56 protein-coding genes, 1 tRNA gene and 3 pseudogenes (2 of these 60 only partly in view) are annotated in these 55,602 nt (G+C 71.6%); 24 read left to right on the top strand and 36 right to left on the bottom strand.

The features are described from left to right. From ACFZBD_RS16380 to ACFZBD_RS16290, 19 genes are all read right to left on the bottom strand, one after another. Positions 1-307, bottom strand: the 5' portion of a protein-coding gene (locus ACFZBD_RS16380; RefSeq protein WP_391140171.1) for a cytochrome P450. Its footprint begins 881 nt before the window's first position; only the first 307 of its 1,188 coding nucleotides appear in the window; its start codon is at positions 305-307; the stop codon falls past the left edge of the window. Positions 308-339: 32 nt separating this feature from the next. Further along, complete coding sequence (locus tag ACFZBD_RS16375) at positions 340-999, bottom strand: response regulator (RefSeq protein ID WP_391140170.1); 660 nt, start codon at positions 997-999, stop codon at positions 340-342. After that, a complete protein-coding gene (locus tag ACFZBD_RS16370; protein ID WP_391140169.1) occupies positions 996-2,342 on the bottom strand; it encodes a histidine kinase in 1,347 nt (448 codons plus the stop codon). The genes ACFZBD_RS16375 and ACFZBD_RS16370 overlap by 4 nt, the downstream gene beginning before the upstream one ends. Before the next feature lie 110 nt (positions 2,343-2,452). Then, the gene (locus ACFZBD_RS16365; protein ID WP_391140168.1) at positions 2,453-3,388 is read right to left on the bottom strand and encodes an NAD(P)H-binding protein; all 936 of its coding nucleotides are present in this window, start codon (positions 3,386-3,388) and stop codon (positions 2,453-2,455) included. 63 nt (positions 3,389-3,451) lie between these two features. Continuing rightward, complete coding sequence (locus ACFZBD_RS16360) at positions 3,452-4,321, bottom strand: alpha/beta fold hydrolase (protein WP_391140167.1); 870 nt, start codon at positions 4,319-4,321, stop codon at positions 3,452-3,454. Between the two features lie 103 nt (positions 4,322-4,424). Continuing rightward, positions 4,425-5,684 (bottom strand): kynureninase, encoded by a 1,260-nt coding sequence (gene kynU / locus ACFZBD_RS16355; protein WP_391140166.1) that lies wholly within the window; start codon positions 5,682-5,684, stop codon positions 4,425-4,427. Then, positions 5,677-6,525 carry a tryptophan 2,3-dioxygenase family protein gene (locus ACFZBD_RS16350; protein WP_391140165.1) on the bottom strand — a complete coding sequence of 283 codons (849 nt, stop codon included), beginning with the start codon at positions 6,523-6,525 and terminating at the stop codon, positions 5,677-5,679. Before ACFZBD_RS16350 ends, kynU begins: the two co-directional genes overlap by 8 nt. A 109-nt stretch (positions 6,526-6,634) precedes the next feature. Beyond that, positions 6,635-7,531, bottom strand: a complete 897-nt coding sequence (locus ACFZBD_RS16345) for a DUF3152 domain-containing protein (protein ID WP_391140164.1) — start codon at positions 7,529-7,531, stop codon at positions 6,635-6,637. 325 nt (positions 7,532-7,856) lie between these two features. Then, on the bottom strand, positions 7,857-8,270 hold the full coding sequence (locus ACFZBD_RS16340) for a DUF3151 family protein (RefSeq protein WP_391140163.1): 414 nt from the start codon (positions 8,268-8,270) through the stop codon (positions 7,857-7,859). A 14-nt stretch (positions 8,271-8,284) separates the two neighbouring features. Continuing rightward, positions 8,285-9,763, bottom strand: a complete 1,479-nt coding sequence (locus ACFZBD_RS16335; RefSeq protein WP_391140162.1) for a DHA2 family efflux MFS transporter permease subunit — start codon at positions 9,761-9,763, stop codon at positions 8,285-8,287. A 93-nt stretch (positions 9,764-9,856) separates the two neighbouring features. After that, positions 9,857-11,830 carry a YncE family protein gene (locus tag ACFZBD_RS16330; RefSeq protein WP_391140161.1) on the bottom strand — a complete coding sequence of 658 codons (1,974 nt, stop codon included), beginning with the start codon at positions 11,828-11,830 and terminating at the stop codon, positions 9,857-9,859. 164 nt (positions 11,831-11,994) lie between these two features. Further along, positions 11,995-13,155, bottom strand: a complete 1,161-nt coding sequence (locus tag ACFZBD_RS16325) for an aminotransferase class I/II-fold pyridoxal phosphate-dependent enzyme (protein WP_391140461.1) — start codon at positions 13,153-13,155, stop codon at positions 11,995-11,997. A gap of 107 nt (positions 13,156-13,262) precedes the next feature. After that, positions 13,263-14,285, bottom strand: coding sequence for a class II fructose-bisphosphate aldolase (fbaA, locus tag ACFZBD_RS16320; protein ID WP_391140160.1), 1,023 nt, complete (start codon positions 14,283-14,285; stop codon positions 13,263-13,265). A 211-nt stretch (positions 14,286-14,496) separates the two neighbouring features. Continuing rightward, positions 14,497-15,036 carry an orotate phosphoribosyltransferase gene (pyrE, locus tag ACFZBD_RS16315; protein ID WP_391140159.1) on the bottom strand — a complete coding sequence of 180 codons (540 nt, stop codon included), beginning with the start codon at positions 15,034-15,036 and terminating at the stop codon, positions 14,497-14,499. A gap of 44 nt (positions 15,037-15,080) precedes the next feature. Beyond that, complete coding sequence (locus ACFZBD_RS16310; RefSeq protein WP_391140158.1) at positions 15,081-15,872, bottom strand: aldose 1-epimerase; 792 nt, start codon at positions 15,870-15,872, stop codon at positions 15,081-15,083. 21 nt (positions 15,873-15,893) lie between these two features. Next, positions 15,894-16,793, bottom strand: coding sequence for an SRPBCC family protein (locus ACFZBD_RS16305; RefSeq protein ID WP_391140157.1), 900 nt, complete (start codon positions 16,791-16,793; stop codon positions 15,894-15,896). Positions 16,794-16,922: 129 nt separating this feature from the next. After that, a complete protein-coding gene (locus tag ACFZBD_RS16300; protein WP_391140156.1) occupies positions 16,923-18,572 on the bottom strand; it encodes a polyamine aminopropyltransferase in 1,650 nt (549 codons plus the stop codon). A 75-nt stretch (positions 18,573-18,647) separates the two neighbouring features. Then, positions 18,648-19,166, bottom strand: coding sequence for a DUF2617 family protein (locus ACFZBD_RS16295; RefSeq protein ID WP_391140155.1), 519 nt, complete (start codon positions 19,164-19,166; stop codon positions 18,648-18,650). Between the two features lie 307 nt (positions 19,167-19,473). Then, complete coding sequence (locus ACFZBD_RS16290) at positions 19,474-19,668, bottom strand: hypothetical protein (protein WP_391140154.1); 195 nt, start codon at positions 19,666-19,668, stop codon at positions 19,474-19,476. 94 nt (positions 19,669-19,762) lie between these two features. Here ACFZBD_RS16290 and ACFZBD_RS16285 point away from each other — a divergent pair, with 94 nt between their 5' ends. Then, positions 19,763-20,944 carry a pyridoxal phosphate-dependent aminotransferase gene (locus ACFZBD_RS16285; RefSeq protein WP_391140153.1) on the top strand — a complete coding sequence of 394 codons (1,182 nt, stop codon included), beginning with the start codon at positions 19,763-19,765 and terminating at the stop codon, positions 20,942-20,944. Between the two features lie 76 nt (positions 20,945-21,020). On the opposite strand, the gene ACFZBD_RS16280 is transcribed toward ACFZBD_RS16285, so the two are convergent. Next, complete coding sequence (locus ACFZBD_RS16280) at positions 21,021-21,371, bottom strand: hypothetical protein (protein WP_391140152.1); 351 nt, start codon at positions 21,369-21,371, stop codon at positions 21,021-21,023. Beyond that, positions 21,368-21,853, bottom strand: coding sequence for a prevent-host-death family protein (locus tag ACFZBD_RS16275; RefSeq protein WP_391140151.1), 486 nt, complete (start codon positions 21,851-21,853; stop codon positions 21,368-21,370). Before ACFZBD_RS16275 ends, ACFZBD_RS16280 begins: the two co-directional genes overlap by 4 nt. A 254-nt stretch (positions 21,854-22,107) precedes the next feature. Between ACFZBD_RS16275 and ACFZBD_RS16270 the strand changes: the two genes are divergently transcribed. Further along, positions 22,108-23,286: a glycosyltransferase family 39 protein gene (locus ACFZBD_RS16270; RefSeq protein WP_391140460.1), complete on the top strand. Its 1,179-nt coding sequence runs from the start codon at positions 22,108-22,110 to the stop codon at positions 23,284-23,286. Between the two features lie 63 nt (positions 23,287-23,349). Here the strand turns inward: ACFZBD_RS16270 and ACFZBD_RS16265 are convergent, their stop codons facing one another. After that, a complete protein-coding gene (locus tag ACFZBD_RS16265) occupies positions 23,350-23,883 on the bottom strand; it encodes a YbjN domain-containing protein (RefSeq protein WP_391140150.1) in 534 nt (177 codons plus the stop codon). Between the two features lie 174 nt (positions 23,884-24,057). Next, on the bottom strand, positions 24,058-26,643 hold the full coding sequence (gene clpB / locus ACFZBD_RS16260) for an ATP-dependent chaperone ClpB (protein ID WP_391140149.1): 2,586 nt from the start codon (positions 26,641-26,643) through the stop codon (positions 24,058-24,060). Between the two features lie 99 nt (positions 26,644-26,742). On the opposite strand from clpB, the gene ACFZBD_RS16255 reads away from it, so the two are divergent. Next, positions 26,743-27,156 (top strand): pyridoxamine 5'-phosphate oxidase family protein, encoded by a 414-nt coding sequence (locus ACFZBD_RS16255; RefSeq protein WP_391140148.1) that lies wholly within the window; start codon positions 26,743-26,745, stop codon positions 27,154-27,156. Positions 27,157-27,290: 134 nt separating this feature from the next. Here the strand turns inward: ACFZBD_RS16255 and ACFZBD_RS16250 are convergent, their stop codons facing one another. Next, entirely contained in the window at positions 27,291-27,611 is a 321-nt protein-coding gene (locus ACFZBD_RS16250; RefSeq protein ID WP_329118791.1) for a (2Fe-2S)-binding protein, read from the bottom strand. Next, positions 27,608-27,886, bottom strand: coding sequence for a hypothetical protein (locus ACFZBD_RS16245; RefSeq protein ID WP_391140147.1), 279 nt, complete (start codon positions 27,884-27,886; stop codon positions 27,608-27,610). The genes ACFZBD_RS16250 and ACFZBD_RS16245 overlap by 4 nt, the downstream gene beginning before the upstream one ends. A gap of 128 nt (positions 27,887-28,014) precedes the next feature. On the opposite strand from ACFZBD_RS16245, the gene ACFZBD_RS16240 reads away from it, so the two are divergent. Both ACFZBD_RS16240 and ACFZBD_RS16235 read left to right on the top strand, forming a co-directional pair. Then, complete coding sequence (locus tag ACFZBD_RS16240) at positions 28,015-28,998, top strand: helix-turn-helix transcriptional regulator (protein ID WP_391140146.1); 984 nt, start codon at positions 28,015-28,017, stop codon at positions 28,996-28,998. A 2-nt stretch (positions 28,999-29,000) separates the two neighbouring features. Continuing rightward, a complete protein-coding gene (locus ACFZBD_RS16235) occupies positions 29,001-29,474 on the top strand; it encodes a hypothetical protein (RefSeq protein ID WP_391140145.1) in 474 nt (157 codons plus the stop codon). A 172-nt stretch (positions 29,475-29,646) separates the two neighbouring features. Here ACFZBD_RS16235 and ACFZBD_RS16230 read toward each other — a convergent pair whose 3' ends face one another. The 4 genes from ACFZBD_RS16230 to dnaK all read right to left on the bottom strand — a co-directional run bounded on the left by ACFZBD_RS16230 (position 29,647) and on the right by dnaK (position 33,850). Beyond that, positions 29,647-30,099: a heat shock protein transcriptional repressor HspR gene (locus ACFZBD_RS16230; protein ID WP_391140144.1), complete on the bottom strand. Its 453-nt coding sequence runs from the start codon at positions 30,097-30,099 to the stop codon at positions 29,647-29,649. Between the two features lie 4 nt (positions 30,100-30,103). Beyond that, on the bottom strand, positions 30,104-31,291 hold the full coding sequence (gene dnaJ, locus ACFZBD_RS16225) for a molecular chaperone DnaJ (RefSeq protein ID WP_391140143.1): 1,188 nt from the start codon (positions 31,289-31,291) through the stop codon (positions 30,104-30,106). A 61-nt stretch (positions 31,292-31,352) separates the two neighbouring features. Continuing rightward, a complete protein-coding gene (grpE, locus tag ACFZBD_RS16220) occupies positions 31,353-32,006 on the bottom strand; it encodes a nucleotide exchange factor GrpE (RefSeq protein ID WP_391140142.1) in 654 nt (217 codons plus the stop codon). Next, complete coding sequence (gene dnaK, locus ACFZBD_RS16215) at positions 32,006-33,850, bottom strand: molecular chaperone DnaK (protein ID WP_391140141.1); 1,845 nt, start codon at positions 33,848-33,850, stop codon at positions 32,006-32,008. The genes grpE and dnaK overlap by 1 nt, the downstream gene beginning before the upstream one ends. 227 nt (positions 33,851-34,077) lie before the next feature. Between dnaK and ACFZBD_RS16210 the strand changes: the two genes are divergently transcribed. From ACFZBD_RS16210 to ACFZBD_RS16200, 3 genes are all read left to right on the top strand, one after another. Continuing rightward, entirely contained in the window at positions 34,078-34,629 is a 552-nt protein-coding gene (locus tag ACFZBD_RS16210; RefSeq protein ID WP_391140140.1) for a sugar transferase, read from the top strand. Positions 34,630-34,772: 143 nt separating this feature from the next. Continuing rightward, positions 34,773-37,031, top strand: a complete 2,259-nt coding sequence (locus ACFZBD_RS16205) for a heterodisulfide reductase-related iron-sulfur binding cluster (protein ID WP_391140139.1) — start codon at positions 34,773-34,775, stop codon at positions 37,029-37,031. A 207-nt stretch (positions 37,032-37,238) separates the two neighbouring features. Continuing rightward, positions 37,239-38,120, top strand: a complete 882-nt coding sequence (locus ACFZBD_RS16200; protein ID WP_391140138.1) for a YIP1 family protein — start codon at positions 37,239-37,241, stop codon at positions 38,118-38,120. Between the two features lie 75 nt (positions 38,121-38,195). Here the strand turns inward: ACFZBD_RS16200 and ACFZBD_RS16195 are convergent, their stop codons facing one another. Beyond that, positions 38,196-38,693 (bottom strand): phosphoribosyltransferase family protein, encoded by a 498-nt coding sequence (locus tag ACFZBD_RS16195; RefSeq protein WP_391140137.1) that lies wholly within the window; start codon positions 38,691-38,693, stop codon positions 38,196-38,198. Between the two features lie 12 nt (positions 38,694-38,705). Next, positions 38,706-39,281, bottom strand: coding sequence for a dCTP deaminase (gene dcd / locus ACFZBD_RS16190; RefSeq protein ID WP_391140136.1), 576 nt, complete (start codon positions 39,279-39,281; stop codon positions 38,706-38,708). Between the two features lie 395 nt (positions 39,282-39,676). Between dcd and ACFZBD_RS16185 the strand changes: the two genes are divergently transcribed. The 5 genes from ACFZBD_RS16185 (at position 39,677) to ACFZBD_RS16165 (ending at position 41,860) form a co-directional block, all read left to right on the top strand. Further along, positions 39,677-39,747, top strand: a tRNA-Gly gene (locus ACFZBD_RS16185). A gap of 95 nt (positions 39,748-39,842) precedes the next feature. Beyond that, a complete protein-coding gene (locus ACFZBD_RS16180) occupies positions 39,843-40,241 on the top strand; it encodes an RNase A-like domain-containing protein (RefSeq protein WP_391140135.1) in 399 nt (132 codons plus the stop codon). A gap of 26 nt (positions 40,242-40,267) precedes the next feature. Beyond that, complete coding sequence (locus ACFZBD_RS16175) at positions 40,268-40,828, top strand: hypothetical protein (protein WP_391140134.1); 561 nt, start codon at positions 40,268-40,270, stop codon at positions 40,826-40,828. A 62-nt stretch (positions 40,829-40,890) separates the two neighbouring features. Then, the gene (locus ACFZBD_RS16170) at positions 40,891-41,190 is read left to right on the top strand and encodes an RNase A-like domain-containing protein (protein WP_391140133.1); all 300 of its coding nucleotides are present in this window, start codon (positions 40,891-40,893) and stop codon (positions 41,188-41,190) included. Between the two features lie 13 nt (positions 41,191-41,203). After that, the gene (locus ACFZBD_RS16165; RefSeq protein ID WP_391140132.1) at positions 41,204-41,860 is read left to right on the top strand and encodes a contact-dependent growth inhibition system immunity protein; all 657 of its coding nucleotides are present in this window, start codon (positions 41,204-41,206) and stop codon (positions 41,858-41,860) included. Positions 41,861-42,183: 323 nt separating this feature from the next. Here the strand turns inward: ACFZBD_RS16165 and ACFZBD_RS16160 are convergent, their stop codons facing one another. Continuing rightward, on the bottom strand, positions 42,184-42,426 hold the full coding sequence (locus ACFZBD_RS16160; RefSeq protein WP_391140131.1) for a hypothetical protein: 243 nt from the start codon (positions 42,424-42,426) through the stop codon (positions 42,184-42,186). A 710-nt stretch (positions 42,427-43,136) separates the two neighbouring features. Between ACFZBD_RS16160 and ACFZBD_RS16155 the strand changes: the two genes are divergently transcribed. The 4 genes and pseudogenes from ACFZBD_RS16155 to ACFZBD_RS16140 form a co-directional block, all read left to right on the top strand. Further along, positions 43,137-43,385, top strand: a complete 249-nt coding sequence (locus ACFZBD_RS16155) for a hypothetical protein (protein ID WP_391140130.1) — start codon at positions 43,137-43,139, stop codon at positions 43,383-43,385. Further along, positions 43,382-43,783: a PIN domain-containing protein gene (locus ACFZBD_RS16150; protein ID WP_391140129.1), complete on the top strand. Its 402-nt coding sequence runs from the start codon at positions 43,382-43,384 to the stop codon at positions 43,781-43,783. Before ACFZBD_RS16155 ends, ACFZBD_RS16150 begins: the two co-directional genes overlap by 4 nt. A gap of 235 nt (positions 43,784-44,018) precedes the next feature. Continuing rightward, positions 44,019-44,235: pseudogene (locus ACFZBD_RS16145) on the top strand (hypothetical protein). Between the two features lie 61 nt (positions 44,236-44,296). Continuing rightward, a pseudogene (locus ACFZBD_RS16140) lies at positions 44,297-44,548 on the top strand (SpoIIE family protein phosphatase); the annotation flags it as partial. Between the two features lie 150 nt (positions 44,549-44,698). Here the strand turns inward: ACFZBD_RS16140 and ACFZBD_RS16135 are convergent. The 4 genes and pseudogenes from ACFZBD_RS16135 to ACFZBD_RS16120 all read right to left on the bottom strand — a co-directional run bounded on the left by ACFZBD_RS16135 (position 44,699) and on the right by ACFZBD_RS16120 (position 48,623). Then, a pseudogene (locus ACFZBD_RS16135) lies at positions 44,699-46,234 on the bottom strand (UDP-N-acetylmuramoyl-L-alanyl-D-glutamate--2,6-diaminopimelate ligase). 189 nt (positions 46,235-46,423) lie between these two features. Further along, the gene (locus ACFZBD_RS16130; protein ID WP_391140128.1) at positions 46,424-46,576 is read right to left on the bottom strand and encodes a hypothetical protein; all 153 of its coding nucleotides are present in this window, start codon (positions 46,574-46,576) and stop codon (positions 46,424-46,426) included. A 280-nt stretch (positions 46,577-46,856) separates the two neighbouring features. Then, a complete protein-coding gene (locus ACFZBD_RS16125) occupies positions 46,857-48,131 on the bottom strand; it encodes a peptidoglycan DD-metalloendopeptidase family protein (RefSeq protein WP_391140127.1) in 1,275 nt (424 codons plus the stop codon). A gap of 276 nt (positions 48,132-48,407) precedes the next feature. Further along, positions 48,408-48,623 carry a DUF6243 family protein gene (locus ACFZBD_RS16120; protein ID WP_391140126.1) on the bottom strand — a complete coding sequence of 72 codons (216 nt, stop codon included), beginning with the start codon at positions 48,621-48,623 and terminating at the stop codon, positions 48,408-48,410. A gap of 435 nt (positions 48,624-49,058) precedes the next feature. On the opposite strand from ACFZBD_RS16120, the gene ACFZBD_RS16115 reads away from it, so the two are divergent. From ACFZBD_RS16115 to ACFZBD_RS16085, 7 genes are all read left to right on the top strand, one after another. Next, on the top strand, positions 49,059-49,421 hold the full coding sequence (locus ACFZBD_RS16115) for a hypothetical protein (RefSeq protein WP_391140125.1): 363 nt from the start codon (positions 49,059-49,061) through the stop codon (positions 49,419-49,421). Between the two features lie 8 nt (positions 49,422-49,429). Next, positions 49,430-50,803: a hypothetical protein gene (locus ACFZBD_RS16110; protein ID WP_391140124.1), complete on the top strand. Its 1,374-nt coding sequence runs from the start codon at positions 49,430-49,432 to the stop codon at positions 50,801-50,803. 28 nt (positions 50,804-50,831) lie between these two features. Then, positions 50,832-51,332 (top strand): hypothetical protein, encoded by a 501-nt coding sequence (locus ACFZBD_RS16105; protein ID WP_391140123.1) that lies wholly within the window; start codon positions 50,832-50,834, stop codon positions 51,330-51,332. Between the two features lie 2 nt (positions 51,333-51,334). Next, a complete protein-coding gene (locus tag ACFZBD_RS16100; RefSeq protein ID WP_391140122.1) occupies positions 51,335-51,796 on the top strand; it encodes a hypothetical protein in 462 nt (153 codons plus the stop codon). Between the two features lie 173 nt (positions 51,797-51,969). Further along, complete coding sequence (locus ACFZBD_RS16095; RefSeq protein WP_391140121.1) at positions 51,970-53,949, top strand: FAD-dependent oxidoreductase; 1,980 nt, start codon at positions 51,970-51,972, stop codon at positions 53,947-53,949. A gap of 72 nt (positions 53,950-54,021) precedes the next feature. Continuing rightward, positions 54,022-54,762, top strand: coding sequence for a protein phosphatase 2C domain-containing protein (locus ACFZBD_RS16090; protein WP_391140120.1), 741 nt, complete (start codon positions 54,022-54,024; stop codon positions 54,760-54,762). Positions 54,763-54,899: 137 nt separating this feature from the next. Beyond that, a protein-coding gene (locus ACFZBD_RS16085) for a sigma-70 family RNA polymerase sigma factor (RefSeq protein ID WP_391140119.1) crosses the window boundary here: on the top strand, positions 54,900-55,602 show its 5' portion. The gene runs 242 nt beyond the window's last position; 703 of the gene's 945 nt are visible here — the first part of the coding sequence; its start codon is at positions 54,900-54,902; its stop codon lies beyond the right edge, outside the window.

Below are 55,602 nucleotides of genomic sequence, written 5' to 3'. Positions count from 1 at the left end.
CCAGCCGCCGGATCCGCGTGTGGTCCTGCCCCTCCAGGTCGAGAAGTCCCTGGTCGTTGAGGGTGTGGAACGGCTCGTGCGCGGCCGGGGGCGCCTCGCGGCCGAACTCCTCGTGGGTGAAGCGGTGGGTGTACGTCCGGCCGAGGCGCCGGTCCCGCAGCAGCGCCGACACGTCCGCGTAGTGGGGGATCAGCCACTGCCGGGTCGGCTCGAACCAGTGGGCCCGGCCGCGGGCCCGCAGCTCGGTGTAGGCGGGGTAGGGATCGGCGACGAACTCGGGCGACCACGGGTCGAAGGCAACGTCCATGACCGGACGCTACCCACCGCGTCCGCGCCCGGCTATCCGCCCACCCGCACCAGTCTCGCCTCGTACGCGAAGACCGCCGCCTGCGTCCGGTCGCGCAGACCCAGCTTCACCAGGATCCGGCTCACATGCGTCTTGATCGTCGACTCGGCGACCACCAGATGGTCCGCGATCTCCGCGTTGGAGAGCCCCTGCGCGATCAGCACCAGGACCTCCGTCTCCCGCTCGGTCAACTCTCCCACCTGCGACAACGCCGGCTGCCTGGGCGTCTCGGCCGCCTTCGCGAACTCGGTGATCAGCCGCTTGGTGACGGTCGGCGCCAGCAGCGCCTCGCCGGCCGCCACCACCCGTACCCCGTCCGCCAGCTGCCGCGCGGAGGCGTCCTTCAGCAGGAAGCCGGAGGCCCCGGCGCGCAGCGCCTGGTAGACGTACTCGTCGAGGTCGAAGGTGGTCAGGACCAGCACCTTCGCGTCGGCGTCGGCGGCCACGATCTCGCGGGTGGCGTCGATGCCGTTCATCTCCGGCATCCGGATGTCCATGAGGACCACGTCGGGGTGGAGCGCCGCGACCTGGGCGACCGCCTCGCGGCCGTTGACGGCCTCGCCGACGACCTCGATGTCCGGCATCGCGCCGAGCAGCACGGAGAAGCCCTCGCGGACCATCATCTGGTCGTCGACGATCAGTACGCGGATCACTGGTCGGCCTCCTCGCGCGCCACCGGGATGAACGCCGTGACCTCGTAGCCGCCGTCCTCGGCCGGCTCGGCGGTCATCTCCCCGTTCAGCATGGTCACACGCTCCCGCATGCCGGTGATGCCGTGGCCGGCTCCCGGCGAGGGGTTCACCGGTCCGCGCGCGGGGCCGTTGACGATCCGCAGACCGAGCCCGCCGAGGACGTAGCTGACCTCGACCTTCGCCTCGGCGCCCGGCGCGTGCCGCAGGACGTTGCTCAGCGCCTCCTGGATGATCCGGTACGCGGACAGCTCGACCCCCTGGGGGAGTTCGCGTACCGCGCCGGTCACCGTCTTGCGCACGTCGAGCCCGGCGTCGCGGACGTTGGCGACCAACCCGTCCAGGTCGGCGAGGGTGGGCTGCGGGGCGTCGGGGGCTTCGTAGTCCTCGGCCCGTACGACCCCGAGGACGCGCCGCAGCTCGGTGAGGGCCGCCACCGCGTTCTCGCGGATGGTGACGAAGGCCTGCTCCAGCTCCGGCGGCGGGTTCTCCACCCGGTAGGGGGCGGCCTCCGCCTGGATGGCGACCACCGACATGTGGTGGGCGACCACGTCGTGCAGCTCGCGGGCGATGGTGGTGCGCTCTTCGAGGAGGGTGCGGCGGGAGCGCTCGTGGGCGGTCACGGTCTGCTGCGCGGTGACCTCCTGTTCGGCCTGGCGCCGGACCTGGACGACGGTGACGACGAGCAGGGAGAGCGCGGCGACGAAGAGGAGCGGCGGTGCGTCGGTGGTGTACTCGGACCGCATGAAGAACTCGGCGAAGACCGCGTATCCGCAGGTCATCAGCCACATCCAGGCGGCGGTGCGGGGCCGGGTGCGGGCGGCGACCACCGTCATGACGACGACGTGCGCGGCGAACATGTTCGCCGTCCAGGGCCAGCCGTCGCCGAAGCCGCCGGCGAAGCCCATGAACGGCGTGACCAGCAGCGACGCCCAGAAGGCGAGGACCGGGCGGACGAGCGTCATCAGCACGATCAGCGCCGGCACGAAGGCGTACACCGTCATGATCGGCGGGGCGGAACCCTCGGCCACCGCCGCGCCGATCAGGAAGACGACGAAGGCACAGCCCGCGACCAGCGCGTGCGGGGTCCACGCCAAGCGGGCGCGCATCCGGTCCGGGAGCCGCCGCCCGAGCCGCCCGTCCGCCGGGCTCGGCAGGAGCGGGCGGTAGGCGAAGGCGTTGCGGAAGAGGTCCTCGCGCAGCCCACCGAGCGCGCCCTGGGCCAGGCGGAACTCGGGGCTGCGGCTCTGTTCACGGGTCTGGGTCACGCCGTCCACGGTAGGCGGGCCGGGGGGCGCGGTCGTCACCAGGAATGGGGATCCTTCCGCGTCCCCCCTGAGTACTACCGGGGACGAGGGCGTGTCCGGAAAGTCCCGCCTGGCCCTGCGGGCGGACGGCGCTGCTCTCCGGACAGGGCCTAGGCGCGGAACGCGGCCGCGTGCTCCTTCGCCCAGGCGGCGAAGGTGCGGGCCGGGCGGCCGGTGACCTTCTCGACGGTGCCGGAGACGGTGCGGCCCGCCTCCGGGGTGTTGCCGTACACCTCGCGCAGGAAGTCGATCACCTGATCCGGCAGGCCCTCCTGCCGCCACCGGGAGACGGCCTGCTCCTCGGTCAGCTCGACCAGGCGGACCTCCCGCCCGCGGGCGGCGCCGAGCGCCGCGACCTTGTCGTGGAGGGTGAGGACCTCGGGTCCGGTGACGACGTAGGACCGGCCGCCGTGGCCCTCCTCGGTCAGGGCGACCGCGGTGACCGCGCCGATGTCGGCCTCGTGGACCATGGCGCTGAGCCGGTCGGCGAAGGGCTCGCGGACCTCGTCGTCGGTCCGGATGCCGGGCGCCCACTCCAGGGCGTTGGACATGAACTCGACGGGCATCACTACCGTCCAGTCGAGGTCCTCGGCCGCCGTGACCGCCCGCTCCATCGGGGTGACCTCGCCGCCGTGCAGGACGGTCACCCGGCGTACGCCCGCCTTCCTCGCCAGCTCTAGGAGGCGCGGGCCGGTCTCCAGCGGGGTGAAGGCCGCCCCCGCGAAGGTGATGAGGTGCAGGCCGGTGACGTCCGTCAGGGCGTCGGTGAGCGAGTCGGGGTCGGCCAGGTCGCCGACGACGATCCCGACGGCCGCGGGCAGCACGGCCCGGGCCTTCGCCGCGTCCCGGGTCAGGGCGCGGACGGTGTGGCCGCGGGCGAGGAGTTCGGCGACGACATGGCGGCCGACGGTGCCGGTGGCGCCGGTGACGAGGACGGTCCGGGGGCCGTCGCCGGCGGCGCCGTCGGCCGCCGGGCTCGTGGCGGGGCGGGCCGGCGGGGTGTGCGTCGGGCCGTGGGGGAGGCTGTTGCTCTGGCTCTTCGTCATGCTCCGACGGTAGGAGGGCTTGCGGACATCTTCTGTCCGCAAGGTCGTTCCGTCCCTCGGCCGTCAGAACGCCAGCTGGGCGATCTCCTCCGCCACCACCGCGCACGCGTCCGCGGCCGGGTCGATCAGCGGGAAGTGGCCGACGTCCTGGAGCAGGGTGAACCCGACCGTCTCCCCCGCCTTCGCCGCCGCCTCGACGTACGCCTCGGCCACCGCCTGCGGCACGACGACGTCGTCCCGGCCCTGGACGACGGTGGTCGCGATCCCGGTCGGCAGCAGCAGCGCGGGGTCGGCGTACCGTGCGCGTACGTCGAATTCCCCTTCGCCGCCCATGAGTTGGGTGACGGCGTCACCGCAGACGCCGAGTTCGACCGCCCGGTCGAAGTGGGCGATCGGGGCCAGTGCCACCACTCCGCGGAGCGGGGGCGCGGCCGGCAGCCGCCAGGGCGAGTCCGCCGGGACGACGTGCCGGGAGGCGGCCCACAGGGCGAGATGGCCGCCCGCGGAGTGTCCGGTGAGCACGATCCGCCGCGCGTCGGCCTGCGGCAGGTGTGCGGCGGCGAGCCGCGGTACGGCGTCGAGGGCGGCGGCCACGTCGTCGAAGGTCTCCGGCCAGCGCCCGGCGACCGGACTCGTACCGCCCTGTCGGGGGATGTCACTGCCGCGCCGGTACTCGACGTTGGCGACGGCGAAGCCCCGGCGGGCCAGGAAGTCCGCGAAGGGGGTCAGGTGCCGCCGGTCGTACGCCGCCCGCCACGCCCCGCCGTGCAGCGCGACGACGAGCGGCGCCCGCTGCCGGCCGTCGCGCGGGGCGTAGAAGTCGACGACCTGGTCGGGGTGTTCACCGTAGGCGGCGGACGCGTCGGGGGCGACGGCCGGGTGCGAGAAGGCCGATGCTTCTTCGGCGGCGTCGCGCGCGGCGGGGTCCGGCATGCTGTTCCAACCTCTCGGGGACGGGGCCGAATCGGCCTGACCTGCGGGGACCGTACCAGGACCGGGGCCCCCGCAGATCAGGCGTTCATCGCACCGCGGACCCTCAGCCGGCGGGCACCTCCGCGGGGATGTCCGCGAGGACCTCGGCCAGGACCCGTGCCGCCCGCTCCACGTCGGCGAACCCGACGTACAGCGGGGTGAACCCGAACCGCAGCACGTCCGGTCGGCGCAGGTCGCCGACCACCCCGCGCCGGATGCACTCCGCCATGACGGCGGGCGCCTCGGCGCAGCGCAGGGCGACCTGGCTGCCGCGCTCGGCATGCGGTGCGGGGGTGAGCGACTCGACCCGGCCGGCCGGGACGTAGGCCCGTACGCACTCCAGGAAGAAGTCCGTCAGGGCGAGGGACTTGGCCCGCACGGCGTCGACGGAGACCCCCTCCCACACGTCCAGCGCCGCTTCGAGCGCCAGCATGGAGAGGATGTCCGGCGTGCCGACCCGGCCGCGGCGCGCGCCGTCGGCCGGCCGGTAGCCGGGGGTCATCCCGAACGGGTCGGCGTGCGAGTTCCAGCCGGGCAGCGGCGAGTCGAAGGCGGCCTGGTGGCGCTCGGCGACGTACAGGTAGGCGGGCGAACCGGGCCCGCCGTTGAGGTACTTGTACGTGCAGCCGACGGCCAGGTCGACTCCGTGCGCGTCCAGGCCGACGGGCAGGGCGCCCGCGCTGTGGCACAGGTCCCAGACGGCGAGGGCGCCCGCCGCGTGCAGCGCCGCCGTGATGCCGGGCAGGTCCTGAAGACGACCGGTGCGGAAGTCGACGTGGTTGACGAGCGCGGCGCTGGTGCGCGGGCCCGCCGCGTCCGCCATGTCGGCGGGGTCCACGACGACGACCCTGCGGCCGGTCATCCGGGCCGCCGACTCGGCGATGTACCCGTCGGTGGGGAACGTGGTCGCGTCGACGAGGAGCTCGTCCCGGTCGTCACCGGCCAGCCGGACGGCTCCGACCACGGCCTTGAAGACGTTCACGCTCGTCGAGTCGCCGACGACGACCTGACCCGGGGCGGCGCCGACGAGCGGCGCCAGCCGGTCGCCGATCCGCTCGGGCGCGGTCCACCAGCCGCTCTCGTCCCAGGACCGGATGCGCAGCTCGCCCCACTCGCGGGTGAGGACGTCGGCCATCCGGGCGGGGACGTGGGCGGGCAGGGCGCCCAGCGAGTTCCCGTCGAGGTAGACGACCTCGTCGAGGGTGAACTTCTCGCGCAGCTTGCCCAGTTCGTCCTCGGCGTCCCGCCGCAGCGCCACCTCGACCAGGGCCACGGAGTCCTGGGCCGCCGGGGCGGCGGGGGCCGTCCCTGCGGTCTCAGACATGGCTGCGCGCCGTCCACAGCTCGGGGAACACGTTCTTCTGGGCCCGCTTCTCCAGCCAGGCCACGCCCGCCGAGCCGCCGGTGCCGGTCTTGGAGCCCATGGCCCGCCGGGTCGCCACGAGGTGGTCGTTGCGCCAGCGCCAGACCAGCTCGGCGACGTCGCTCAACGCCTCGCCGAGACGGACGAGTTCGCCGTTCTGGTCGGGCTCGGCGTAGATCCCGGCCCAGACCTTCTCGATCTCGGGCACCGACTCGTACCTCTTCGAGAGGTCGCGGCCGAGGACGGCGTCCGGCACGGGCAGCCCGCGCCGGGCCAGCAGCCTGAGCACCTCGTCGTACAGGCTCGGCTCCTGGAGCGCCTTCTCCAGCTCCGCGTGGACACGGGGCGCGCCGCGGTGCGGCACCAGCATGGACGCGGACTTCTCGCCGAGCAGGAACTCCATCCGCCGGTACATCGCCGACTGGAAGCCGGAGCCTTCGCCGAGGGCGCCGCGGTAGGCGTTGAACTGGGCGGGGGTGAGCTGGGCGAGCGGCCGCCAGGAGTGGTTCAGGGCCTCCAGCTCGCGCACGGAGCGCTTGAGCGCGTCCATCGCCACGGGCACGCGGTCCTCGCGCAGCGCACGGCCCGCGGTCTCCCACTCGTGGACGATGACGGTGAACCACAGCTCCATGACCTGGGTGGTGACCAGGAAGACCATCTCGCCCGGGTCGTCGGAGCGGAGGTGCTGGAGGTGGGTGAGGACGTCCGCCTGGACATAGTCCTCGTACGGCGTGGTGCCCGCGAAGTCGAGGTTCGGGTCATCGACCGAACCGGCTCCAGAGGCATCGGGGAAGGTGGACATTTCTGTCTCCTCGATACGTATTACCGGGTAGCGGTCCGCTCCTTCCGTGTGGCAGTGGAGCCCCGGTCCCCTCGGGTCCGCGTGCGACGTCGCGCGCGTCCCCTCCGCATCATGACACGATCGGACCGCTGATGTAGCTCCCGTCTTCGTCATACGGAAACGCGTTCGACTTGCAGCCGTGGAGCCCCTTGATCTGCTGCATCATGACGGGCGCGGGTCTGCCGGGGCCGGGGCAGCCCATGTGGGTACGGAGGCCGATTTCGTGGCCGACCTCGTGGTTGATGATGAGGTGGCGGTAGTCGGCGGGCGGGCCGGCGAAGGTCGGGGAGCCCAGGAGCCAGCGCTTGAGGTTGACCACGACACCGGTCGTGGTCTCGCAGTTCAGCTCTCCGCGGGTGTTCAGGCCGCCCGCGAGGCAGAGCTTGTCGGCGGTGGCGGGGGTGGCGATCCGGATGACGAAGTCGGCGTCGTCGGTGACCAGCTGGAACCGGCCGCGGCCGTGGGCGGCCCAGCCGCGCGGGTGGGCGAGGATCTCCTGGATCTGGGCGGCGGCCTCGCGGGCGGAGAGGTCGATGCCGTCCTCGACCTGGACGCGGTAGCGGCGCAGTGTTCCGCCGGTGCCGACGGCGTCGCCGGAGGCCCGGGCGGTGGTGAAGGTGCCGGCTCCGGTGGTGGGGACCTTCGGCTTTCCGGGCGTGGGTTTCGGCTGGGGCTTGGGCGGCGGGGAGGGCTTGGGCGGGGGCTTGGGGGTGGTCTTCGCCGTCGGCGGCGCGGGCCGGGGGGCGGTGGTCGTGCTGGGCGGGTCCTCCGGCGGGGCCGCGGTGGCGGTGGGCTGGTCGCCGCCGTAGTGGGCGAGGGCGGCGCCGCCGCCGAGGGAGAGGACGACGAGCCCGAGGGCGAGCAGGATCAGCCGGCCGACGGGCCGCCGCCCGGCCCGGCCCCGGCCTCGTCGACGGCCCCGTGTTCGTCGCCGACCTGCCGCGGGTGCGGCGGCTCGTGTGCCCAAGACAGACTTCTCCCCTGCGTGTGCCGGAGTGGGGGGAGAGGGTGGGGCCTCTGCGCCGGCGGCTTGGTCCTACGGTCCACAGGATCGTAACCGCCGCTTCGAACGCGCCTCGAACGGTCATGAGCGGTCATGAGCGGATGACCGGTTTCGACCGCCCGACCGTTTTGGGCTCGGTTCGCCTCCGGGGCCTGGGAGTCGGGCTCACACGGCCGTACGTGCTCGCTCCCTCGTCCCTCGGGAACTGCGCGCGCTCGACCGCGTTCCCCCGACGGCCCCTTCGGCTCACTCGCCATGGGCCCCGGAGGCGAACCGAGCCCCCAAAAACTCAACCCAGGGTGTCGGCGGCCGTTTGGGAGGAGTCGCGCAGGAATGTCGAGCAGCGTTCGTACTCGTCCTTCTCGCCGATGTCGCCGGCCGCGCGTGCGAGGGCGTGCAGGGCCCGGAGGAAGCCGCGGTTCGGCTCGTGTTCCCAGGGGACGGGGCCGTGGCCCTTCCAGCCGCTGCGGCGCAGTGCGTCGAGGCCTCGGTGGTAGCCGGTGCGGGCGTAGGCGTAGGACTCGACGACTCGGCCGCCGTCGTAGGCCTCGTCGGCGAGTTGGGCCCAGGCCAGCGAGGAGGTGGGGTACTTCGCGGCGACGTCCGCCGGCGCCGTGCCGTTCGCGAGCAGTTCGCGCGGTTCGGGGTCGTCGGGCAGGTGGGTGGGCGGCGGTCCGCCCAGCAGGTTCTCGTGGAGTGCCATGGCCCCAGTCTGCCTCAGCCGGGCCCTTGGCCGGCTGCCGGATCCGTCCCGGTCCCTTTGCGTTCTCCGGGTTCGAGCGGGGGTGCCGTGACCCCGCAGTGGACCCGGCAGCCGGGGTGGCAGGCGGCGGTGGGTTCGGGGGTGCGGACGGTCGCCCAGGCGAGCACGGCGCCGGCGACGAGGATGCCCGCGCACATGGGCATCGCCCGGCGGAACGTCTCTCCGAACTCTGTCGCCGAGAGGTAGGCCTCCGGGCCCATGCCTGCCAGTGCGGGCAGTGCCGCCACGGCGAGCAGGCCGGCCGCTCGGGCGGCGGCGTTGTTGATTCCGCTGGCGAGGCCTGCCCGGGAGACGTCGACGGAGGCCAGGACGGTCGCGGTCAGTGGGGCGACGAGTGCGGTCATGCCGAGGCCGAGGACGAGGAGCGCGGGGAGGACGTCGCGGAGGTAGGAGGCGTCCTCTCCGACGCGCAGCATCAGCAGCATGCCGGCGGCGCAGAGCAGGGGGCCGACGGTGAGCGGGATGCGTGGCCCGATGCGTTCGCCGAGTTCGCCCGATTTCGCGGAGAGCAGCAGCATGAGGACCGTGGTGGGGAGGAGTGCGGTGCCGGCGCCGAGCGCGCTGTAGCCGGAGACCACTTGGAGTTGGAGGGCGGCGAGGAAGAAGAAGCCGCCGAATGCCGCGTAGACGCACAGCGTGACGAGGTTGACGACGGTGAACTGCCGGGACGCGAAGATCGAGGGCGGCACCATGGGGGCGTCGCGCCGGCGTTCCACCGTGACGAATCCGGCTCCGACCGCGATCCCGAGCGCTCCGGCCCACCACGCTTCGGCGATCAGTGCGTAGGTGACGAGGGCGAGCGCGGCGGCGCCGAGGAAGGCGCCGGTCATGTCGAAGCGGCCGTGGGCGGTTTCGTCCCGTGATTCGGGGACGTGCCGGAGCGCCACCGGTACGCAGAGTGCGGCGAGCGGCACGTTCAGGAGGAAGACCCATCGCCAGCCGGGGCCGTCGACCAGCCAGCCGCCGACGAAGGGGCCGATGGCTGCCCCGACGCCGCCGAATCCGGACCACAGGCCGACCGCCCGGGCCCGGTCGTCCTTGTGGAAGCTGGCCTGGATCAGGGCGAGCGACCCGGGGGTGAGCAGGGCGCCGCCGATGCCTTGGAGCGCGCGGGCGCCGATCAGGACGCCGGCGTTGGGTGCGAGTCCGCACATCAGTGAGGCGATCGCGAACCACACCACCCCGATGACGAACACTTTCCGCCGTCCGTAGCGGTCGCCGAGTGCTCCGCCGAGGAGGATGAGGGCGGCGAGGGTCAGCATGTAGGCGTTGACGGTCCACTGGAGGGCGGCCATGTCCGCGCCGAAGTCGGCTCCGATGTGGGGCAGGGCGACGTTGACGACCGTGGAGTCGAGCAGCGCCATCCCGGAGCCGAGGACGGTGGTGAGCACGATCCATCGCCCGGTTCCCGAGGCGAGCCTGATGTCCTCCATGCCTGCATGCTGCCCCGAACGCGAGGGCCCCGCCCGCCGGACGGCGGACGGGGCCCGAGGGCGGGCGGGCGGTTCAGTGCCCGGCCGGACGGCTCAGCGCGTGAAGTTGAAGTACTTCCACGGGCCGTAGACCGTGGCGTTCACGTTGTCGCCGGCGGCGCCGTCGATGTAGGCGGACCGGACGCGGAAGCTCATCCCGGCCGCTCCGTCGCCGTCGAGGGTGACGTACGACTTGCCGTCGGAGGCGAGCCGGAAGTACTCCGAGCCGCCGTCGCGCCAGGCGCCGGCGTAGTAGTACTGCAGGTCGAGACGGGTGTGGCGGCCCTGGTAGGCGTTGTGCCACGTCGTGATCAGCGCGTCGGCCGACTGGCGGTAGGTCTGGTGCCAGACGTTGCCGAGCTTGGTCCACTTGTAGTGGCGGGAGAGCGCGGTGGTGACGCCCGCCCGGGTGTAGACGCCGGCCTTGGCCGAGGCGTAGGCGTTGCGCGCGTCACCGGCGAAGACCGCGGTGACGGTGGTGTCGCGGTTCATCCACATCGTGGCGGACAGCTTGCCCGCGGCGTTGACCGTGCCGCGCTTGAGGAGCCGCTTGGGCTCCACGCCCCACGGGTCGGCCCAGATCTCCACCGTGCGGTTCTTGTACGTCGGGCCGAGGGTGGCCGTGTACGTCACGTGGGTGCCGTAGTTGACGGTCAGGCCGTTGCGGTCGAGCTTGAGCGCGGTCGCGGTGTGCGCCACCTTGACGAGGGCCGTGCCGGAGGCGGCGGCAAGCCCCTTGCTTCCGGCGTACGTCACCTTGTAGGTGACGTTTCCGGAGGCGGTCGGGGTGTCGGTGAACGAGAACGACCCGTTCGCGGCGAGCGGCTTGGTGCCGAGGGCCTTGCCCTGCGGCGCCTCGACGTCGAAGCGGCTCACGGTGACGGACGAGCCTGCGGGCACTCCGAGCGCGGCGGTGACCGAGCCGGTCACGGTGAGCGCCTTGGCGCGCGCCGCGGTCGCCGGGGCCTTGACCGTGACGACCGGCAGGGCCTTCGTCGAGTCGTCGTAGACCCGCAGGGTCCGCGCGCCGTAGGTGTTCTCGGAGACCGCGAACAGCTTGCCGGCGTCCGGAGACCAGGCGAGGGCGCCGGGCACCAGGGTGTCGGCGCCGCTGCTGTTGCCCGTGTTCGGGAAGTCGTACTGCCGCACCGGCTTGGCCTTGCCCGGCTTGAAGACGTGGACGTCCGGGTCGTACCAGGAGGACGTGCCGCCCGCGATGCTTCCGTCGGGCGCGATGGCCACGGAGTTCGGGTAGGTGTTGCTGGCGTACTGGATCTCCTCGGACAGGTCCGAGGTGGAGAACGCCGGGTGGTGGTACGGCGCGCCGCTGGACGTGATGACCTGCTTGCCGTCCGGCGTGACGTCCAGCTCCTGGAGGCCGCCGTTGACGCTCTTGCTGGCCTTCACGGCCGGGACGCCGCTCGACACGTCGTAGACGGCCAGAGTCGTCGGCGACGAGTCCTTGTCCCCGACGGCCAGGACGTTGGGCGCCGCCGGGTCGGAGCCGAGGAGCAGCGTGCCGCCGCCGAACCACAGGTCGCCCTGGACCTGGTCGAGGACGACGACCGGCTCGGCGCCGGTCAGGTCGAGCGAGCCGACCTTGGCCCCTTCGTACGCGAACCAGAGCTTGCCGCCGGCCTGGGCGAGGGCGCCCTGCACGTCGGCGCCCACGGCGTACGACACGGCCTGTGCGGTCTGCGTGTCGACGGAGACGATCGTGTCCTTGCCGGCCACGGCCGCGAAGACGCGGGAGGAGTCGGCGGAGAGTTCCAGACTCCGGATGCCCGGCAGGTCGGCGACGGTCGTGAGGACCGTGCCGGCGTAGTCGGTCACGACCAGCTTGCCGCTGGTCGGATCGCTGATGAAGATCTTCTGGTGGACGCCGTCCACCACCATGTCGCCTACGGACGACACCGGCAGGGCCTTGGCGCTGTCGGCGCCGGCCGTCCCCGCCGTACCCGCGACGATCGCCGCGGAGCTGAAGAGAACCGCGAGCGATGTCGCGGCGGAAAGAGTGCGCTTGCGCACGATGATGTGACCCCCCAATGGTCGCCGGACCCGTTACGTCAGGGGCCGGTGAGCGAAGAGTAGATCACCGTGCCGACAGCCCGCCTCCCGGTATCGGATCACCGGCCGGAGGGTGTCCCGGAGAGGGCGCCGGGCCGGCCGTGGTCGGGGCCGGTGGGCCCGGGTCAGCGGGTCCGGAGCCGCCCCGCCGCCCGCACCAGCGCGTCCACGCCCCGTTCCGCCTTGGCGCGGGGGCAGCCGACGTTGAGCCGTACGAAGCCCGGGGTGCCGTAGACCCCGCCCGGCATCACCGCGACCTTCTCCGTGCCGATCAGCTCGCGCTGGAGTGCGTCCTCGTCGATGCCGAGCGGCCGCAGGTCGATCCACGCCAGATAGCCGGCCTGCGGGGGCGTCCACTCCACCTCCGGCAGACCGTCGGCCAGCCTCCGGGCCACCATCCGCATGGTTCCGGCCAGATACGTCCGCAGCTCGTCCAGCCACGGCGCGCCCCGCCGGTAGGCGGCGATGTGCGCGGTCAGCGACAGCACGGCCGGTGAGGCGAGGCCCTCGCCCGTCTCCATCCGCCGGACGAACGCCTCCCGCTCCTCCGGGTCGCCGATGATCCCGTACGAACCGGTCAGGGCGGGGAAGTTGAACGCCTTGGTCGCCGAGGTCACCACGGCCCACCGGCGGCCGCGTCCCGCCTCGGCGAACCGGCTCCAGGGCAGATGGCGCCGGCCCTCGGCCACCAGGTCGGCGTGGATCTCGTCGCTGACGACGGCGGTGCCGTGGCGCTCGGCGAGGGCGGCGAACCGGGCCAGTTCGTCCTCCCGCCAGACCCTTCCGGTCGGGTTGTGCGGCGAGCAGAGCAGCAGCATCCGGCTGTCCGGGCGGGCCAGCTCCGCCTCCAGCGCCTCCTCGTCGCCGACCGGTACGCCCCGCAGTTCCCGCCCGAGCCCGGTGACGGCCTTGCGGAAGCCGTCGTAGGTGGGGCTGTGGACGACGATGCCGTCGCCGGGGGCGGTCCACATCCGCAGCAGCTGGGAGAGCTGGCTGAGCACCGAGGGCGCGTACACCAGCCGGGAGATGTCGAGCGGGGTGTCGTACCGGGAGACGGACCACTCCCGTACGGCCTCCCGGAACTCGCCGAGGCGCCAGTCGGTGTAGCCGAAGACCCCGTGGTCCACCCGCGCGCGCAGCGCGTCGAGGACGGCCGGCGGGGAGGGGAAGTCCATGTCCGAGATGGTGAAGGGCAGCAGCTCGCCGACGCCGAAGCGGTCCGCGACGCCGTCCCACTGGACGGACCACGTACCGCGCCGATCCGTCACCCGGTCGAAGTCGAACACCACGCACGCCTCATTTCCCGGTACGACGACGGATCCGGCGCCCTGTCCCGGTACGGCGACGGGCCCGGCTCCACTGTCGTGGTGCCGGGCCCGTCGCACAACCGTGCCTACTTCAGCTTCGTGCCGGTCGAGCGCAGCGCCGCGCACGCCTCGGCCACGCGGGTGGCCATGCCCGCCTCGGCGAGCTTGCCCCAGGTCCGCGGGTCGTAGGTGGACTTCTTGCCCACCTCGCCGTCGACCTTGAGCACACCGTCGTAGTTCTTCAGCACGTGGTCGGCGACCGGACGCGTGAAGGCGTACTGGGTGTCGGTGTCCAGGTTCATCTTCACGACGCCGTTCTCCAGCGCGGTGGCGATCTCCTCGGCGGTGGAGCCGGAGCCGCCGTGGAAGACGAAGTCGAACGGGGAGGCCTTGCCGAACTTCTCGGCGACGCCCGCCTGCAGGTCCTTCAGCAGCTCGGGACGGAGCACGACGTTGCCCGGCTTGTAGACGCCGTGGACGTTGCCGAAGGAGGCGGCCAGGAGGTACCGGCCCTTCTCCCCGAGGCCGAGCGCCTCGGCGGTACGGATGGCGTCGTCGACGGTGGTGTACAGCTCGTCGTTGATCTCGTGGGTGACGCCGTCCTCCTCGCCGCCGGTCGGGGTGATCTCGACCTCAAGGATGATCTTGGCGGCGACGGCCTTCGCCAGCAGCTCCTGGCCGATGGCCAGGTTGTCGGCGAGGGTCTCGGCGGAGCCGTCCCACATGTGGGACTGGAACAGCGGGTTACGGCCGGCCTTGACGCGCTCGGCGGAGATGTCGAGCAGCGGGCGGACGTAGCCGTCCAGCTTGTCCTTCGGGCAGTGGTCGGTGTGCAGCGCGACCGTGATGTCGTACTTCGCGGCGACGATGTGCGCGAACTCGGCCAGGGCGACGGCGCCCGTGACCATGTCCTTGTTGTGCTGGCCGCCCAGGAACTCGGCGCCGCCGGTCGAAATCTGGATGATGCCGTCGCTCTCGGCCTCCGCGAAACCGCGCAGCGCAGCGTGCAAGGTCTGGGACGAGGTCACGTTGATGGCCGGGTAGGCGAACTTGCCTGCCTTCGCCCGGTCGAGCATCTCGTTGTAGACCTCGGGGGTTGCGATGGGCATTCGTCCGCTCCTTGTGATGTGCGGGTGGGTGCGTTACTTGAACCCTGACCTGGGGCGACGTCATCGTCGGGGCCCATCTTTCCAGACTCTTGTCCGAAGGCCATGACGAAGGGGTGGAGCGTTTCACGTGAAACACTCCACCCCTGCGTAAAGCCCCAGGTCAGACGCGCTTATCCAGCGCCCGGGGGCATAAGTCACGACTTCGCGTCGGTCAGCCGAGCCCGAGGTCGCCCAGGTGGTACCCGGTGAGGTACGGCAGCCCCGCCTCGGCGATCGCCCCGGCGGCACCCCGGTCCACGATCGTGGCCACGGCGACGACCTCGCCGCCCGCCTCGCGCACCGCCTCGACGGCGGTCAGCGGCGAGCCGCCCGTGGTGGAGGTGTCCTCGACGACCAGGCAGCGCCGGCCCTTGACGTCCGTGCCCTCGATGCGGCGCTGCATGCCGTGGGCCTTCTGGGCCTTGCGCACGACGAAGGCGTCCAGGCGCTGTCCCCGCGCGGCGGAGGCGTGCAGCATCGAGGTGGCCACGGGGTCGGCGCCCAGCGTCAGACCGCCCACGCAGTCGAAGTCCAGATCGGCGGTGAGATCGAGCATGACCTGACCGACCATCGGCGCGGCCTCGCCGTCCAGGGTGATCCGGCGCAGGTCGATGTAGTAGTCGGCTTCCAGCCCCGAGGAGAGGGTCACCTTGCCGTGCACCACGGCCTTGTCCTTGATCTGCTGGAGCAGGTCAGCACGTACGTCAGTCATGCCCACGAGCTTAGGGCCACACGAAACGCCCTCGAGCCGCCCGCTCAGAGCCGTCGCCACGCGAAGGTCGCCGAGATCTCCAGGGGATCGATGGGGGTGACGTACCGGGGGTGGGTGTTGAGGCCGTTGGGCGGGCCGGACTGCGGCTCCACACAGACCGCCTCCTTCTGCTCGTCGTAGACGACGACCCAGGGGGTGCGACTGGTCACCTTCAGCTCCAGCCGCTCCGGCCAGGTGAGGGTGACGTCGACGCCGTCGGGCATGCCGAAGCAGTCGTCCCACGGGCCGGGCGCGGGGCTGATGCGCCGGCCGGTGGGGAGATGGTCCTGACCGCGCTCCTCCTGCCAGTCGGGGGTGAAGTCGACCCGGACGTCCTCGCCGCCGTCGCCGAGGTTCCGCAGGAACCAGGGGTGCCAGCCGGCCTGGGCCGGGAAGGAGTTCCCGATCGTCTCGACGCCGAGGGTGAGGGTGAGGCTGTCCTCGGTCAGCTCGAAGAGCTGGGTGACCCGCCCGGTGTACGGCCAGGGCTCGGCGAGGTCGTACGCGAAGGCGGCCTCGCGCTCGCCGGCGCGGGCGGTCCGCCAGGCCGTGTCGCGGCCGGTGCCGTGGATGGCGTGCGGGGGCGCGTTGAGGGGCAGCTGGTGGCTGGTCGCCCCGTCCTGGAAGCGCCCGTTCGCGGTGCGGCCGCACCAGGGCACCATCGGGAAGCACCCGTACCGCTCCCCTTGGCGCAGCAGCTCGGTGCCGCTGATGCGCAGGCTTTCGATCCGGCAGCCGTTGTCGGGGTCGATGGTCAACTCGGCGTCGCCCGCCGTCAGTCGCGTCTGCTTGCTCACGCCCCCGACCCTATGACGGGATCAGCGGCGGCGGCGCAGGGCACGGCCGACGACGACCGCGGAGGCGATCGCGAGCGCGGCGGCGGGGGCGATCCAGCGCAGGGTGGCGCCGGCGGAGCCGGCGTCGGGGGCGGGGACGGGGGCGTACCGGCCGCGCGGCGGGGCGTGGTCGACCTCCTCGGCGCTGCGGCCGATCATGGTCCGGCGGGCGTGGGCGGCCTCGGCGGCGGGGGGCTCGGCGGGGTACTCGACCGGGGCGTCCTCGAAGTCGTCGCCCAGCAGGGGGTCGAGGGAGGGCGGCGGGACGGGGGTGTCGTAGAGGGACGGGCGGTGCGGTTCCTCGACGCCGTCGTCGACACCGTCGCTGTCGGTGTCGGCGTCGTCCTCCCCGTCGTGCCGGTCCTCGGGGCCCTCCGCCTCGGATCGGGCCTCCCGGCCCTCCGCGTCGGTGTCCGTGTCCGCTTCGTCGGGTGCGGCGTCGGCACGGAGATGGGCGACGGCGGCTGCGGCCAGGTTCTCCGCGAGCCGGTCGAGCAGCCGGGCTCCGGCCGAGGCGTGGGACTCGTCGGACAGCTCGGAGAGGCGGCCGTCCGCGGTCAGCGCCCCGCTGAAGGAGAGCGACGTGCCGTCCGTCACCGGGGTGAGCGTGAGGGTGAGGGAGAGCGTCGCCGAGCCCTTCCCGCGCACCTCCGTGCCCTCGCCTTCGGCGGAGAGGACCCCGTCGCGTTCGGCGAGCCGGAGCGCGCCCCGGTAGGTGATCGTGTGGCCGCCGGCGCGGACTTTGAGGCGGCCCGCGAGGGGGCCCGCCTCCGCGTCGGCGTCCTGCTGGAAGCCGGGGACGCAGCGCGCCACCCGGGCCGGGTCCCGCAGCGTCTCGCGGAGGACCTCGGCCGGAACCGGAACGAACACCTCATGCTCCATGGACACCGAGCCTACTCAGCCCTGGTCGCCCCGTCGCCTGTTTCGGCGGCCACGGCACGCCGCCCGCCCGCCCGGACGCGCCTCGACCGTCCCGCGCCGCCGCCCGCCGGCCGCCCCGGGCCGGTCCGCTCAGCCGCCGTAGCGCGGGTGCACGAGGGTCGACGGGGGCAGGTCGCCGCAGCGGGTCCGCTCCACCCTGCGGGCCTCCGCGGCCAGGCCGCCCGCCGTGACGGACCGGAGGCGGGGTGCGTCGGGGGCGAGTCCGAGGTCGGGCGGGTACGGGCCGGGGGCGGCGAGGAGGTATCCCCGGTGGACCGCCCGGGCCGGGTGGGTGCCGGGGCCGCGGTCGGGGCCTCCGGCGAAGCCGCCGCTCCCGCTCGCGCCGTAGGGGCGGACGGCGAAGCCGGCCGCGCGGAGCGTGGCCTCGACGGTCCAGAAGGTGCGGGGGCGGGCCGTGGCCGGGCCCGCATGGACGACGAGCCGTCCGCCGTCGGCGAGGACGCGGGCCGCGAGGCCGTAGAACTCCTCCGAGTAGAGCTTGGTGCTGGAGGTGATCCCGGGGTCGGGGAGGTCCAGGACGATCACGTCGTACCGTCGTCCGGCGCCGGGGCCCGGGCCCGCCCCCGTCTCGCGCAGCCAGCGGAAGGCGTCGGCGTGGACCACCCGCACCCGGGGGTCGCGCAGGGCGTGTCCGTTGAGGGTGGTGAGCTGGGGGTCGGTGCGGGCGAGGCGGACGACGCCGGGATCGAGCGCGACCACGGTGACCGAGCGGACCCCGCGGTACCGCAGCACCTCGCGCGCGGCGAGTCCGTCACCGCCGCCGATGACCAGCACGCGCGCGTGCGGCCCGTTCATCGCCGGGTGCACCAGGGACTCGTGGGGGCCGTCCTGGCCCTGGCCGCCGCCCCGGGGCCGTCCGTCCAGGTACAGCACCTGCGGTCCGCCCCGCTCCCCGGTCAGCACGACCTCCTGCATGCCGGTGCGGACGGCCACCCGCACGCCGTCGCCGTACACCGCGCGTCTGGCCGCCCGTTCGAAGTCGTCGACGAGGACGGTCGCGGTGGCGAGGACGGTGAGGACGGCGAGGTTCGCGCCGATCAGGAGCGCCCGGGACCGAGGGGTGAGATCGCGCCGGAACATCCACAGCACGAGGCCGCCGCCCGCCACGGCGTTCACCGCGCCGGTGACCAGGGCGCCGGTGAGCTGGCCCAGCCAGGGCAGCAGCAGGAAGGGGAAGGCGAGCCCGCCCACCAGCGCGCCGACGTAGTCGGCGGCGAAGAGGTCGGCGACCGTCCCGGCGGCGTCGTCCTTCTCCCGCGCGCCGGGCGCCCGCGCCGACTCGGCCCGCTGGATCAGCGACATCAGCAGCGGGATCTCGGCGCCGATGAGCACCCCGATGGCGAGCGAGAACGCCACCAGGACGTACCGGGCCTCGCCGAACCAGGCGAACGCGGCGTACAGCACGAGCGCGGAGCAGCCGCCGATCAGCGCGAGGCCGGCCTCGACCAGGCCGAAGCCGACCGCCGCGCGACAGCGCAGCCGCTTGGCGAGCAGCGACCCCAGGCCCATCGCGAAGACCATCACGGACAGCACGACGGACGCCTGGGTGACCGAGTCGCCGATCAGATACGAGGCGAGCGCGACCAGTTCCAGTTCGTAGACGAGTCCGCAGGCCGCGCAGACGAAGACCACCGCGAGGACCGGATACCGCACCGCACCCGGCCGAAGGGGAGGCCGCGTCACCCTCGTGGGAGGCATGGTGACAGGCGGATCGATCATGCACGTAACGCTACGTCACACCTGTGTCGCCACCTGTCACCCACACGAGTGCACCTGACGCGCCCAGGGGGCGCATCAGAGTGCGGCAGGCATACGTACGCCGATCCGGGTCCGGGTGACGACCAGCTGTCCTTCCTGGGGGTACGCGTGCCAGGTGCGCCACCGCACCTGGCCCTCGTGGCGCTGCGCCAGCATCGCCGTGAAGGCGTGCGGCGAGCCGGGGAACGTCCCCGCGAGGCCGTTGGGGTGGTCGGCGACGAGGGCGAGCAGCTCCTGGGCGCGGCCCGCGAAGGAGCCGTGCGACAGCGTCTCGACGCGCGCCGCGAATTCGTAATCCCATTCGCCCACCCGCTTGGAGACGCCCAGCGGCAGCGGCGTACTGCTGCCGGGCATACAGGCCACCGTCTCCGAGCAGCTGCGTCCCTCTTCTTCGAGAAGGACCTGATGGGAGGCGCCGAGGAGGCGCAACTGCACGGTGGCTCCGGCCAGTTCGAGATCGAGGACGGCGAGGGCGGGCAGCGGTTCGCGCCCCAGCGCCCACGCCAGGTCGGCCGCGCGCGTGTCGGTGTAGGAGGTCTTCAGGGTCGTGAGCATGGGTCGGCTCCGCAAACACGGTTTGACGGGTGGGCCGGGGGCGCCCCGGAGAGGGTTCAACGGAAGGGGGGGATCGCCGACTCGGGTCCACACACGGTCCGAGGGCTGGATGTTCTCAACAGCGAGGGAATCATGAACTGCGGGAAGCTCACAGCGTTTTTACCCAACTTGACGTGGTTTCCATCCCCTCGGGGGCCCCACGGTTCAACTGTTCAAGACGAATCGACAGCGCGCCTTCAACAAGAAGGCGTCTGGGGGACGTTGGTCCCACCAGACGCCCGGGCCCCTCGGGGCCCCTTCCGGCCGGTCAGTCGCCTCCGCCGCCCCCGCCGCAGCCGCTCCCGCAGGAGGAGCCGCACGAGGAGCCGCCGCCGTCGGAGCCGCCGCCCTCCCACCAGCTGTGCCGCCGGCCCCGCGACCGGCTCCGGCTCCGCCCGCCGAGTCCGGACAGCACGCCCAGTCCGAGGAGGAGGACCACACCCGCAATCAGCAGTACTTCCATTCGTTTCACCCCCGTGTATCCGATGTGGAGGGGGGATGCCCTTCCCCGTTCGCGCTCAAAGCGCACTTGAGGAACTCCAGAGCTTCGGCCCAGGATGGCTGCCATGACACGACCGTTGCTCAACCGCCGGCTCGCCGAGTTCGGGACGACGATCTTCGCCGAGATGTCCGCGCTGGCCGTCAGGACCGGGGCGATCAACCTGGGACAGGGCTTCCCCGACACCGACGGCCCCGAGGAGATCCGGGAGGCCGCGGTGCGGGCGCTGCGCGACGGGCGCGGCAACCAGTACCCGCCGGGGCCGGGCGTGCCCGAGCTGCGGAGCGCCGTCGCCGAGCACCAGCTCCGGCGGTACGGACTGGAGTACGACCCCGACGCGGAGGTGCTGGTCACCGCGGGCGCGACCGAGGCGATCGCCGCCGCGCTGCTCGCGCTCGTGGAGCCGGGCGACGAGGTGATCGCCCTGGAGCCGTACTACGACTCGTACGCCGCCTGCATCGCGATGGCCGGCGGGACGCGGGTGCCGGTCACCCTCCGCCCCTCGGAGGGGCGCTTCGTCCTCGACCTGGACGAGCTGCGGGCCGCCGTCACCGACCGGACCCGGCTGATCCTCCTCAACACCCCGCACAACCCGACCGGCACCGTCCTCACCCGCGCCGAACTCGCCGCGGTGGCCGAACTGGCGGTCGAACGCGATCTGCTCGTCGTCACCGACGAGGTCTACGAACACCTGGTCTTCGACGACGCCGAGCACGTGCCGATCGCGAGCCTTCCCGGCATGCGGGAGCGCACGGTCACCATCGGCTCGGCCGGGAAGACCTACTCCTTCACCGGCTGGAAGGTCGGCTGGGTCACCGCGACCCCGGCGCTGACCACCGCCGTCCGGTCCGCCAAGCAGTACCTCACCTTCGTCGCCTCCGGCCCCTTCCAGTACGCGATCGCCGAGGCGCTGCGCCTGCCCGACAGCTTCCTCGACGGCCTGCGCGCCGATCTGCTCGCCAAGCGGAACCTGCTCTCCGACGGCCTCGCGGGCGCCGGCTTCGACGTCTACCGCCCGGCCGGCACCTACTTCGTCACCGCCGACATCCGCCCCCTCGGCGCGACCGACGGCATCGCCTTCTGCCGCGCCCTCCCCGAACGCGCGGGCGTGGTCGCCATCCCGACGGCCGTCTTCTACGACCACCGCGACGCGGGCGCCCCCTTCGTCCGCTTCGCCTTCTGCAAAGAGCGCCCGGTCCTGGAGGAGGCGGTGTCCCGTCTGAAAGCGCTGGGGGGCTGACTCGCTGAAAAGCGCGCCGGATGGAAGTGCGGAAACAGGGCCTGCCTTCAGTCGGGCCCTGTTCCCCGCGGGTGGACTACTCAGTGTCCTTGGGATGCCGAGTCGACGCGTAGACCAGAACGACGGTCGAAGTCTCCGGACTGACGAGGTAGCGGACCCTGCCACCACTCGTGATCTCGTACTCCCACTGCTCCAGATCGGACCCCTTCCACTCCTTGGTGGCGAGCCGTCCTCGAAGTTGGTGCTGACGGTTCCAGTTGTCACGCGACAACGGGTCGGTGCGCAGTGCCTCAAGGCAACGGTGGGCACTGGGCAGCGCTGCGCGGCACAGCTCCTCCCACCCCGTTACCGCATCGGTTGTCCCGAAGACGACGTTCCACCCGCTCAGCGGCGGAACGCTGACACGATCACCCTTCTTCGGGCTCACCCGCCCACCTCGACCGGACCCAGGTCCTCCCCGTCGAGCGGACGCAGCGCTTCCTTGAGCCGCTCCGGATCGGCGTTGATCCGAGCCGTCGCCCTCCAAGAGACGAGCACCCGGTGCACCGCCTCCCTGGCACCCAGCTCCGCCGCATCGGAAAGCGCTTCCAGAAGTTCCACCGTGAAAGCGCGCATCTCCTCGCCGTCCAGGTGCCGCACCCACGGAAAGACTTCCGGCAGCGCCAGCAGGAGGGAGCGGGCTCCGTCGTCGTGCTTCATGAGCGCGAGGAAGAGCCGAGACGCCGTCGTGAGGTTCTCCTCGGTGCGCTCCGCGTGCACGGCCGTCGTCAGCACCATGTCGGGCGCGTCCCGATGGGTGACGCGCAGAGCACCGAGGGCTGCGGCCCGGGCGGCTACAGCCTTCGGGTTTCTCGACAGGTCAGTGAACGACACCGACTCGGGCTCGGCTCCCAGGTAAGCAAGGCTCATACTCAGACTGTACTCAGATTATGCTCTGAGTGCCATGGCTGTGTGTCGCATTTCGACGCTCACGCCTTGCCCTTACGCAAAGAGCGCCCGGTCCTCGAGGAGGCGGTGTCCCGTCTGAAGGCGCTGGGGGGCTGAGCCGGGAATCTTTCACCCGGGTGGGCCGTCGTGCGCGCGCGCCCCCTCCGTGGGGCGGTGATTGTCGGGTAGACCGATTTGTCGGGCCGACCTGATTCCCGCGCGCACGGAGGTGCACCCTGTCCGCCGAGACTCTCGACCGCCCGGCGTCCGCCGGTGTCCGCAGGAGCGTCCCGCGCTCGCGGACGGCCCTGCACCGGGCCGTTCCCGCGCTCGGGCTCTTCGCCGCCGCACGGCTCACCGGGATGCTCGTCCTGGCCCTCGGCGCCTGGCACACCGGACGCTCGCCGCGCGCGCTGCTCGCGAAGTCCTGGGACTCCGACTGGTACGTCCGGATCGCCGCCCACGGCTACGGCCGGACGCTGCACTGGCCCGACGGCGTGGTCCAGTCCGACATGGCGTTCTTCCCGCTCTATCCGGGGCTCGTCCGCGCCGTCACCGCCGTCCTGCCGGTCACCGGCGGCACCGCGGGCCTGCTGCTGTCCTGGCTCGCCGCGGGGGCCGCCGCCTGCGGCGTCTATCTGGTGGGCGAGCGGCTGTACGGGCGGCGCACCGGCGTCGTCCTGGTGCTGCTCTGGGGGCTGCTGCCCCACTCGATCGTGCTGACCATGGCGTACACCGAGCCGCTGATGACCGCCTTCGCCGCCTGGGCGCTGTACGCCCTGCTCACCCGCCGCTGGCTGTGGGCGGGCACGCTCGCGACCCTGGCCGGGCTCTCCCGGCCCAACGGGATCGCCGTCGCGGCGGCCGTCCTCGCGGCGGCGGCGTACGAGCTGTGGCGGCGGCGCGGGCGGGTGGACGCGGCGGTCTGGGCGGCCGTGGCCCTGGCCCCGGCCGGCTGGCTCTCGTATCTGCTGTGGGTCGGTGCCCGCCGCGGCGATCCGCTCGGCGGCTACTTCGCCGTCCAGTCCGGCTGGACCTCGCGCTTCGACTTCGGCGAGGGCGCCCTGCGGTTCGTACGGGAGATGCTGAAGGGGCCCACGCAGTTCGGCTTCGCGATGGCGCTGGTGATCACGGCGGCCGGTGTGGTGCTCTTCGCGCTGCTCGCGGTGGTGGAGCGGCCGCCGCTGCCCGTCCTCGTCTACACGGGCGTGCTGGTGCTCATCGCCGTCGGCGGCTCCGGCTTCTTCGAGTCCAAGCCGCGCTTCCTGGTCCCCGCGTTCCCGCTGCTGATCCCACCGGCCCTGGCACTGACGAGAGCCCGGCCGAGGGCCGCGATCGTGCTGATCACGGCCCTGGCCGGGCTCTCGTTCGGCTACGGCGTCTATCTGCTGACGCTCGCAAACATGGCGCTCTGAGTCCGCGGCGGGCCCTCGGGCCCGAAGCCCCGCGCGCGGGCCCCTCGGCGTCCGGCGGGGGTCCTACTCGGACTCGCCGGACTCCTTGTCCTCGGGGGCCTCCAGGCCGAACTGCTCCACGAGCCACTTGTCGAACTCGATGGACGCGCGCACCCAGCTGACCGTGGACGACACGAAGTGCTCCAGGGCGACGCCGGTGCCGATCAGCATCTGCACCTCGCCGATGAGCCGGAGGGTGGCGGAGCCGTCCTCCTCCTCGTGCAGGTGGGTGTAGACCTTGGGCCACAGGGTGCGGCGGTTCCAGTCGTCGATCGCGTCGAGGATCCTGACGCGATCGTCGGCCGAGTGCGGACGGTCGTAGAACGTCCGCACGGAGAAGACCTGCTGCTCGTCCTCGCCGCGGAACATGAAGTACGTACGGAATTCCTCCCACGGCGCCGCGAGGTCACCCTCGTCGTCGACGACGTACTTCAGCTCCATCTGGTCGAGGAGCTGCTTGACCAGGTCCTGGTCGGGGACGACGGGGCCCGCCGGTCCTGCGGCCTGAGGCTGGGGCTGGCCCCCGAAATTCGGAATCGAGGACGGGTCGATGCTCACCGTGAATATCCCTTCGTACGGTTTGCCGCCATCCTCTCCCATGGCGGGCGGTCCGTGGCAAGCCCCGCCTCCCGCGATCCGCTGCGGGCTGACAAGATCTGCTCCCCCTGGCGGAGAGGCGGAGCCGGCCACGGCCGGCCGGCCCGGGCCCCGGCCGCCCCCGTGCGGACCGGGTCAGCGGGCCGGTCCCACGATCAGACCGTCCTCGAAGCGGTCGACGCGGACCGTGTCGCCGTCCGTGATCTCGCCGGCGAGGATCTCCTTGGCGAGCCGGTCGCCGATCGCCGTCTGGATCAGCCGGCGCAGCGGACGGGCGCCGTAGGCCGGATCGTTGCCCTCGTCGGCCAGCCACTCCAGCGCCGCCGGGGTGACGTCCAGCGTGAGCCGGCGCTCGGCGAGCCGCTTGGCGAGCCGGTCGATCTGGAGCTGCGCGATCCGGCCCAGCTCGGCCTTGTCCAGGGCGGAGAAGACCACCAGGTCGTCGAGCCGGTTGAGGAACTCCGGCTTGAAGGAGGCCCGTACGACCTCCATGACCTGCTGCTTCTTCTCCTCGGCGGAGGTCAGCGGCTCCACCAGGTACTGGCTGCCCAGGTTGGAGGTGAGGATCAGGAGGGTGTTGCGGAAGTCCACCGTCCGGCCCTGGCCGTCGGTGAGGCGGCCGTCGTCGAGGACCTGGAGCAGGATGTCGAAGACCTCCGGGTGCGCCTTCTCCACCTCGTCGAGCAGGACCACGCTGTACGGGCGGCGGCGCACCGCCTCGGTGAGCTGGCCGCCCTCCTCGTAGCCGACGTAGCCGGGGGGCGCGCCGACCAGCCGGGCCACGCTGTGCTTCTCGCCGTACTCCGACATGTCGATGCGGACCATGGCCCGCTCGTCGTCGAAGAGGAAGTCCGCGAGCGCCTTGGCCAGCTCGGTCTTGCCGACGCCGGTGGGGCCGAGGAAGAGGAAGGAGCCGGTGGGCCGGTCCGGGTCGGCGATTCCGGCGCGGGTGCGGCGCACGGCGTCGGAGACGGCCCGCACGGCCTCGGTCTGGCCGATCAGGCGCCGCCCCAGCTCGTCCTCCATCCGGAGCAGCTTCTGCGTCTCGCCCTCCAGGAGGCGGCCGGCCGGGATGCCGGTCCAGGAGCCGACCACGTCGGCGATGTCGTCGGGGCCGACCTCCTCCTTGACCATGGTGTCCTTGGCGGCCTCCTGCTCGGCCTCGCTGGCCTCCTCCAGCTCCCGCTCCACGGACGGGATCTCGCCGTACAGCAGCTTGGAGGCGGTGTCGAAGTCGCCGTCGCGCTGCGCGCGCTCGGCCTGGCCGCGCAGCTCGTCGAGCTTCTCCTTCAGCTCGCCGACGCGGTTGAGGCCCTGCTTCTCCTTCTCCCAGCGGGCGGTCAGCCCGCGCAGCTCCTCCTCCTTGTCGGCGAGGTCGCGGCGCAGCTTCTCCAGGCGCTGGACGGAGGCGGGGTCGCTCTCGTTCTTCAGCGCCAGCTCCTCCATGCGCAGCCGGTCCACGGCGCGCTGGAGCTCGTCGATCTCGACGGGCGAGGAGTCGATCTCCATCCGGAGCCGGGAGGCGGCCTCGTCGACGAGGTCGATGGCCTTGTCCGGCAGGAAGCGGGAGGTGATGTACCGGTCGGAGAGGGTGGCGGCGGCGACGAGGGCGGAGTCGGCGATCTGGACCTTGTGGTGGGCCTCGTACCGGCCCTTGAGGCCGCGCAGGATCGCGATGGTGTCCTCGACGGAGGGCTCGGCGACGAGGACCTGCTGGAAACGGCGCTCCAGGGCGGGGTCCTTCTCGATCCGCTCGCGGTACTCGTCGAGGGTCGTCGCGCCGACCATGCGCAGTTCGCCGCGGGCCAGCATCGGCTTGAGCATGTTGCCCGCGTCCATGGCGGAGTCGCCGCCGGCGCCCGCGCCGACGACGGTGTGCAGCTCGTCGATGAAGGTGATGATCTGGCCGTCGCTCTCCTTGATCTCGGAGAGGACGGTCTTCAGGCGCTCCTCGAACTCGCCGCGGTACTTGGCGCCGGCGACCATCGCACCGAGGTCGAGGGAGACCAGGCGCTTGTTCCGCAGGGACTCGGGGACGTCGCCCTTGACGATCCGCTGGGCCAGGCCCTCGACGACGGCGGTCTTGCCGACGCCGGGCTCGCCGATGAGGACGGGGTTGTTCTTGGTCCGGCGCGAGAGCACCTGGACGACGCGCCGGATCTCCTGGTCACGCCCGATGACGGGGTCCAGCTTCCCTTCCCGCGCGGCCGCCGTGAAGTCCGTGCCGAACTTCTCCAGCGCCTTGTACTGACCCTCCGGGTCCGGTGTGGTCACCCGGCGCCCTCCCCTGCTCTTCTCGAACGCGTCCAGGAGGCTCGTGGCACTCGCCCCCTGCTGGGCGAGGAGTTCGCCCGCCTGACCGCCCTTCGCCGCGATCCCGATCAGCAGGTGCTCGGTGGACAGGTAGTCGTCCCCGAGCTCCTTGGCGCGCCGGTCGGCGTCGGCGACGACGGCGAGCAGCTCGCGGTTGGGCTGCGGCGGCGCGACCGTGGATCCGGTCACGCTGGGCTGGGCGGCGAGGAGCCGCTCCGCACCGGACCGTACAGCGGCCTGATCGGCGTCGACGGCGGCCAGCAGGTCGGTGATGTTCTCGTTGTCCTGGCCCGCCAGGAGCGCCAGGAGAAGGTGCGCGGGGGTCAGATCGGGATGCCCCTCGGACACCGCGCGGCTGGTGGCCGCGTTGAGGGCGTCCCGGCTCTTGTTGGTCAGTTCGGCGTCCACGTGCGGTCTCTCCTCCTGTCAAACCGTGCTGCCATCACGCATGACTCGTACAGCGTACACAAAGTTGAGTCTATTCCGCTCAAGGATAGGCTTCGCGGCATGGCGACTGACCCGAGGAACCCGGACGACTCGTACCTCAGCTTCTGGCGGGAGTACCACATGTGCACCCTCACCACGCCGCGCGCCGACGGCACCCCGCACGTCGTGGCGGTGGGCGTGACGTACGACCCCAAGGGCGGCGAGAAGGGCATCGCCCGGGTGATCACCAACAAGCACAGCCGCAAGGTGGCCAACGTCCTGGCGGCGGGCCCCGAGGGCGCGCGGGTCGCGGTCTGCCAGGTGGACAAGGGGCGCTGGGCGACCCTGGAGGGCGTGGCCCGGATCCGCACGGAGCCGGAGGTCGTCGCGGACGCGGTGGACCGTTACGCCACGCGCTACGGCCGGGTCCCGGCGCCGAACCCGGACCGGGTGGTCATCGAGATCGCGCTGACCCGCGCGATGGGCCGCGCCTGACACCGGGACCAGGCCCGGGCGGGGGCGGGGGAACCGCGCCCGGGCAGCACAACGGCGCCATCGCGTTTCAGGTCCGCGATGGCGCCGCTGTGTGGGGGAAGCACCTGAGCGATCTACAACGACGGGGGAATCGCTCAGGCACTGCGGGGGGTGGCGGTGATGGTCTCGGGCTCGAGCAGCTGGTGGTCCCGCTGATCGAGATTGACGAAAATCATGCCGTACCGGATGGCACAGCGGACCGGCTGCGGGGCGCCACGCGGCCTCCGCAGGCACCGGTAGGCGCGGACGTCCTCGTCCTGCTCACGAGCGACGACGATCGGTTCTCCGAAGAGGGTGACCATCAACGAATCACCACGGTGGGGAATGGCCGTGACGAGATCGATGAAATGCCACCCGGATCGATAGGCCGAGGCCATCTCCCGCCGGAAGACCCGGTCGTCCGGCGGCACGGTCATGCGTCCGCGCCCGCCGGGAGGGAGTCCCACGTCGGCTCGCGCTCGACGGTCTTGACGGAGTCCCACGTGGGCTCCCCCTTGGCCGTCGGCGCGAAGTCCCACGTGGGCTCACCCGCGACCGTCGGCGTGGAGTCCCACGTCGGTTCGCCCGGGGCGGCGACAACGTTGTTCGCGGGCGGCGTGTCCCACGTCGGCTCGCCGTCGAGGGCGAGAGCGCCGAGGGCAGCCGCAGCAGCGAAAGCTATGGCGCCAAGTGCACGAACCATCCTGGTCATGGCCGATCTCCACCTCTTTTGATCATTACCTCCTCCCCCGCGAATAAGACGATGGCTCACTCCGAACCCTTCCACCAGCGATGCCAGGCATCATGTTCCTGTAATTCAGGACCCTGAGGGGGGTGCAAATGGAGCCGAAGCAGGGTGATACCGACACACGGCACGGTCCGGGCGAGCTGTGCGACGCCGGAAAACGTCTCTACGCGACCGCGCTGAGAGCCGGCAGGATCGCCCGCGCGGAGGTGGAACCGGTCCCCTGCCTGATCGAACTGTCGCTGCTGCACCCCGACCCGGACGACACGCAGTGGCTGCGGCCCATCCCGCCGTCCATCGCGCTGAACAAGCTCATACACCCCATCGAGCGGGAGATCCAGCAGCGCCGGCAGCTGGCCATCTCGCTGGCGGACACGTTCGAGCCATTCATGACGATCAACGCGCCGGACCCGTCGGCGACCCAGGCGATCACCGTCCTGGAAGGCCTCAGCCTCATCAACGCCACGCTCGACCGGGTCATCAACGAGTGCGGCGAGGAGCTGCTCACCATCCAGCCGGGCAGCGGGCGCAAGCCCGAGGTGGTGCAGGCGGGGCTGCGCCGGGTGGAGCCCCTGCTCGACCGCGGGATCCGCATGCGCACCCTCTACCAGCACACCGCGCGCCACCACTCGGCCACCATGGGGTACGTCGAGCGGATCGCGCCGTACGGGCTGGAGGTGCGCACCCTCGAGGAGATCATCGACCGGCTGATCATCGTCGACCGCAAGGTCGCCTTCGTGCCCGCCCGCTCGGACCGGCGGGTGGCGCTGGAACTGCGCCACGAAGGGCTGGTGCAGTACCTCGTCGGCGTCTTCGACCAGTTCTGGCTGCACGGCGTGCCGTGGGAGGACGAGATCCCCTACAGCCCGTCCGTGGACGGCATCGGGGGCGTCCAGCGCTCCATCGCCAAGCTCCTCGTCGAAGGCCATGTCGACGAGGCCATCGCGCGCCGCCTCGGGATGAACGTGCGCACCTGCCGCGCCCACATCGCCAAGCTCGCCGCCGCCCTGGGCAGCGGCAGCCGGGCCCAGCTGGGCTTCCTCATCGCCCAGTCCGGCATCCTCGAACAGGACGGCTGATCGTGTACGTACGGATCGACCTGGACGGCCCGGCGGGCACGCTGCGGGTGTCCGGCCACGGGCTGCCCACCGTCGAGGTGGTCCGGGCGCCCGGGACCGGGGTGAACGCCCTCGTCCCCATCGGCACCCGGGACCGGCGCGCGCTGACGCTCACCGTCGACGGCCGGCCCGCCGGGATCCGGCCGGCCCGGGGCCGTCTGCTGCGCCGGTCCTACCGCGTCGACGCGAAGGTCGCCGGCGCGCGGTACCGCCTGATCCCCTGCTCGCACGTGGACAGCCGGCTGCTGCGCGGCGGCCGCCGGCTGGGCACCCTGGAGTCCTCGGGCGACGGCCGGGTCGACACCGACTGGACGGCCCCGGCGGAGCTCCGCCCCCAGGACATCGCCGTGGGCACCGCCCTCGCCGCCGCCTTCGGCACCGGCGCGGCGCCCGCGTGGGAGACGGTCGGCGACATCGTGAGCGAACTGATCCCGTAAGGGGCGAGGGGCGGCGCGGAGGGGCCCGTACGCCCCCCCCTGGCACGCACGAGGCCCCTCCCCGCACCCCTGGCACGCGCGAGGCCCCTCCCGCGCCGGAACACCGGTACGGAAGGGGCCTGCGGGAAGCTACGCGGCCTGCGGGGCAGTGTGGCCTACGGGGCCGCCGGGGTCACTCGCCGCGCTTGGGGCGCCAGACCACCAGCGCGCTCGCCTGCTGGACGTCCTGGTACGGCACCAGGTCACGGCGGTACGACGCGTGCACCTGCGCCTCGCGCTGCCGCATCGCCATCGCCGCGCCGTCCACGGCCGCCGACAGCTCGGCCACCCGGGACTGGAGCGCCGCGACCTGGTTCTCCAGCTCGATGATGCGCTTGATACCCGCCAGGTTGATGCCCTCGTCCTGCGACAACTGCTGGACGGTGCGCAGCAGTTCGATGTCACGGGCCGAGTAGCGCCGGCCGCGCCCGGCCGTCCGGTCCGGGGAGACCAGACCGAGGCGGTCGTACTGCCGAAGGGTCTGCGGGTGCAGCCCGGAGAGCTGGGCGGCCACCGAGATGACGTACACCGGTGTCTCGTCGGTCAGTTCGTACGGGTTGCGGCTGCGCCCCGGTCGGATGTCCATCGCGTCAAGCTCCCTTCGCGGCCTGGAAGAGTTCTGCTCTGGGGTCCTCGCCCGCCGTCGCCTCGCGGTACGTCTCGAGGGCTTCGCGGGCCTTGTCGTCCAGTTCCTGGGGCACCGCGACCTCCACCGTCACCAGCAGGTCGCCCCGGGTGCCGTCCTTGCGGACCGCGCCCTTGCCGCGGGCGCGCATGGTCCGTCCGTTGGGCGTGCCGGCGGGCAGCTTCAGCGTCACCGCGGGGCCGCCGAGGGTCGGTACCTTGATCTCGCCGCCGAGCGCCGCCTCGTGGAAGCTGACGGGCACGGTGACGGTGAGGTTGTCGTCCTTGCGGCCGAAGACCGGGTGGGCGTCGACGTGGACGACGACGTAGAGGTCGCCGTTCGGCCCGCCCCGCTCGCCGGGCGCGCCCTTGCCGCGCAGCCGGATCCGCTGGCCGTCGGAGACACCGGCGGGGATGCGGACCTGCATGGTGCGGGAGGACTTGGCCCGCCCGCTGCCCTTGCAGACCTCGCAGGGGGTCTCGGCGATGAGGCCGCGCCCCTTGCAGTCCACGCAGGGGTCGGTGAGCGAGAACGAGCCGCTGCCGCCGCGGGAGACCTGACCGGTGCCGACGCAGGTCGGGCAGACCCGCGGGGTGCCGTTCTTGTCGCCGGTGCCCGAACAGGCCTTGCAGGGCTGCTGGGAGGACATCCGCAGGGGCACGGTGGCCCCGTCGACCGCCTCGGTGAAGCTGAGCGTCACCTCGGACTCGATGTCCTGGCCGCGGCGCGGCTGCGTGCGCGTCCCCGCGCCGCCGCCCGCGCCCCGGTTGAACAGACCGCCGAAGACGTCGCCCAGGCCGCCGCCGAAGCCGCCGGCACCGGCGCCGGCCGGGCCCTGGGCGCCCCCGAAGAGGTCGCCCAGGTCGAAGTTGAACGTTCCGCCCGCCCCGCCCGGTCCGGCACGGAAGCCTCCGTTGCCGAACAGGGCGCGGGCGTCGTCGTACTCCTTACGCTTCTTGGGGTCGCCGAGGACGTCGTTCGCCTCGGAGATCTCCTTGAAGCGCTCCTCCGCCTTGGTGTCGCCCGTGTTGGCGTCCGGGTGGTTCTCGCGGGCGAGCTTCCGGTACGCCTTCTTGATCTCGGCGTCGGTGGCGTCCTTGGGGACGCCGAGAACCTTGTAGTAGTCCTTCTCGACGAAGTCCTTCGTGCTCATCGACGTCCCTCCTCCCGGACGATCTTCGCGCTAGCCCCGGGGGCGTGTGACCCGACTCGGGTCACACGGCCTCCTCGGGGCCACCGCTCTCCTCGTCTGCCGACTTCTCTTCCTTCGCGGCCGGCGTCGCCCCGGGCTGGGGCTCGGCCACCGCCACGCGCGCGGGCCGGATGGTCCGCTCGCCGATTCGGTACCCCGGCTGCAGGATCGCCACGCAGGTCGTCTCGGTGACGTCCGGCGCGTACGAGTGCATGAGGGCCTCGTGGATCGTCGGGTCGAAGGGCTCGCCCTCCTTGCCGAACTGCTGGAGTCCCATCTTGGCGACGACGGTCTCCAGCGATTCGGCCACCGACTTGAACCCGCCCACGAGCTCGCCGTGGTCCCGGGCCCTGCCGACGTCGTCGAGCACGGGCAGGAGCTCGCCCAGGAGGCTCGCGACGGCGATCTCCTTGACCGTGACCCGGTCCCGCTCCACGCGGCGGCGGTAGTTCTGGTACTCGGCCTGGAGCCGCTGGAGGTCCGCGGTGCGCTCACCGAGCGCGCTGCGGAGCTGGTCCAGCTGGGCCGTCAGACCGGCTGTCTGCGCTGCGTCCCCGGCCGGGGCCGCCGAGCCCTCCTCCTGGGAGGGGGCCTCGGCGGCTTCGGCGGCGTCGTCGGATTCGGCGCCGGAGGGGACGTCGGGCTTCTCCTCGAAGCCCGGGGTCTCCTCCGTCATCAGGCAGCGCCGCCCTTCGGCTTCTCGTCGTCGACGATCTCGGCGTCGACGACGTCGTCGTCGGCCTTGGCGTCGGCGCCCGGGGCCTCGCCGCCCGCGGCCTGCGCGGCCTGGGCGTCGGCGTACATCGCCTGGCCGAGCTTCTGGGAGACGGCCGCGACCTTCTCGGTGGCCGTACGGATCTCCGCGGTGTCCTCGCCCTTGAGCTTCTCCTTCAGCTCGGCGACGGCGGTCTCGACCTCGGTCTTGACCTCACCGGGGACCTTGTCCTCGTTGTCCTTGAGGAACTTCTCCGTCTGATAGACGAGCTGCTCGCCCTGGTTGCGGGACTCGGCGGCCTCGCGACGACGGTGGTCCTCGTCCGCGTACTGCTCGGCCTCCTGGCGCATCCGGTCGACCTCGTCCTTCGGCAGCGAGGAGCCGCCGGTGACGGTCATCTTCTGCTCCTTGCCCGTGCCCAGGTCCTTCGCGGTCACGTGCATGATGCCGTTGGCGTCGATGTCGAAGGCGACCTCGATCTGCGGGACGCCACGCGGCGCCGGCGGCAGACCGGTCAGCTCGAACATCCCGAGCTTCTTGTTGTACGCCGCGATCTCGCGCTCGCCCTGGTAGACCTGGATCTGCACGGACGGCTGGTTGTCCTCGGCCGTGGTGAAGATCTCGGACCGCTTGGTCGGGATCGTGGTGTTGCGCTCGATGAGCTTGGTCATGATGCCGCCCTTGGTCTCGATACCAAGCGACAGCGGGGTGACGTCGAGGAGCAGGACGTCCTTGACCTCGCCCTTGAGGACACCGGCCTGCAGGGCGGCGCCGATGGCGACGACCTCGTCCGGGTTCACACCCTTGTTGGCCTCCTGACCGCCGGTCAGCTCCTTGACGAGCTCGGCGACGGCGGGCATACGGGTGGAGCCACCGACCAGGACGACGTGGTCGATCTCGGAGAGCTGGATGCCCGCGTCCTTGATGACGTTGTGGAACGGGGTCTTGCAGCGCTCGAGCAGGTCGGCCGTGAGCTGCTGGAACTGCGCCCGGGTGAGCTTCTCCTCCAGGTGCAGCGGGCCCTCGGCGGAGGCCGTGATGTACGGCAGGTTGATCGACGTCTCCGTGGAGGACGACAGCTCGATCTTCGCCTTCTCCGCGGCCTCGCGGAGACGCTGGAGAGCCATCTTGTCCTTGGCCAGGTCGACGCCGTGGCCGTTGGCGAACTGCTTCACCAGGTAGTCGACGACGCGCTGGTCCCAGTCGTCGCCACCGAGGTGGTTGTCACCGTTGGTGGCCTTCACCTCGACGACGCCGTCGCCGATCTCCAGGAGGGACACGTCGAAGGTGCCGCCACCGAGGTCGAAGACGAGGATCGTCTGGTCGTCCTTGTCCAGGCCGTAGGCCAGGGCGGCCGCGGTCGGCTCGTTGACGATGCGCAGGACGTTGAGGCCCGCGATCTCACCGGCCTCCTTCGTCGCCTGACGCTCCGAGTCGTTGAAGTACGCCGGGACGGTGATGACCGCGTCGACGACCTTCTCGCCCAGGTAGGACTCGGCGTCGCGCTTCAGCTTCTGCAGGATGAAGGCGCTCATCTGCTGCGGGTTGAAGCTCTTGCCGTCGATGTCGATCTTCCAGTCGGTGCCCATGTGGCGCTTGACCGACCGGATGGTCCTGTCGACGTTCGTGACCGCCTGGCGCTTGGCCACCTCGCCGACGAGCACCTCGCCGTTCTTGGCGAAGGCGACGACGGACGGCGTGGTCCTGGCGCCCTCGGCGTTGGTGATGACGGTGGGCTCGCCGCCTTCGAGAACGCTGACGACGGAGTTAGTCGTGCCCAGGTCGATGCCGACCGCACGTGCCATTTCGATTCCTCCAGCTGACTGACTTGAGTGGATCTGGCTCAAGGATGCACGACCGGTTCTCCCGCGTCAACAGACCTGAGTCGTGTCGGCTCAACTGTTCGCGCTGCCTTCGGCTCAAAGAGGCCCCACCGACCGCCCCTCGGGCGCGTCGCTCCCCCGGCTCGGACACCCCTCCGTGAGAGAGTCCGATACCTCACGAATATCCCACGAAAGGGTGTGGTGGGGGCATGACGGCCAAGCGCGCACTCGACCTCATGGGCGGACTCACCCTCCTGCTGCTCCTGTCCCCCCTCTTCGCCCTCGTCGCGCTGTCGCTCGCCGCGCGGGCGGGCGGGGGCGCCGCCGCGCGGCCGGACGGTGAAGGGGCGCAGGGGGCCGACGGGACGGGACTCCTGCGCCGCCGCACGATGGCCGGCCGCGACGGCAGGACGTTCCGGATACTGACCTTCCGCACCCCCGGGCCGCTCGCGGCGCTCCCGCTGCTGCTCCACGTGGTCCGCGGGGAGATGTCCCTGGTCGGCCCGTGCCCTCTGGTCCCCGCCCACCGCGAGTGCGCGGGCGAGACCCGCCGCCGGCTCTCCGTACGCCCCGGCCTCACCGGCCTGTGGCAGATCAGCGACCGCTCCGACCTGCCCTGGGAGGAGCGGGAGCTGCTCGACCTCCACTATGTGGACCATCACTGGCTGGGGATGGATCTCGCCATCCTGGCGCGTACGCTTCCAGCAGTCCGCAGACGTCGCGCGGCGACCGGAGAGGCCCCGCCGGCAAGGCTTGCCTGAGCGACACAGATCACCGCGGGCGCCGCTACAGCGGGGCGCCCCGAAGCGGTAATCTCAGCACGGACTGAATAAGTTACCGCTTAGTAGTGCCACACTCGGCAGTGTCGGCACTCCGCCTCGCAGGCCCGCCCGAGGAGCCCCAAATGCAACTCGCCGCGATCGTCGTGTCGATCGTCATCACGGTGGTGGCCGTCGCGCTGTTCGGGCGCGCCATCGCGCAGATCTACCGCTTCGTGAAGCTCGGCCAGCCCGTGCCCGCGGGCACGCGCACCGGCGACCCCACGCAGCGCACCGTCACCCTGGTCAAGGAGTTCCTCGGCCACACCCGTATGAACCGCTGGGGCATCGTCGGCGTCGCGCACTGGTTCGTGGCGGTGGGCTTCTTCTCCCTGCTGCTCACCATCGTCAACGCCTTCGGCCAGCTGTTCCAGGCCGACTGGCTGATCCCGTTCATCGGCGACTGGCTGCCGTACGAGATCTTCACCGAGTTCCTCGGTCTGATGACGGTCCTCGGCATCCTGACCCTGATCGTGATCCGGCAGCTGAACCGGCCGGGCGGGGCGGGCCGCAAGTCCCGTTTCGCGGGCTCGAAGACCGGCCAGGCGTACTTCGTCGAGGCCGTCATCCTCATCGTCGGCGTCTGCATCATGACGCTGCGCGCCCTGGAGGGCGTCCAGCACCACGTGACGAGCTGGGAGCCCGGCTTCTTCGCCTCGTACCCGCTGATCGCCGCCCTCGACGGGCTGAGCCTGGGCACGATCCAGCACCTCACCTACTTCTTCGCGGCGCTGAAGATCGTCACGTCCTTCACCTGGATGATCACGGTCTCGCTGAACACCAACATGGGTGTCGCCTGGCACCGCTTCCTCGGCTTCCCGAACATCTGGTTCAAGCGGAACTCCGACGGCTCCACCGCCCTCGGCCCGCTGCTGCCGATGACGACCGCCGGCAAGGAGATCGACTGGGAGGACCCGGCCGAGGACGCCGTCTTCGGTGTCTCCCAGGTCGAGCAGTTCTCCTGGAAGGGCATCCTCGACTTCTCCACCTGCACCGAGTGCGGCCGCTGCCAGTCGCAGTGCCCCGCCTGGAACACCGGCAAGCCGCTCTCCCCCAAGCTCCTGATCATGGCCCTGCGCGACCACGCGCACGCCAAGGCGCCGTACCTCCTCGCGGGCGGCGGCAAGGACATGGAGGGCAACGAGCAGGCGTCCGAGGAGCAGCTCAAGGACGTCCCCGCCGCCGCCCTCGCGGAGGCCGAGCGTCCGCTGATCGGCACCGCCGAGGAGAACGGCGTCATCGACCCGGACGTCCTGTGGTCCTGCACCACCTGCGGCGCCTGCGTCGAGCAGTGCCCGGTCGACATCGAGCACATCGACCACATCGTCGACATGCGCCGCTACCAGGTGATGATCGAGTCCGCCTTCCCCTCGGAGGCCGGCACGATGCTGAAGAACCTGGAGAAGAAGGGCAACCCCTGGGGCCTGGCGAAGAAGCAGCGCGTCGAGTGGACCAAGGAGGTCGACTTCGAGGTACCGATCGTCGGCAAGGACGTCGAGGACCTCACCGAGGTCGACTACCTCTACTGGGTCGGCTGCGCCGGCGCCCTGGAGGACCGGGCCAAGAAGACCACCAAGGCCTTCGCCGAACTGCTGCACATGGCGGGCGTCAAGTTCGCGATCATGGGCGGCGAGGAGAAGTGCACCGGTGACTCGCCCCGCCGCCTGGGCAACGAGCCGCTCTTCCAGCAGCTCGGCCAGGAGAACGTCGCGATGCTGAACATGGCGTTCGGCGAGGACGACGACGACCCGGAGACGAAGAAGCCGAAGTCGGCGAAGAAGATCGTCGCCACCTGCCCGCACTGCTTCAACACGATCGCGAACGAGTACCCGCAGCTGGGCGGCGAGTTCGAGGTCATCCACCACACGCAGCTGCTCCAGCACCTCATCGACGAGGGCAAGCTGATCCCGGTGACGCCGGTCGACGGGCTCATCACCTACCACGACCCCTGCTACCTGGGCCGCCACAACAAGGTCTACACGCCCCCGCGCGAGATCATGTCGGCCGTCCCGGGCCTGCGCCAGCAGGAGATGCACCGCCACAAGGAGCGCGGCTTCTGCTGCGGCGCCGGCGGCGCGCGGATGTGGATGGAGGAGCGGATCGGCAAGCGCATCAACAACGAGCGCGTCGACGAGGCCCTGTCCCTCAACCCGGACATCGTCTCCACCGCCTGCCCGTTCTGCCTGGTCATGCTGACCGACTCGGTCAACGGCAAGAAGAACGACGGCAAGGCGAAGGAGTCCGTCCAGGTCGTGGACGTGGCCCAGTTGCTGCTCGACTCGGTGAAGAAGCCGGTGGAACAGCTCCCGGCCGAGCCGGAGCCGGAGCCCGAGCCGGCGCAGTAGCCCCGGCGCCGTACGTCTGGAGAGGACCGTCCCGCGAGCGAGCGGGGCGGTCCTCTCGTACGTACGGGCGGTGCTCCTTCCGTACGGGCGGGCCGCCCGTCCCCGCGCCCCTGAGGCCCCCTGAGGCCCCCTAGGGGATGTCACAGCTCAGTGGCAAGGTCGGTGCTGATTGAGCCCCGCGGGGCGGGAGCGGGTACGTTCGATGACGTGGCTGGATTCAGGAACGGACGCGGCCGGGACAACCGCCCCCCGCAACAACGACCGCAGCAGGCGCCGAACGGGTACCAGGCGGCCCCGCCGCCGTACCCGCAGCAGCAGTGGCCCCCGCAGGGTCAGGGCGGACAGCAGTACGGGCAGCAGCCGTACGGGCAGCAGTACGGGGAGCCGGAGTACTTCGGCGACCCGCACGCGCAGCACCCGCAGCACGCCCAGCAGCCGCACGCGGGCACGGCGGACAACCCGGGCCACACGCGGGCGTTCAGCATCCACGACGACCCGTACGGCGACAGCGCCACCTACCAGGCGGGCGCGGCCCCCGGCCCCACGGGCCCCCGGCTGCCCTGGAAGGCCCTGCTGAGCGGCATCGTCCTGCGCCCCGCGCCGACGTTCCTGCAGATGCGGGACTACCCCGTCTGGGGCCCCGCGCTCGTCGTGACCTTCCTCTACGGCCTGCTCGCGATCTTCGGCTTCGACCAGGCGCGCGAAGAGGCCATCAACGCGACCCTGTCGACGGCGATCCCGTACGTCCTGATGACCGGCGTCGGCTTCGTTATCGGCGGACTGATCCTGGGCGTCGTCACGCACACCCTCGCCCGCCAGCTCGGCGGGGACGGCTCCTGGCAGCCGACCGTCGGCCTGTCGATGCTGATCATGTCGATCACGGACGCGCCCCGACTGCTCTTCGCGATCTTCCTGGGCGGCGAGAACGGTCTCGTGCAGGTCCTCGGCTGGGTCACCTGGCTGGCCGCCGGCGCCCTCCTCACGGCGATGGTGAGCCGCTCCCACGACCTGCCGTGGCCGAAGGCGCTGGGCGCCTCGGCGATCCAGCTGGTGGCGCTGCTGTCGATCATCAAGCTGGGCACGCTGTAAGCCGCGTACGAAGAAGAGGGGCCCCGCCGTGGAGAACGGCGGGGCCCCTCTTCTCGTACGGCCGGGGAAGCCGGCTCAGGCGTCGAGGACCTGGCCCGCGCGCCGGACGACGGGCGGCTCGACCGACCAGGGGAAGTTGATCCACTCGTCGGTCTTCTTCCACACGTACTCGCACTTCACCAGGGAGTGCGACTTCTCGTAGACGACCGCGGAGCGGACCTCGGCGACGTGGTCGACGCAGAAGTCGTGGACGAGCTTGAGCGTCTTGCCGGTGTCGGCGACGTCGTCGGCGATCAGGACCTTCTTGTCGGAGAAGTCGATCGCGTTGGGGACGGGCGCCAGCATGACCGGCATCTCCAGGGTGGTCCCCACGCCGGTGTAGAACTCCACGTTCACGAGGTGGATGTTCTTGCAGTCCAGCGCGTAGGCCAGGCCGCCGGCGACGAAGACGCCGCCGCGGGCGATGGAGAGCACGACGTCGGGCTCGTAACCGTCGTCGGCGATGGTCTGCGCGAGCTCACGGACGGCGCGCCCGAAGCCCTCGTACGTCAGGTTCTCGCGTACCTCACTCATGACGACCGCCCCTCACACCTGGGTCCGATGGAAGTTCAGGAAGGAACGGGAGGCCGTCGGCCCCCGCTGTCCCTGGTAGCGCGAGCCGTAGCGCTCGCTGCCGTAAGGGAACTCGGCGGGCGAGCTCAACCGGAACATGCACAGCTGGCCGATCTTCATCCCCGGCCACAGCTTGATCGGCAGGGTGGCGAGGTTCGACAGCTCCAGGGTCACGTGCCCGGAGAAGCCGGGGTCGATGAACCCGGCGGTCGAGTGCGTGACGAGCCCGAGCCGCCCCAGGGAGCTCTTGCCCTCCAGGCGCGACGCGATGTCGTCGGGCAGGGTGATGACCTCGTAGGTCGACGCGAGCACGAACTCGCCGGGGTGCAGGATGAACGCCTCGTCCCCCTCCGGCTCCACCTGACGGGTCAGGTCGTGCTGCTCGACGGCGGGGTCGATGTGGGGGTGGCGGTGGTTCTCGAACACCCGGAAGAAGCGGTCAAGCCGCACGTCGATGCTCGAGGGCTGCACCATGGATTCGTCGTACGGGTCGATGCGTACCCGCCCGGCATCGATCTCGGCCCGGATGTCCTTGTCTGAGAGAAGCACGCCCCCACGATACGCAGAGGGCGCGGACCTGCCCCAATCGGGCAGGGACCCGCGCCCGGCGGCCCCTCAGCGCTGCCCGAGCTCCACGGGCACCGCATGCCGCAACCGCGCACATCGCGGACACCGAACCAGCCGCCCGGGCCCGATCCGCGCGGCCCCGAGCTGCTGCAGCGGGAACGAGGCGGTACTGAACACATGCCCTTCGGCACAACGGACGACGGTGCGCTCCATCGAACCCATCAAGTCCCTTCCCCGACAAGTGGTGGACGAGACAGCCACATTAGGGGATGAACAGGACACGACTCCAGGCGGCACTCCGTAGGGGACGGCTACGTCGCGGGGGCGGGCATGGGGTACAGTGTCCGAGTCTGCGGTACCGATCTTCGGACCGCTGCGCGGATGTAGTTTAATGGTAGAACATGAGCTTCCCAAGCTTATAGCGCGGGTTCGATTCCCGTCATCCGCTCTTCTACGAAGCCCCAGGTCAGCGACCTGGGGCTTCGTCGTCGTGTCAGTTCGGCTCTGGCAGTGCGTCCAGTTCGGACAGGGACTCGGCGTCGAGTGCGCGACCAGCAGACCAACGGTCCGACGCAGGCGTGGGCGCACGGCAAGCCGTACCCCGGCAGCTCTTCGGCCTTCCCGAACTACCAGCGGGCCGAGGATCTGACCGAGTACGCCCTCAACCAGAACAAGGCCCAGATCGAGGCGTGGATCAAGGGTCCGCCGCCGGCGACCGATGGAGACGTCGAGAAGTTCCGCGCGGACGCGCCGAACGACGAGGCCAGCGGACGCAGCGTGTTCAAGCAACCGGTCGACCCGAACGACCCGAAGTCCGGTTACGAGGAGGGCGGCATCGACGCCAAGGCGTACGACGTGAAGGGCATCGAAGCGCGGCTCAGGTACGACGGCAGCCGCAACCCACCGTTCACGGTCATGACGTCGATGCCCTACAAGTCCTAGCGCGCCCCCAGAAAGGCCAGCACCCCATGTCCGTCGACCAGAATTCCTGGGACTCCGCAGTACACCACCTGTACAGAGACGCGTACGGGTACATCGCCACGGGCCCGCGCCGCCACGAGGACTGGGTCCTCGACGTCCTCGCGCTGATGGCCCGGGCCGTACCGGATCCCCGGGGCTGGGCACACGTCGATGACGCGGAAAAAGGCCCGGAGCGCGAGGGGAACCCCACGTGGCCTTTCGCCGCTCACCCCCCGGAGTACATCGCATCGCGCCTCGAGGAGATCGACCGGGACAGCGCCGAAGACCTTCTCCTCGCCCTCACCGAGAGCGGCTGCACCCTGGCCAACCTCCGGTATTTCGACGAATCCCCGGAGGAACTCAGGGAGATGGCGCGCACGGTCCTCGCGCGTTACGGAGACACAGTCACGTTTCACACCAACGTCAGCAAGCGGGGCAGCGCGCCCGGGACTCTCGACTTCACGCTGGAGAGCCTGGGGTACAGCCCGATGGGCGTCCTCATGGAGGACTGCGGCCTCGTCATCGTCTCGGCCACCGAGGTCGGCCTGTTCTGGACCTTCGCCGACTGATGATCCGGTTGCCGATCCATACGAGCGCAGCTCCTGACCAGCTGCTTTGAGAGGATGCCCCCGTGCTGACCCGTTCCGCCTCCTACCCCGACCGGGAGACCGCCCACTGGGCCACCCAGCAGGTGGTGACCGCCAACGAACAGGCCGTCCACCGCTGGCTCGTCCAGGGCACCCGGGCCCGCCTCACCATCGAGGCCGCCTGGCCCTCCCGCGAGGAGCCCGTGGGCAGGGTCCAGCTGGAGGGCGACCTGCTGGCCGGACGCGGGCCCGTCGACGTCCGCGCGGCGCGCGTGGTGCTGCGTCGCGAGCCGTCGAGCCCACACGGCTTCGTCGTCCACACGACCGTCCCGTTCTACCTGTAGGGGCCGCACCCACATGTCCATGAAGCCCCTCGAACACGACCGCCGGTACGGCGAACTGGACCAGGTGATGCGCGCGTACCTGGGCCAGCCGGCCGACGACACCCCGGAGCGCCGCAGCCGCGCCCTTGACGCCTACCTCCGTCACACCTGGCACACCCGCCCCTCGGCCATCGCCGAGGCGGAGCGCCAGCTGCGCGAGTACAGCCGCAACCCTCCGGGTCGCGTCCGGCGCGACCTGGGCGAGTTCTACGCGATCCCGGACACCGGGATGCCCCAGTCGGCGATCGGCGACTGGCTGACGGTCCTGGCCGACCACCTGAAGAAGAGCATCGAGGAAGGCGACGTCCCGGAACCGTCGTCCCCGCAGACGCAGTGGGAGTGGCACGCACGCTTCCCGGAGACCGCGCAACTGCTCGGCGGCTGGTTCTCGCAGGACATCGTCGACGAGTTCCCCGACCACGACGCAGCCCTCGCCGACTACGCCGCCACCGCCCATCCCCAGCTGGCCGCACGCCTCGTCGGCGAACTCCACGAACTGCTCGCCCTCCCCCTGGACGAAGGCGACTACGCCCTGGCCGCCGCCGAACTCGGCATGGAGGTCGGCCCGCCCGAACCGTTCTCCCACGGCGCCTGGTTCCAGTCGGTGGCGACGACCCTGTCCAGCGGCTGATCGAGCCTTGAGGGGCCGTCCTCACGCGTGCCCCAACCGTGCCCTTCAGGGTGGACAACAGTGTCGACACGGGTGCCCACGAGCTCGCGGGACCAGTCCCACCGGAGCATGTTCCCGCAGGTCAGAACCAAGGTAATCGATTTGGGCGACAGTGTTTGCCAAGCTATAGAGCGGCTTCGATTCCCGTCATCCGCTCGTGAACGAAGCCCAGGTCACTGACCTGGGCTTCGTCGTTGTCCGGACCTGCTCGCAGCCTACCGATACCGTGTCGCCTGGTTCAGCCGCTGGGCGACGGTGGAGCGAGGGAGCCGTCCGCCTCGCGGTCAGATCAACGCGCGGGCCCTGCGCTCCCAGTCCGCGATCCGGGTCACCACGCCGCTGACCTGCTTGACCGCGGCCGTGAGGTCCCGACCCGGCACCCGCAGCTCCCGGCTCATCTTCACCAACCACCGCATGCCGACCTCGACCTCGCCGAGTACACCGACCACCTCGTGGGTGGACTCGGCAATACTGATCACCTGCTCCAAGAAGCCGGTCGGCGAACCGACACGCTGCTCGGGCGGCATCGCCTCGATGACGTCGAGCGCTGTCTCCGCCGGCCCGGATGGCGATCAGGGCTTCATGCCCGTTGGCGAGCTTCCCGGTGACCTTCACGTAGCCGGTTTCCAAGAGCACCAGGCAATCACCCGGTGTCCCTTCCACGAGGATCTTCGCTCCGGGCGGATACTGCCGCGGGGAACCGATACTCAGCAGTTCTCCCCGGGCCTCCTCCGACAGGCTGCCGAGGAAGCGGGTGGGCCGCCGATCGCCGATGTCATACGTACCGCGCTGTGCTGTCCCCCGGGTCGCGCGCTCCATACCCCACCTCGTGGTCGAGTCCAAGTGCCTTCCCGATCAGGGAATCAGGACCGGATCCGAGCGGAAAGAGCGTGCGAGGAGCATCCAGTGTGGTGCGTGTATGTGGTGCGGCGCGTCGGGGCGAGGGCCTCCGACAGTCCCCCCAGGGGCTCGTGCAGGGCGGCGACATGCGCTACCGCGTCCCGTCGGCCGGCTTCGGCCTCTTTCCGGTACAGCACGAGTGCTTCCTCCAGACGCCCCTGCCGCCTGAGCGGACCGGGCGCACCGAACAGCCCGGTGAGGGGGCCTGCTGCGACCTGTCACCCCTCCGCGACTAGCTGGAACGCCAGAAGCAGGGTCGATTCGATCGTGTGACCTCACCTGTGGAGTGCCAGTCGGGAGCACAGCCCTCCTACGCATACTCCAGTATGCTTGGCGCATGTCCTCAACGACTCGCATCACCGTCACACTCCCCAGCGATCAGGTGGCCGAGCTCCGCAAGCTCACGGACAACGTCTCCGGGTACGTCGCGGAAGCCGTAGCCCGCCAGATCCGGCACCAGCTTCTGGGCGACGACCTTCGCCGCCACGAGGAAGAACACGGACGCTTCAGCGACGAAGAGCTCGCCGAAGCCCACTCGAAGATCTTCGGTACCGCCGACTCCACCAAGAACGCGGACGCCGCGTGAGCGAGCGCATCGAAACCGTCGTCCTGGACTCAGAGGGGCTATCCGCCTGGATCGCGCAGGACCGCAAATTCCTCGCAATGCTGCAGATCTTCCACGGTATGGGGGCCGACCTCGTGATCGGGGCGAACACCATCGTGGAAGTCAGCCACTCCCGTACCAACATCCCCCGCCTGAACTGGGCCCTGTCCCGTATCAAGGTGGAACCGGTCACCGAGCAAGCAGCCAAAGCGGCGGCAGAAATCCTCAAAGGCGCCGGGCTGCACGGTCACAAGTACGCCATCGACGCCACGGTCGCCGAGGTCGCTCTGCGCCAGCCAAAACCTGCCGCTCTGCTGACGTCCGACAGTGACGACATGGCCAAGCTCTGCGGCCACCAGGTCCGCATCATCCCTCTTTGACCGCCAGTCCCCGGAGTACGCACGTCGGCAGGTTGTGTGCCCCAGGTCGGCGACCTGAGGCTTTGTCGTGTGGTCCGCCGACGAGTTCCGGTCCCGCAGGGGGCGCCCCGCTATTGAGGCACATCGGGTCGGCCGGGTCGGGGCGGAGGACTCGGCCACAGCGCATCGGGAGCGGCGGCCCCGGCCGGTACACCCTGCGTGGGAAACCGCTCGTCCCGCCGCACGGCGGAGTAGGCTGAGGTTACCGGAAGTAACTCGTACACCCGTCGCCACGCGGACGTCGTTACCGCCGGTGCTTCGCCGGCACGGAGCAGCGCAGCTACCCGATCCCCGGCGGTGGCACACGGCTCCACCTCACCGTCGACACCGAGACCACTGCCGAGCCGGCCCGCTCCTGGCTCGACACCAGCCGGCCTTCCACCGGTACCGGCCCGCACGCCGAGGAACCTTAACGGTCGGCCGCACCGCACGACGCAGCCTCAGTGGCGTTCCACGAGCGGCAGAGACACCTAGCCGCAGGTCAGCAGTGTGATGCTCGAACCGGGGGACCGCTTCCTCTGCTTCACCGACGGTCTGATCGAGGAGCACGAGAGCGGGCAGGAGCAGTTCGGCGAGGACCAGCTCATCGGCTGGGTGAACCAGTTGGAGAAGGAGGACCGAGGCGTCCGCACAGTGGCACGGGACCTGTCCCACACGCTCAAGCGGGCACGCGGCGAAGCCACCTCGGACGACGCCACTCTCGTTCTGGTCGAGTGGCGTGGCTGATCCGCCGTCGTGCCACAACGTGCCAGTAGGGGCGGTCAGCAGCGGACGACAAGGGAGCCGAGCAGGCGGCGAAGAAGCGGCTTCGGGCTAGCGTTTCCGCAGTTCAGAACGTCGGTGTCCGGACCTGTAGGGGGCAGGTGGCCGTGATCCTCAAGGCGACAGCGGCGGTGGGCCGGCCGTCTGGCGGCCGGTGCTGCGTACGGCCTGGGTCTGGGCCAGTTCGCGCACCGTGGCCATGTCGCTGAAGGGGAGCAGCTTCTCGCCGACGATCTGGTGTGGTTCGCTGCCCTTGCCGGCGATCAGGACCGTGTCGTCGGGGCCCGCCGCGGACAAGGCGAAGGCGATCGCCTGGCGCCGGTCGGTGTAGCGCCGGAACGGGGTGCCGGTCGCCGTGAGGCCGGGGGCGACCTGGTCCAGGATGGCCTCGGGGTCCTCGTTGCGGGGGTTGTCCGAGGTCAGGACACAGAGGTCGGAATGGGTCCCGGCGATCCGGCCCATCTAGGCTCGCTTGGTGGTGTCGCGGTCTCCGCCGCAGCCGAAGACCGTGATCACCCGGCCGCGGGCGAAGCCCCGGATGGCGGCCAGGACCTTGTCCAGGGAGTCCGGCGAGTGCGCGTAGTCCACGATCACCGACGTGCCCAGCGGGGTTCGGAAGCGTTCCATCCGGCCCGGGACGGGCAGCATCCGGGCGAGCGCGTCGACCAGCGGGCCCAGCTCGTGCCCCAGCACGTGGCAGGCTGCCACCGCGGCCAGCGCGTTGGCCACCGAGAACCGGCCGGGGACGGGGATCGAGGCCGGGTAGGCGTGTCCGTCGTGGTGGAGGGCGAACCGCGTGCCCGAGGCACTCACCACGAGGTCGGTGGCCCGGTAGTCAGCCGGGCGATCAAGGGCGTACGTGGTCACGGCACCCGGCATCATCGACACGATGGACGCGCCCACCGGGTCGTCGGCGTTCACCACCGCGCGTCGGCACAGGCCCTGGAAGAGCCGCAGTTTGGCGTCCCTGTAGTCCGCCATCGTTCCGTGGTCGTCCAGATGGTCCTGCGTCAGGTTGGTGAAGACCCCGACATCGATGAACGTACGGTTCACCCGGTGCGTCAGCAGCGCCATCGACGTGGCCTCCAGCACCACGCCGGCCGCCCTACGGTCGCGCATGAACCCCAGGAGGTACTGCAGGTCGGGGGATTCCGGCGTGGTCAGCACCGAGGGCGGCATGGGGATCGGTTCGTCGCCGATCCTGCTTCCGGCGGTGCCGATCACCCCCACCCTGGCGCCCTCGGCGATCCGCAGGACGGACTCGACCATGTACGAGACGGAGGTCTTCCCGTTGGTGCCGGTGATCGCCACCATCTCCATCTGCCGCCCGGGCTCGCCGTAGTAACGGGAGGTGACCACCGCGGCGGCCGTCCGCGCGTCGGGTACCCGGACGACGCAGGTGCCCGCGGGCCACACCCCGGCCGGCAGGGCGGGTGCGCTGCTGTCGACGAGTACGGCGGCGGCGCCCCGGGCCAGGGCGGGCGAGACGGAGCCGGGGCCGCCCTCCCGGTGTCCGGGTACGGCGATGAAGAGCGAGCCCGGCGTCACCCTGTCGGCGTCGAAGGTGGTTCCCGCGGTGATCGACGTCGTGTCCGGATCACCTTGGAGAACGTGGTGCTCCTGCCCGGCCAGCAATGCGCTCAGCTTCACAATGATCCCTTCGAGGGGGCTCGGGCCCGGGCGTGCGGCCGTAGCCAGGCGGCAGTGCCGGCGGCATGCCGGGAAACTGCTGTGGTGATGTGGAGCGGAGGAGGCGCGATGCGCTAGCCGTGGCCAGCGGAGGAGCCGGAGGCGCGATGCGCTAGCCGTGGCCAGCGGAGGAGCCGGAGGCGCGATGCGCTAGCCGTGGCCGTGCAGGGCGGTACGGCGCGTCTTGGGCGCTGCGGCGAGGGCCGCGCCGGTCGGGTCGACGGCGGTCGGAACCCCGGCGGCCGGGCGCATCTCGGAGGCGGCCTGCTGCAGGCACTGCCTCGAGGAACGTGTGCGACCCATGGGCCGAGTGTACGGCCCGCCCAGCGACCCGAGGACCGCCTCGCCTGCGCAGGAAGGCCACCGGTCCGTCACGGCGGCGGCCGGCCGAAACCCTCTCCGGCCACGCCGGCCGGTGTCGAGTGCTGCCTCCTCGGTCGGTGGGGGCTCAGCGACGGGTCGTCGCAACCTCCGGGTTCGTCCCGTCATCCGCTCGTGAACGAAGGCCCTGGTCCCAAGACCAGGGCCTTCGTTGTTGTCCGGGGTGCTCCGGGCGTCGCCCGCCGGGGCCGGCCGGGGGCGGTCAGAACTCCAGCACCTCGCGGTCGAGCGGATAGCGCGCGTGGTGGGGGCCGTCGTACGGGGAGGGTGTGATCGGGAGGACGCCGGTCGGCTGGGTGCCCAGGTTGTCGTCCCAGAGGCGGGGTTCGACCTGTCCGACGACGCGGAACTTCCGGAAGGTGAACGGCGGGCTGTCGGTCGGGAAGAACTCGGGCGTGGTCATCACCTGGAAGTGCAGGTGCGGCGTGGTCGAGTTGCCGCTGTTGCCGATCAGACCGAGGATCCGGCCGGGTTCGACGTGGTCGCCTTCCCGGACCTTGAGCGAGCCGGGCGCCAGGTGGGCGTAGAGCAGGTAGCGGCCGGGCGCGACCTCCACGGTGACGTGGTTGCCGACGGTCTGCTCGATCGGCGGGACCGGCGGCGTGACGGGCGGCGTGTTGTCCGGGATGCCGTCCTGGACCTCCACCACCCTGCCGCCGGCCGCCGCCACGACGGGCTGCCGGTAGCTCAGGTAGCTGGTGAGCCGCGCGGGGTCGCCCTCCCAGGTCTGGCCCTGCTCGCCGACCCGGTACCAGTCGATCGCGAAGCGCTGCGGCACGTAGAAGCGGCCGTTGATCGGACCGAGGCCGCGCCGGTGGTGGGTGTTGCCGCAGCACGACTCGCTGGAGTACCAGGTGCCGGGACGGACCGGCGCGTCCAGGTTCAGCGGCGCGGTGCGGTCGGTCGGGGTGATCTGGACCGTCTCCTCGAACGGGGAGGAGCCGGAGGCGGTGAGGACGGCGCCCGAGAGGTGGTGCTCGAGGACCTTGGGCACCCGCCGGTCCTGGTCGAGGACCAGGTCGAGCCAGACGACCCACTGCTGGGAGCCCGGGATGACGGTCGGCGTCGGCCCCGGGGGCGCCGGCGTGTACCCGTCCGCACCCGGCAGCGGGTCGCCCACCGGGTTGGCGGCATCGGCCAGCGCCTGCCCGCTCAGCGCGCCCACGACCCGGTGCGTGCGGGCGTCCCGGACCTCGACCCGGTCCAGCCGCACCCGTGCGCTGCTGGGCAGCGCGTTCGTGGTGAGCAGTTCGTACGAGAGGTGCGTCTTGCCGTCCGTGGCGCGGAACGGCGCCGGTTTGGTCAGCACGGCCGCCGTCAACGGCGTGAACTGGGGGCCGGGCGCCGGTGGGGTCGGGCCGGTTCCGTATCCGGGTGCCGTCGAGGCCGTCAGCATGCCGACCGCGAGCACGGCGGCGGCGAGCCCGCGACGTAGCGGGCCGCGGCCGGTGCGGTTGCGAGGGTGGCGCTCTGCCATGGTGCTCTTCCAGTCGTCGGGTCCGGGACCGTGAAGGGCACCGGTACGCCCCACGCCGAGGCGCAGGCCCATGTAATCCGGGCGAGCGACGCTCCCGGTGGACGGCGCCGGAGCCGGGCGCCGAACTACACCCGTCCAGCCGCACCGGACCGCCGAGCGGGGGTCGGCACGTGCCCCGTCCGTGCCCTCCAGGGCGGTGAGCGACGGTCACCACGGGTGTGGGCAGAGCCTCCCGGAAGGACGTGCGAAGAGACGTGTCCGCAGGTCAGAGGCGTGTCAGTTCCGGGTGGTGTCGTCGGCCGTCTCGTCGGTGTTCTCGGTCGCGCGGGCCTTCTCGCGCATCTTGCGCACCAGGTCCGCCTTCCGGTCGGCGGCGTTCTGGCGGTCGAGGTTGCGGTGCGGGCCGTTGTTCTGGCGTTCGGCGCGGGACAGCTTCTTGCGCTGGCCGCCGCCCTGGCCGACGGGGTTGTTGATGTTCTTGCTGTCGGTCACGGGTTCTCCCGGTGGTGAGGTGCGGTGTTCTGCCGATGTCGTGGCGCCGGGGACGGGCGCGGCGACGTCCCAGGGCGTCAGCCGCGGTCCGTCACGCTCTCACTCGTCGATCGGCGTCCGGAAGAACATGACAACGACGGTACCCGCTTCCGTAGGCCCCGCATGCCCGGCGTTTCGTGCCGGGCGCGGGCGACGCGGCCGGCGGGGGCGGGGGTCGGAGCCCGACCGCGCGTGGCTTGATCGACGCCGGAACACGGCCGCCGTCAGGCCCCTCGGGACCCGGGCGGAGGTGTTTCCACGTGCGAGGGGTACGGGCGACGGCCGGGACGTGTGACCGCGGTGTGACCCTTTGCGTAACACCCGGGGGCCGGGGCGGATCGAGGCCGGGGTGATCATATGATCGCAGTCGATCGACACGGGGGATTCACGATGGCAATGGATCACGAACCGGGACTGAACCTCGCTCAGGCGGGCGGCGGTGCCACGGACTTCGCCTCGACACCGGCGCAGAAGAAGGCGGCCGCCGGAACCGTCGAGACCGAGTTGGAGCCGAACACCAAGAAGGCCGCCGAGCACGCGGACGAGGCCACCGGTGCCGCGCGGAAGGGCTTCGACGGGTGGGAGACGGCCGCCGGGCTGAAGACCGTCGAGGACACCTGGAACAGGCAGGTGAAGACCCTGATGAACCGACTGGCCGCGGAGAAGAACGCGTTGCGCGGTGCGTCCGGGCTCTTCGCCGGCAATGACATCGGTGTGGGCGACCAGTTGCTCGCCCAGTCGAAGCTGAACACCCTCTAGGCGCCCGGATGCCCACCTACCACGAGATCATGACCACCGACCTCGGCCTCCTGACCACCGCCGCCTCCCAGTGGGAGGCGATGGCCGGGGAGTTGCACAAGGTCGAGAACCGCTACCGTGACACCGTCCAGAAGATCTCCATGGGCCCCGCCTGGACCGGCGTCAGCGCCGGCGTCGCGAAGGCCGACTTCGCCGCCACGCGGTACGAGTACTCCGCCGCCCAGAGCCAGGCGAAGGCGATCGCAAGCCTCCTGCGGGACGCCCACGAGAAGCTCACCGACCTCAAGAAGAAGCTGGAGAGCGCCCGCGACGACGCGAAGGCCGCCGGCATGACCGTCTCCGCCGAGGGGCGCGTCGCGTTCGGCTGGTCGGCGCTCACGCCCGCCGAGCGCAGCGCGTACCGGCACGACGTCGACGGCGAGAAGACCGTCCAGGACTCCGTCGCCTCCTGGCAGAAGCACATCGACGACCGGGTGCGGGCCGCGACCGAGGCCGACACCTCCGTGAAGACCGCCCTCGCCGCCGCCGTCGTCGACAGCAACAAGGACGCCTTCGGCAAGGGCGCCGACGGCACCCTGAACGGCTTCAACGCCCACGCCGAGGGCGACCTGGCGAAGGCCGGCGCGCCCTCGGACGACAAGGCGACGACCAAGACCGACGGCTGGAAGTCCGAGGGCAAGGCCTCGGCCACCGGGCCCGGCGCCGAGTTCAAGGTCACCGGCCCCGCCTACGGCAAGGAGGCCTCGGTCAAGGCGGCCGCCGACCTCTTCCACCTCAAGGCGGAAGGGACGATGACCAACGGGGACTGGAAGCTGTCCGGGATCGCCGACGCCTACGGAGGCGCCCGGGCCACCGCCAACTTCGGCTTCACCGAAGCGGGCCTCAACGCCAAGGCCGAGGCGTCCGCCGGGCTCCGGGGGCTCGCCGAGGGGCGCGCCGAGTACGGCCCCTACGTCGGCGCCTACGGACGCGCCGAGGGCTTCGCCGGCGCCGAGGCGAGCGCCGGTCTCAAGGCGGGCAAGGACGGTGTCGTCGTCAACGCGAAGGCGTTCGCCGGGGCGAAGGCCTCCGTCGCCGGCGGCGCCGAGGTCGCCGGCATCGGCTTCGGCGCCACCGCCGAGGGCTGGGCCGGACCCGGCGCCGAGGCCAAGTGGGGCTACGAGAAGAACGACGAAGGCGTGTACAAGTTCGGCGGCAAGGTGGGGCTCTCCCCCGCCCTCGGCGGCTCCGTGGGCCTCGAGTTCACCGTCGACCCGGACAAGGTGGGCAAGAGCGTCGGCGACGCCGCCGACGCGGTGGGCGGTGCGGTCGGGGACGGGGTCGGCGCCCTCGGGGACGCCGCCGGCTCCGTGAAGAACACCGTCGGCGGCTGGCTGCCCTGATGTACTTCCCCTGGAAGGAGGGCCTCCGATGCCCCTGACACTGCCGGTCCCGATCGAGTTCCGGCTGCCCGACGGCTGGCAGCCGGCCGCGCCCCCCGAGGGCCTCGACGCCCCGGACGTGGCCTTCGCGGCGGCGTACCCGCACCCGGACCGCGGGTTCACCGCCAACATCACCGTCGCCGGCGAGGTTCCGCCGGAGGCGGCGGCCCTGTCCGATCTCGCCGACGAGTCCGCGCGGCGACTGAGCGCGTTCGTGGATCCGGTCGCCGTGGCCCGGCGCCAGGAGGTCGGGTCCCCGGACGCGCCCGCCCTGACGCAGCTGCTGACCTTCCCGGCCGTCGTCGGCGAGGTCCGGCTCGACCTCGTCCAGTCCCAGGTGTTCCTCACCTTCCCTGACGCGCACGATCCGCGCAGGCGGGCGGTGATCCGGCTGGTCCTGACCGCCACGGCGGGCCAGCACGACGAGGTCGTCGGCGACTTCCGGGAGTTCGTGCGCAGCGTGCGGCCGGACACCGGGGCGGAGGCGTAGCGATGGGCTTCCTGGACGGTTACTTCGGCACCCGGCACCCGGGCCCGGGCGTCGCCCGGCGTTCCCCGCTGGAGGTGCGGTCGGCGCTGCTGGCGCTCAACGGGCCCGGCGTCCCCTTCGTCGTCCGCAACGGGATGCCGAAGGAGGGCGACCTGGTGGCCGAGTGCCGCCTCCCCGAGCTGCGCGTACGCCTCTGGACCCGGATGCGTCTGGACGCGGCCAAGGGCGAGGTGCGGGCCGTCGACGAGCAGTGGGAGGTCTCGCTGACCGAACACGTCCTCGGCCAGCGCAGCCGCGGGCCCGCGAACGCCGTGTACCGGGTGTGGGGGAAGGAGACGGGGCCCGACGGGCGCGAGCGCAGGGTCGAGACGTTCCGTTTCGAGACCCGGCAGATGAAGGACCCCCTGCGCCAGACGGTCCTCGACGCGGGCTGGACCTGGCACGGAGTGCTCTTCCGGCTCTGAGGGGCGCGGAGTCCAGGGGCCGAGTCCCCCGAAGTGCGCGCCCGCGCGGCCCTGTTCGTCTCCGTTCGCCTCCGTTCGTCAGCGTCGCGCGGGCCGCCACACGTCCGGGTGGTTACTGACCGTCACACGGCTTCCGGGCGTTCCGCGGCCCGCCGACCCGCCAGAGTTGATCAATGATCATCGAGCCGGCGCAGAGCCCGCACTCCTCCGACGAGACCTCCTCCTCGCCCCTCCCCGACCCCTCGCCCGGCCCCTCCCGCCGCACCCTGATCGCCGGGGCCGGTGCGGTGGCCGGGGCCGGGATCGTCCCCCTCGCCGTGGAGGCGTCCGGAGCCGCACCCGCAGCGGCCCCGGGAGCGGCGCCGGGAGCGGCCGGCGGTGCGGAGTGGGCGGCGTGTCTGACGGTCGCCCGCGCCATCCTCGTACGGGACGAGGCGGACGAGCCGCTCGTGCCCCGGTACGCCGACATCCTGCTGCGGGACGGGCTGCCCCGGTCCCGCCGTACCAAGAGCGTGCTCGTGGTCGGTGCCGGGCCCGCCGGGCTCACCGCCGCGCACCTGCTGCGCCAGGCCGGGCACCGGGTCACCGTCATCGAGGCCAACGGCAACCGGGTCGGCGGGCGGATCAAGACGTTCCGCGCCGGCGGGCACGAGCGGTCCGAGCCTCCCTTCACCGACGCCCGCCAGTACGCCGAGGCCGGCGCGATGCGCATCCCCGACAGCCACCCCCTCGTCACCGGGCTCATCGACGGCCTCGGCCTCCGGCGCCGGCGCTTCCACCTCGTCGACGTCGACGGGAGCGGCCGCCCCGCCTACCGCACCTGGATCCTGGTCAACGGCATCCGCGTCCGCCGCGCCGACTACGCCCGCGACCCGCGCGCCGTCAACCGCTCCTTCGGCGTGCCCGCGCGCCACGAGACGGTCCCCGCCGCGCGGATCCTGCGCGACGCGTTCGCGCCCGTGCGCCGGGAGATCGAGGGCAAGGAGGGCAAGGCCCTCGTCGAGGGCTGGGCCCGTGTCGTCCAGCGGTACGGCCACATGTCCATGTACCGCTTCCTCAGCGACGAGGCGAAGCTCGACGAGCGGACGGTCGACCTGATCGGCACCGTCGAGAACCTCACCTCCCGGCTCCATCTCGCCTTCATCCACAGCTTCATCGGCGCCTCGCTGATCAGCCCGGACACCGCCTTCTTCGAACTCCCCGACGGCACCGGCACCTTGGTCGACGCGCTCTACGAGCGGGTCGAGGACCTCGTACGGCTCGACCGGCGCGCCACCCGGATCACCCACGGGAACGGCACGGTCACCGTCGACACCGTCTCGGAGGGCCGCGGGCCGCGCGGTGTCGAGCGGGAGAGGTTCACCGGCGACACCGCGATCATCACCGTCCCCTTCTCGGGGCTGCGCCACATCCCCGTCACCCCCGCCCTGTCGTACGGGAAGCGGCGGGCCGTCACGGAGCTGCACTACGACGCCGCCACGAAGGTGCTCCTGGAGTTCAGCCGCCGCTGGTGGGAGTTCGACGAGGCCGACTGGAAGCGCGAGCTGGAGGCCGTACGGCCCGGGCTGCACCGGGAGTACCGGCTCGGCCGGACGCCGGACGACGGGAGCCTGCTGGGCGCCCACCCGTCCGTCCCCCGGGGCCACATCTCCGCCGCGCAGCGCGCCCACTACGCCGCCGCCCGGCACATCGCCCGCGACCAGCCCGAGGCGGCGCACGTCGTCGGCGGCGGTTCGGCGACCGACAACCCCAACCGCTTCATGTTCCAGCCGTCCCACCCCGTCGAGGGCAGCGCGGGCGGCGTCGTCCTCGCCTCCTACAGCTGGTCCGACGACGCCCTGAAGTGGGACGCCTTCGACGACGCGGAGCGCTACCCGCGCGCGCTGGCCGGTCTGCAGGAGGTCTACGGGCAGCGGATCGAGGTCTTCTACACCGGCGTCGGCCGCACCCAGTCCTGGATGCGCGACCCGTACGCCTACGGCGAGGCGTCCGTCCTCCTCCCCGGCCAGCACACCGAGCTGTTCCCGCACATCCGTGAGCCCGAGGGCGGCCTGCACTTCGCCGGCTGCCACACGTCGGTGAAGCCGGCGTGGATCGAGGGGGCGCTGGAGTCGGCGGTACGGACCGCCCTGGAGGTCCATCTGAAGGACTGACCGGCCCCGGGTGCGGGCGGCCCGGGCGGCTTCACCGGTACACGCCGCCCGGTGCCGGTACACAATGAAGGTGTGGCATACGTAGCCGTGACCGCGCTCAGCCACGACGGGCTGGTGCGCGAGCACAACGAGGACAGCCTGGCCGTCGGGCCGTGGATCCTGTGCGGGACCGTGACCGAGACGCCCCAGACCTTCGTCTTCCCGCTCGGCAGGCCGCTCGTCGTCGCCGTCGCCGACGGCCTCGGCGGGCAGCCCGCCGGCGAGGTGGCCAGCGCGCTGGTCGTCCGCCGGCTCTCCTGGCTCGGACACGCGCTGGACGGCGAGGAAGCGGTCCGCGACGCGCTGGAGCTGTGCAACCGCGCGGTGTACGAGGCCGCCGGCGACGATCCGGGGCGGTTCACCATGGGGACCACCGTCGCCGGCGTGGTCGTCCTGGAGGACTCCCTGCTGTCGTTCAACGTCGGCGACAGCAAGGTGTACGACGCGACCGGCACGGCGCTGCGCCAGCTCAGCGTGGACGACAGCCCGCCGCCAGCCCCCGGGCACCGCACCACGGCCGTGGTGACCCAGACCCTCGGCGGCGGCCCTGACCCCGCCCCCGTCACCCCGCACGTCTCCGCCGCCCCGCTCTCCGTCGGCGACCGGCGCCTGGTGTGCAGCGACGGGCTGACCGACCCCGTACCGGACGAGGAGATCGCCGCGCTGCTGCGGGTGCACGACGACGGCCGGGCCGCGTACGAGCTGTGGAAGGCGGCCATCGACGCCGGAGGGCCCGACAACATCACGCTCGCGCTGGTACGCGTCGGGGCGTAGCGCCGGGGTGGGCTGGCGCCGCCGGGGTACCCGCGTCAACGGCGGGCGTCACTCGATAGGTTGAGAGTGCACCGCTTGAGAGCGCACCGCTTGCGTGTGCGCCCCTTCCCTGATCCCCAGCGCGAGGAATCCGACGGATGGACGAGCCCGGCCTGCCGATCGAGCGTTTCGAGGAACACCGCGGGCATCTGCGGGCGGTGGCCTACCGGATGCTCGGCTCGCTCGCCGAGGCCGAGGACGCGCTGCAGGAGGCCTGGCTGCGCGTCGGTCGCGCCGACACCGGCCGGGTCGAGAACGTCGGCGGCTGGCTGACCACGATCGTCGGGCGGGTCTGCCTCAACCTGCTCCGTTCGCGCGCGCAGCGGCGGGAGGAGCCGCTCGACCCCTACCAGCCGCCGGGCGCCTCCGGCCCCCTGGGGTCCGCCCCGGACGGGAGCAGCGGGGAGGGCGCCGATCCCGAGCAGGAGGCGCTGCTGGCCGACTCGGTCGGCCTCGCGCTCCTGGTGGTCCTGGACACCCTCACTCCCGCCGAGCGGCTGTCGTTCGTCCTCCACGACATGTTCGCCGTGCCGTTCGACGAGATCGCGCCGATGATCGAGCGGACCCCGGCCGCGACCCGTCAGCTCGCCAGCCGCGCCCGCCGTCGCGTCAAGGGCGCCGCCCCGAAGCCCGGGACGGACGGGAGGCGGCAGCGGCGGCTGGTCGAGGCGTTCCTGGCCGCCACCCGGGGCGGGGACTTCGACGCGCTGCTCCGGCTGCTGCACCCGGATGTCGTCCTGCGGGCCGACCGGTTCGTCGTCCCGAGCCCCGAGCCGATCGTCGTCGAGGGCGCCCGGACGG

Source organism: Streptomyces sp. NPDC008121, from assembly GCF_042957155.1.
Classification (GTDB): domain Bacteria; phylum Actinomycetota; class Actinomycetes; order Streptomycetales; family Streptomycetaceae; genus Streptomyces.
The sequence above is the reverse complement of the archived record's forward strand: the minus strand, read 5'-3'. Positions and strand labels throughout refer to the sequence as shown.

Coding starts and splice junctions, on each gene's coding strand:
- ACFZBD_RS16365 (WP_391140168.1), bottom strand. CDS start 3,388: ATGACGAAGAGCCAGAGCAACAGCCTCCCCCACGGCCCGACGCACACC.
- ACFZBD_RS16360 (WP_391140167.1), bottom strand. CDS start 4,321: ATGCCGGACCCCGCCGCGCGCGACGCCGCCGAAGAAGCATCGGCCTTC.
- kynU (WP_391140166.1), bottom strand. CDS start 5,684: ATGTCTGAGACCGCAGGGACGGCCCCCGCCGCCCCGGCGGCCCAGGAC.
- ACFZBD_RS16350 (WP_391140165.1), bottom strand. CDS start 6,525: ATGTCCACCTTCCCCGATGCCTCTGGAGCCGGTTCGGTCGATGACCCG.
- ACFZBD_RS16340 (WP_391140163.1), bottom strand. CDS start 8,270: ATGGCACTCCACGAGAACCTGCTGGGCGGACCGCCGCCCACCCACCTG.
- ACFZBD_RS16335 (WP_391140162.1), bottom strand. CDS start 9,763: ATGGAGGACATCAGGCTCGCCTCGGGAACCGGGCGATGGATCGTGCTC.
- fbaA (WP_391140160.1), bottom strand. CDS start 14,285: ATGCCCATCGCAACCCCCGAGGTCTACAACGAGATGCTCGACCGGGCG.
- pyrE (WP_391140159.1), bottom strand. CDS start 15,036: ATGACTGACGTACGTGCTGACCTGCTCCAGCAGATCAAGGACAAGGCC.
- ACFZBD_RS16305 (WP_391140157.1), bottom strand. CDS start 16,793: ATGGAGCATGAGGTGTTCGTTCCGGTTCCGGCCGAGGTCCTCCGCGAG.
- ACFZBD_RS16300 (WP_391140156.1), bottom strand. CDS start 18,572: ATGATCGATCCGCCTGTCACCATGCCTCCCACGAGGGTGACGCGGCCT.
- ACFZBD_RS16295 (WP_391140155.1), bottom strand. CDS start 19,166: ATGCTCACGACCCTGAAGACCTCCTACACCGACACGCGCGCGGCCGAC.
- ACFZBD_RS16290 (WP_391140154.1), bottom strand. CDS start 19,668: ATGGAAGTACTGCTGATTGCGGGTGTGGTCCTCCTCCTCGGACTGGGC.
- ACFZBD_RS16285 (WP_391140153.1), top strand. CDS start 19,763: ATGGCTGCCATGACACGACCGTTGCTCAACCGCCGGCTCGCCGAGTTC.
- ACFZBD_RS16275 (WP_391140151.1), bottom strand. CDS start 21,853: ATGAGCCTTGCTTACCTGGGAGCCGAGCCCGAGTCGGTGTCGTTCACT.
- ACFZBD_RS16255 (WP_391140148.1), top strand. CDS start 26,743: ATGGCGACTGACCCGAGGAACCCGGACGACTCGTACCTCAGCTTCTGG.
- ACFZBD_RS16250 (WP_329118791.1), bottom strand. CDS start 27,611: ATGACCGTGCCGCCGGACGACCGGGTCTTCCGGCGGGAGATGGCCTCG.
- ACFZBD_RS16245 (WP_391140147.1), bottom strand. CDS start 27,886: ATGACCAGGATGGTTCGTGCACTTGGCGCCATAGCTTTCGCTGCTGCG.
- ACFZBD_RS16240 (WP_391140146.1), top strand. CDS start 28,015: ATGGAGCCGAAGCAGGGTGATACCGACACACGGCACGGTCCGGGCGAG.
- ACFZBD_RS16230 (WP_391140144.1), bottom strand. CDS start 30,099: ATGGACATCCGACCGGGGCGCAGCCGCAACCCGTACGAACTGACCGAC.
- dnaJ (WP_391140143.1), bottom strand. CDS start 31,291: ATGAGCACGAAGGACTTCGTCGAGAAGGACTACTACAAGGTTCTCGGC.
- grpE (WP_391140142.1), bottom strand. CDS start 32,006: ATGACGGAGGAGACCCCGGGCTTCGAGGAGAAGCCCGACGTCCCCTCC.
- dnaK (WP_391140141.1), bottom strand. CDS start 33,850: ATGGCACGTGCGGTCGGCATCGACCTGGGCACGACTAACTCCGTCGTC.
- ACFZBD_RS16210 (WP_391140140.1), top strand. CDS start 34,078: ATGACGGCCAAGCGCGCACTCGACCTCATGGGCGGACTCACCCTCCTG.
- ACFZBD_RS16205 (WP_391140139.1), top strand. CDS start 34,773: ATGCAACTCGCCGCGATCGTCGTGTCGATCGTCATCACGGTGGTGGCC.
- ACFZBD_RS16195 (WP_391140137.1), bottom strand. CDS start 38,693: ATGAGTGAGGTACGCGAGAACCTGACGTACGAGGGCTTCGGGCGCGCC.
- ACFZBD_RS16175 (WP_391140134.1), top strand. CDS start 40,268: ATGTCCGTCGACCAGAATTCCTGGGACTCCGCAGTACACCACCTGTAC.
- ACFZBD_RS16165 (WP_391140132.1), top strand. CDS start 41,204: ATGTCCATGAAGCCCCTCGAACACGACCGCCGGTACGGCGAACTGGAC.
- ACFZBD_RS16160 (WP_391140131.1), bottom strand. CDS start 42,426: ATGCCGCCCGAGCAGCGTGTCGGTTCGCCGACCGGCTTCTTGGAGCAG.
- ACFZBD_RS16155 (WP_391140130.1), top strand. CDS start 43,137: ATGTCCTCAACGACTCGCATCACCGTCACACTCCCCAGCGATCAGGTG.
- ACFZBD_RS16130 (WP_391140128.1), bottom strand. CDS start 46,576: ATGGGTCGCACACGTTCCTCGAGGCAGTGCCTGCAGCAGGCCGCCTCC.
- ACFZBD_RS16125 (WP_391140127.1), bottom strand. CDS start 48,131: ATGGCAGAGCGCCACCCTCGCAACCGCACCGGCCGCGGCCCGCTACGT.
- ACFZBD_RS16115 (WP_391140125.1), top strand. CDS start 49,059: ATGGATCACGAACCGGGACTGAACCTCGCTCAGGCGGGCGGCGGTGCC.
- ACFZBD_RS16110 (WP_391140124.1), top strand. CDS start 49,430: ATGCCCACCTACCACGAGATCATGACCACCGACCTCGGCCTCCTGACC.
- ACFZBD_RS16105 (WP_391140123.1), top strand. CDS start 50,832: ATGCCCCTGACACTGCCGGTCCCGATCGAGTTCCGGCTGCCCGACGGC.
- ACFZBD_RS16100 (WP_391140122.1), top strand. CDS start 51,335: ATGGGCTTCCTGGACGGTTACTTCGGCACCCGGCACCCGGGCCCGGGC.
- ACFZBD_RS16095 (WP_391140121.1), top strand. CDS start 51,970: ATGATCATCGAGCCGGCGCAGAGCCCGCACTCCTCCGACGAGACCTCC.